Annotated in this window: 57 protein-coding genes (2 of these 57 only partly in view); 29 read left to right on the forward strand and 28 right to left on the reverse strand. The window is 63.6% G+C overall.

What is annotated here, in order from left to right; genetic code table 11:
- From CUR21_RS08200 to CUR21_RS08215, 4 genes are all read right to left on the reverse strand, one after another.
- Positions 1–936 carry the 5' portion of an ABC transporter permease gene (locus tag CUR21_RS08200; RefSeq protein WP_100196512.1) on the reverse strand. 33 nt of this gene lie to the left of the window's left edge, so only the first 936 of its 969 coding nucleotides appear in the window; its start codon is at positions 934–936; the stop codon falls past the left edge of the window.
- Positions 933–2,429 carry a sugar ABC transporter ATP-binding protein gene (locus CUR21_RS08205; protein WP_100196513.1) on the reverse strand — a complete coding sequence of 499 codons (1,497 nt, stop codon included), beginning with the start codon at positions 2,427–2,429 and terminating at the stop codon, positions 933–935. The genes CUR21_RS08200 and CUR21_RS08205 overlap by 4 nt, the downstream gene beginning before the upstream one ends.
- A gap of 63 nt (positions 2,430–2,492) precedes the next feature.
- On the reverse strand, positions 2,493–3,482 hold the full coding sequence (rhaS, locus tag CUR21_RS08210) for a rhamnose ABC transporter substrate-binding protein (RefSeq protein ID WP_100196514.1): 990 nt from the start codon (positions 3,480–3,482) through the stop codon (positions 2,493–2,495).
- Between the two features lie 34 nt (positions 3,483–3,516).
- Positions 3,517–4,329 carry a DeoR/GlpR family DNA-binding transcription regulator gene (locus tag CUR21_RS08215; RefSeq protein ID WP_100196515.1) on the reverse strand — a complete coding sequence of 271 codons (813 nt, stop codon included), beginning with the start codon at positions 4,327–4,329 and terminating at the stop codon, positions 3,517–3,519.
- A gap of 162 nt (positions 4,330–4,491) precedes the next feature.
- On the opposite strand from CUR21_RS08215, the gene CUR21_RS08220 reads away from it, so the two are divergent.
- Complete coding sequence (locus CUR21_RS08220; RefSeq protein WP_100196806.1) at positions 4,492–6,588, forward strand: bifunctional rhamnulose-1-phosphate aldolase/short-chain dehydrogenase; 2,097 nt, start codon at positions 4,492–4,494, stop codon at positions 6,586–6,588.
- An 11-nt stretch (positions 6,589–6,599) separates the two neighbouring features.
- Positions 6,600–7,844, forward strand: coding sequence for an L-rhamnose isomerase (locus CUR21_RS08225; RefSeq protein ID WP_100196516.1), 1,245 nt, complete (start codon positions 6,600–6,602; stop codon positions 7,842–7,844).
- Here CUR21_RS08225 and CUR21_RS08230 read toward each other — a convergent pair.
- Genes CUR21_RS08230 through iolC form a run of 3 tightly spaced genes read right to left on the reverse strand, consistent with a single transcriptional unit; the run spans position 7,841 to position 10,504 of the window.
- The gene (locus tag CUR21_RS08230) at positions 7,841–8,680 is read right to left on the reverse strand and encodes a class II fructose-bisphosphate aldolase (RefSeq protein ID WP_100196517.1); all 840 of its coding nucleotides are present in this window, start codon (positions 8,678–8,680) and stop codon (positions 7,841–7,843) included. The two genes, CUR21_RS08225 and CUR21_RS08230, sit on opposite strands and share 4 nt — an antisense overlap.
- Positions 8,677–9,516, reverse strand: a complete 840-nt coding sequence (locus tag CUR21_RS08235) for a 5-deoxy-glucuronate isomerase (protein ID WP_100196518.1) — start codon at positions 9,514–9,516, stop codon at positions 8,677–8,679. Before CUR21_RS08235 ends, CUR21_RS08230 begins: the two co-directional genes overlap by 4 nt.
- Complete coding sequence (gene iolC, locus CUR21_RS08240) at positions 9,497–10,504, reverse strand: 5-dehydro-2-deoxygluconokinase (protein WP_100196519.1); 1,008 nt, start codon at positions 10,502–10,504, stop codon at positions 9,497–9,499. Before iolC ends, CUR21_RS08235 begins: the two co-directional genes overlap by 20 nt.
- Positions 10,505–10,765: 261 nt before the next feature.
- On the opposite strand from iolC, the gene CUR21_RS08245 reads away from it, so the two are divergent.
- From CUR21_RS08245 to CUR21_RS08255, 3 genes are read left to right on the forward strand one after another with little or no spacing between them, the layout of a single operon-like run.
- On the forward strand, positions 10,766–11,881 hold the full coding sequence (locus CUR21_RS08245; RefSeq protein ID WP_100196520.1) for a Gfo/Idh/MocA family protein: 1,116 nt from the start codon (positions 10,766–10,768) through the stop codon (positions 11,879–11,881).
- Positions 11,882–11,888: 7 nt separating this feature from the next.
- The gene (locus CUR21_RS08250) at positions 11,889–12,779 is read left to right on the forward strand and encodes a sugar phosphate isomerase/epimerase (protein ID WP_100196521.1); all 891 of its coding nucleotides are present in this window, start codon (positions 11,889–11,891) and stop codon (positions 12,777–12,779) included.
- A 12-nt stretch (positions 12,780–12,791) separates the two neighbouring features.
- A complete protein-coding gene (locus tag CUR21_RS08255; RefSeq protein WP_100196522.1) occupies positions 12,792–13,925 on the forward strand; it encodes a Gfo/Idh/MocA family protein in 1,134 nt (377 codons plus the stop codon).
- Here CUR21_RS08255 and CUR21_RS08260 read toward each other — a convergent pair.
- Positions 13,922–14,932 carry a LacI family DNA-binding transcriptional regulator gene (locus CUR21_RS08260; RefSeq protein ID WP_100196523.1) on the reverse strand — a complete coding sequence of 337 codons (1,011 nt, stop codon included), beginning with the start codon at positions 14,930–14,932 and terminating at the stop codon, positions 13,922–13,924. The two genes, CUR21_RS08255 and CUR21_RS08260, sit on opposite strands and share 4 nt — an antisense overlap.
- Positions 14,933–15,347: 415 nt before the next feature.
- Between CUR21_RS08260 and CUR21_RS08265 the strand changes: the two genes are divergently transcribed.
- The 4 genes from CUR21_RS08265 to CUR21_RS08280 are packed head-to-tail and all read left to right on the forward strand — an operon-like array spanning position 15,348 to position 20,372.
- Positions 15,348–16,364: an ABC transporter substrate-binding protein gene (locus tag CUR21_RS08265; RefSeq protein ID WP_100196807.1), complete on the forward strand. Its 1,017-nt coding sequence runs from the start codon at positions 15,348–15,350 to the stop codon at positions 16,362–16,364.
- On the forward strand, positions 16,361–18,526 hold the full coding sequence (locus CUR21_RS08270) for an iron ABC transporter permease (RefSeq protein WP_100196524.1): 2,166 nt from the start codon (positions 16,361–16,363) through the stop codon (positions 18,524–18,526). Before CUR21_RS08265 ends, CUR21_RS08270 begins: the two co-directional genes overlap by 4 nt.
- 7 nt (positions 18,527–18,533) lie before the next feature.
- A complete protein-coding gene (locus CUR21_RS08275) occupies positions 18,534–19,547 on the forward strand; it encodes an ABC transporter ATP-binding protein (RefSeq protein ID WP_100196525.1) in 1,014 nt (337 codons plus the stop codon).
- 21 nt (positions 19,548–19,568) lie between these two features.
- On the forward strand, positions 19,569–20,372 hold the full coding sequence (locus CUR21_RS08280) for an inositol monophosphatase family protein (protein ID WP_100196526.1): 804 nt from the start codon (positions 19,569–19,571) through the stop codon (positions 20,370–20,372).
- On the opposite strand, the gene CUR21_RS08285 is transcribed toward CUR21_RS08280, so the two are convergent.
- Positions 20,369–21,016 carry a class I SAM-dependent methyltransferase gene (locus CUR21_RS08285; protein ID WP_100196527.1) on the reverse strand — a complete coding sequence of 216 codons (648 nt, stop codon included), beginning with the start codon at positions 21,014–21,016 and terminating at the stop codon, positions 20,369–20,371. The genes CUR21_RS08280 and CUR21_RS08285 overlap by 4 nt on opposite strands.
- Before the next feature lie 68 nt (positions 21,017–21,084).
- Here CUR21_RS08285 and CUR21_RS08290 point away from each other — a divergent pair, with 68 nt between their 5' ends.
- Positions 21,085–21,984 carry a choline/ethanolamine kinase family protein gene (locus CUR21_RS08290; RefSeq protein WP_100196528.1) on the forward strand — a complete coding sequence of 300 codons (900 nt, stop codon included), beginning with the start codon at positions 21,085–21,087 and terminating at the stop codon, positions 21,982–21,984.
- A 119-nt stretch (positions 21,985–22,103) separates the two neighbouring features.
- On the forward strand, positions 22,104–22,820 hold the full coding sequence (gene hutC, locus CUR21_RS08295; RefSeq protein WP_157791966.1) for a histidine utilization repressor: 717 nt from the start codon (positions 22,104–22,106) through the stop codon (positions 22,818–22,820).
- Here hutC and CUR21_RS08300 read toward each other — a convergent pair.
- The 5 genes from CUR21_RS08300 to hutI are packed head-to-tail and all read right to left on the reverse strand — an operon-like array spanning position 22,817 to position 28,532.
- Entirely contained in the window at positions 22,817–23,323 is a 507-nt protein-coding gene (locus CUR21_RS08300) for a HutD family protein (RefSeq protein WP_157791967.1), read from the reverse strand. The two genes, hutC and CUR21_RS08300, sit on opposite strands and share 4 nt — an antisense overlap.
- On the reverse strand, positions 23,320–25,005 hold the full coding sequence (hutU, locus tag CUR21_RS08305) for a urocanate hydratase (RefSeq protein WP_100196531.1): 1,686 nt from the start codon (positions 25,003–25,005) through the stop codon (positions 23,320–23,322). The genes CUR21_RS08300 and hutU overlap by 4 nt, the downstream gene beginning before the upstream one ends.
- A gap of 10 nt (positions 25,006–25,015) precedes the next feature.
- Positions 25,016–25,807, reverse strand: coding sequence for an N-formylglutamate deformylase (hutG, locus tag CUR21_RS08310; RefSeq protein WP_100196532.1), 792 nt, complete (start codon positions 25,805–25,807; stop codon positions 25,016–25,018).
- Positions 25,807–27,339 carry a histidine ammonia-lyase gene (hutH, locus tag CUR21_RS08315; RefSeq protein WP_100196533.1) on the reverse strand — a complete coding sequence of 511 codons (1,533 nt, stop codon included), beginning with the start codon at positions 27,337–27,339 and terminating at the stop codon, positions 25,807–25,809. Before hutH ends, hutG begins: the two co-directional genes overlap by 1 nt.
- Complete coding sequence (hutI, locus tag CUR21_RS08320) at positions 27,336–28,532, reverse strand: imidazolonepropionase (RefSeq protein WP_100196808.1); 1,197 nt, start codon at positions 28,530–28,532, stop codon at positions 27,336–27,338. The genes hutH and hutI overlap by 4 nt, the downstream gene beginning before the upstream one ends.
- 99 nt (positions 28,533–28,631) lie before the next feature.
- On the opposite strand from hutI, the gene CUR21_RS08325 reads away from it, so the two are divergent.
- Positions 28,632–29,963 (forward strand): formimidoylglutamate deiminase, encoded by a 1,332-nt coding sequence (locus tag CUR21_RS08325; protein ID WP_100196534.1) that lies wholly within the window; start codon positions 28,632–28,634, stop codon positions 29,961–29,963.
- 111 nt (positions 29,964–30,074) lie between these two features.
- Here CUR21_RS08325 and CUR21_RS18585 read toward each other — a convergent pair whose 3' ends face one another.
- The 9 genes from CUR21_RS18585 to mutM all read right to left on the reverse strand — a co-directional run bounded on the left by CUR21_RS18585 (position 30,075) and on the right by mutM (position 40,162).
- Entirely contained in the window at positions 30,075–30,239 is a 165-nt protein-coding gene (locus CUR21_RS18585; protein WP_157791968.1) for a hypothetical protein, read from the reverse strand.
- 202 nt (positions 30,240–30,441) lie between these two features.
- Entirely contained in the window at positions 30,442–32,892 is a 2,451-nt protein-coding gene (gyrB, locus tag CUR21_RS08330; RefSeq protein WP_100196535.1) for a DNA topoisomerase (ATP-hydrolyzing) subunit B, read from the reverse strand.
- Between the two features lie 80 nt (positions 32,893–32,972).
- A complete protein-coding gene (locus tag CUR21_RS08335; RefSeq protein WP_100196536.1) occupies positions 32,973–33,593 on the reverse strand; it encodes a LysE family translocator in 621 nt (206 codons plus the stop codon).
- Entirely contained in the window at positions 33,590–34,678 is a 1,089-nt protein-coding gene (gene recF / locus CUR21_RS08340; protein ID WP_100196537.1) for a DNA replication/repair protein RecF, read from the reverse strand. Before recF ends, CUR21_RS08335 begins: the two co-directional genes overlap by 4 nt.
- A 109-nt stretch (positions 34,679–34,787) precedes the next feature.
- A complete protein-coding gene (gene dnaN / locus CUR21_RS08345; RefSeq protein ID WP_100196809.1) occupies positions 34,788–35,906 on the reverse strand; it encodes a DNA polymerase III subunit beta in 1,119 nt (372 codons plus the stop codon).
- Between the two features lie 244 nt (positions 35,907–36,150).
- Complete coding sequence (gene dnaA / locus CUR21_RS08350) at positions 36,151–37,515, reverse strand: chromosomal replication initiator protein DnaA (RefSeq protein ID WP_232622724.1); 1,365 nt, start codon at positions 37,513–37,515, stop codon at positions 36,151–36,153.
- 527 nt (positions 37,516–38,042) lie between these two features.
- The gene (gene rpsT, locus CUR21_RS08355; protein ID WP_100196539.1) at positions 38,043–38,318 is read right to left on the reverse strand and encodes a 30S ribosomal protein S20; all 276 of its coding nucleotides are present in this window, start codon (positions 38,316–38,318) and stop codon (positions 38,043–38,045) included.
- A 155-nt stretch (positions 38,319–38,473) separates the two neighbouring features.
- Complete coding sequence (locus tag CUR21_RS08360) at positions 38,474–39,250, reverse strand: enoyl-CoA hydratase (RefSeq protein ID WP_100196540.1); 777 nt, start codon at positions 39,248–39,250, stop codon at positions 38,474–38,476.
- A 60-nt stretch (positions 39,251–39,310) separates the two neighbouring features.
- Positions 39,311–40,162 carry a bifunctional DNA-formamidopyrimidine glycosylase/DNA-(apurinic or apyrimidinic site) lyase gene (gene mutM / locus CUR21_RS08365; protein WP_100196541.1) on the reverse strand — a complete coding sequence of 284 codons (852 nt, stop codon included), beginning with the start codon at positions 40,160–40,162 and terminating at the stop codon, positions 39,311–39,313.
- A gap of 110 nt (positions 40,163–40,272) precedes the next feature.
- Between mutM and ubiE the strand changes: the two genes are divergently transcribed.
- On the forward strand, positions 40,273–41,022 hold the full coding sequence (gene ubiE, locus CUR21_RS08370; protein ID WP_100196542.1) for a bifunctional demethylmenaquinone methyltransferase/2-methoxy-6-polyprenyl-1,4-benzoquinol methylase UbiE: 750 nt from the start codon (positions 40,273–40,275) through the stop codon (positions 41,020–41,022).
- Complete coding sequence (ubiB, locus tag CUR21_RS08375) at positions 41,023–42,552, forward strand: 2-polyprenylphenol 6-hydroxylase (RefSeq protein ID WP_100196543.1); 1,530 nt, start codon at positions 41,023–41,025, stop codon at positions 42,550–42,552.
- A gap of 40 nt (positions 42,553–42,592) precedes the next feature.
- On the opposite strand, the gene CUR21_RS08380 is transcribed toward ubiB, so the two are convergent.
- Entirely contained in the window at positions 42,593–43,255 is a 663-nt protein-coding gene (locus tag CUR21_RS08380) for a flagellar hook capping FlgD N-terminal domain-containing protein (RefSeq protein ID WP_100196544.1), read from the reverse strand.
- Between the two features lie 12 nt (positions 43,256–43,267).
- Positions 43,268–45,403, reverse strand: a complete 2,136-nt coding sequence (locus CUR21_RS08385) for a flagellar hook-length control protein FliK (protein ID WP_100196545.1) — start codon at positions 45,401–45,403, stop codon at positions 43,268–43,270.
- Between the two features lie 112 nt (positions 45,404–45,515).
- Between CUR21_RS08385 and CUR21_RS08390 the strand changes: the two genes are divergently transcribed.
- The 6 genes from CUR21_RS08390 to CUR21_RS08415 all read left to right on the forward strand — a co-directional run bounded on the left by CUR21_RS08390 (position 45,516) and on the right by CUR21_RS08415 (position 49,277).
- Positions 45,516–45,803, forward strand: a complete 288-nt coding sequence (locus CUR21_RS08390) for a rod-binding protein (protein WP_100196546.1) — start codon at positions 45,516–45,518, stop codon at positions 45,801–45,803.
- Positions 45,793–46,113, forward strand: a complete 321-nt coding sequence (locus CUR21_RS08395; RefSeq protein WP_157791969.1) for a hypothetical protein — start codon at positions 45,793–45,795, stop codon at positions 46,111–46,113. The genes CUR21_RS08390 and CUR21_RS08395 overlap by 11 nt, the downstream gene beginning before the upstream one ends.
- Before the next feature lie 197 nt (positions 46,114–46,310).
- On the forward strand, positions 46,311–47,621 hold the full coding sequence (locus CUR21_RS08400; RefSeq protein WP_100196548.1) for a flagellin: 1,311 nt from the start codon (positions 46,311–46,313) through the stop codon (positions 47,619–47,621).
- 65 nt (positions 47,622–47,686) lie between these two features.
- Complete coding sequence (flaF, locus tag CUR21_RS08405; protein WP_232622726.1) at positions 47,687–48,064, forward strand: flagellar biosynthesis regulator FlaF; 378 nt, start codon at positions 47,687–47,689, stop codon at positions 48,062–48,064.
- On the forward strand, positions 48,061–48,465 hold the full coding sequence (gene flbT, locus CUR21_RS08410; RefSeq protein WP_100196549.1) for a flagellar biosynthesis repressor FlbT: 405 nt from the start codon (positions 48,061–48,063) through the stop codon (positions 48,463–48,465). The genes flaF and flbT overlap by 4 nt, the downstream gene beginning before the upstream one ends.
- Positions 48,466–48,524: 59 nt before the next feature.
- On the forward strand, positions 48,525–49,277 hold the full coding sequence (locus CUR21_RS08415) for a DUF1217 domain-containing protein (RefSeq protein WP_232622727.1): 753 nt from the start codon (positions 48,525–48,527) through the stop codon (positions 49,275–49,277).
- Here the strand turns inward: CUR21_RS08415 and CUR21_RS08420 are convergent, their stop codons facing one another.
- Positions 49,278–50,588, reverse strand: coding sequence for a FliI/YscN family ATPase (locus tag CUR21_RS08420; RefSeq protein ID WP_100196551.1), 1,311 nt, complete (start codon positions 50,586–50,588; stop codon positions 49,278–49,280).
- An 84-nt stretch (positions 50,589–50,672) separates the two neighbouring features.
- Here CUR21_RS08420 and CUR21_RS08425 point away from each other — a divergent pair, with 84 nt between their 5' ends.
- The 9 genes from CUR21_RS08425 to CUR21_RS08465 are packed head-to-tail and all read left to right on the forward strand — an operon-like array spanning position 50,673 to position 55,166.
- Positions 50,673–51,053 carry a FlgB family protein gene (locus CUR21_RS08425; RefSeq protein WP_100196552.1) on the forward strand — a complete coding sequence of 127 codons (381 nt, stop codon included), beginning with the start codon at positions 50,673–50,675 and terminating at the stop codon, positions 51,051–51,053.
- 10 nt (positions 51,054–51,063) lie between these two features.
- Entirely contained in the window at positions 51,064–51,444 is a 381-nt protein-coding gene (flgC, locus tag CUR21_RS08430) for a flagellar basal body rod protein FlgC (RefSeq protein ID WP_100196553.1), read from the forward strand.
- A gap of 10 nt (positions 51,445–51,454) precedes the next feature.
- Entirely contained in the window at positions 51,455–51,745 is a 291-nt protein-coding gene (gene fliE, locus CUR21_RS08435; protein WP_100196554.1) for a flagellar hook-basal body complex protein FliE, read from the forward strand.
- A gap of 8 nt (positions 51,746–51,753) precedes the next feature.
- A complete protein-coding gene (locus CUR21_RS08440; RefSeq protein ID WP_100196811.1) occupies positions 51,754–52,020 on the forward strand; it encodes a flagellar biosynthetic protein FliQ in 267 nt (88 codons plus the stop codon).
- A 2-nt stretch (positions 52,021–52,022) separates the two neighbouring features.
- Positions 52,023–52,733: a flagellar hook-basal body complex protein gene (locus CUR21_RS08445; protein WP_100196555.1), complete on the forward strand. Its 711-nt coding sequence runs from the start codon at positions 52,023–52,025 to the stop codon at positions 52,731–52,733.
- Positions 52,734–52,742: 9 nt separating this feature from the next.
- On the forward strand, positions 52,743–53,528 hold the full coding sequence (gene flgG / locus CUR21_RS08450; protein ID WP_100196556.1) for a flagellar basal-body rod protein FlgG: 786 nt from the start codon (positions 52,743–52,745) through the stop codon (positions 53,526–53,528).
- Positions 53,528–53,950: a flagellar basal body P-ring formation chaperone FlgA gene (gene flgA / locus CUR21_RS08455; RefSeq protein ID WP_100196557.1), complete on the forward strand. Its 423-nt coding sequence runs from the start codon at positions 53,528–53,530 to the stop codon at positions 53,948–53,950. Before flgG ends, flgA begins: the two co-directional genes overlap by 1 nt.
- Before the next feature lie 4 nt (positions 53,951–53,954).
- Positions 53,955–54,680 (forward strand): flagellar basal body L-ring protein FlgH, encoded by a 726-nt coding sequence (gene flgH / locus CUR21_RS08460; protein ID WP_100196558.1) that lies wholly within the window; start codon positions 53,955–53,957, stop codon positions 54,678–54,680.
- Positions 54,681–54,689: 9 nt separating this feature from the next.
- Positions 54,690–55,166, forward strand: a complete 477-nt coding sequence (locus CUR21_RS08465) for a flagellar basal body-associated FliL family protein (RefSeq protein ID WP_100196559.1) — start codon at positions 54,690–54,692, stop codon at positions 55,164–55,166.
- A 128-nt stretch (positions 55,167–55,294) separates the two neighbouring features.
- On the opposite strand, the gene CUR21_RS08470 is transcribed toward CUR21_RS08465, so the two are convergent.
- Entirely contained in the window at positions 55,295–55,621 is a 327-nt protein-coding gene (locus CUR21_RS08470) for a hypothetical protein (protein WP_100196560.1), read from the reverse strand.
- Positions 55,621–55,936 carry the 3' end of a flagellar biosynthesis protein FlhB gene (locus CUR21_RS08475; RefSeq protein WP_100196561.1) on the reverse strand. 773 nt of this gene lie beyond the right edge of the window, so only the last 316 of its 1,089 coding nucleotides appear in the window; its start codon lies beyond the right edge, outside the window; its stop codon occupies positions 55,621–55,623. Before CUR21_RS08475 ends, CUR21_RS08470 begins: the two co-directional genes overlap by 1 nt.

The following is a 55,936-nucleotide window of genomic DNA, read 5'->3' on the forward strand; positions in this document are numbered from 1 at the left end:
GCCCGAAGCCCGCGATTGCGTTGCGTTGAAGGCCACGGCCAGCACGATGGCCGCGCCGGAAATCGCCATCTGCCAGAACGGAGAGATGCCAACCACGGGCAGGGCGTTCTTGATCACGCCCAGAAACAGCGCCCCCAGCACCGCCCCGGTGATGGTGCCCGCGCCGCCCGCGATGGCCACCCCGCCGATCACGCAGGCCGCCACCACGTCCAGCTCGAACCCGCTCGCGATATCGACATAGGCCACCGCATAGCGCGCCACCCACAGATAGCCCGCAAGCCCCGCCAGCGCGCCCGAGATCACAAAAGCCGCAAACTGCGTGCGCCCCACGTTGATCCCGGCGTAAACCGCCGCATGGGGATTGCCGCCCACCGCATAGAAGGCCCGGCCCAGCGCGGTGCGCGTCAGCACCACGCCAAACAGCGCGATCAGCGCAATCGCCATCCAGCTCATCACCGGCAGGCCCAGCAGAACCGTGCGCGGCAGCGCCTTGAACGCCTCGCTCATCTGATGCGCGTTCACCCATTGCCCGCCGGTCATCAAGAAGATCGACCCGCGGAAAATCGTCATCGTGCCCAGCGTCACCACAATCGACGGGATGCCCAGCTTCCACACCAGCACGCCGTTCACCGCGCCCAAGGCCCCGCCCAGCACGATCACCCCCGGCAGGATCACGGCCAGCGGCACCCCTGCCCCGTTCATCAAGGCCGCCACCATGCCGCACAGCGCAAGGTTCGCCGCCACCGAAAGGTCGATGCACTTTGTCAGGATCACGATCATCTGCCCGATGGCCAGAATGATCAGCGGCGAGGTGTCGTTGAACACATTGGCCAGATTTCCCGGCCGCACAAAGGCCGGAAAGCGCGCCGCCACCACGCCGATCAGCACCAGAATGGCCAGCGCCAGCAGCGCCTCACGCGATTTCAAAAGGCTCATGCCGCCACCGCCAATCCGGCCGCCGCGCGCACCAGAACCTCGGGCGTCATCCGGTCCCCGGTCACCTCGTCCACGATCCGCCCTTCGCGCATCACGATCACCCGGTCCGACATGCCCAGCACCTCGGGGATTTCCGAACTGACCATGATCACCGCCAACCCTTCGGCGGCGAGCTCGGCCATGAATTCATGCACCGCCGCCTTTGACCCGATGTCGATGCCTTTGGTCGGCTCGTCCAGAATGATCACACGGGGCTTGGTCGCCAGCCATTTGGCGATCACCACCTTTTGCTGGTTGCCGCCCGACAACAGCCCCACATCCTGATCCAGACTTGCCGCCCGCAGGTCCAGCCGCTGCGTATAGTCGCGCGCCAGCTTGAACTCCTCGGCCAGCCGCAGGAACCCTGCCCGCGACGTGCGCGCCAGCGACGGCAGCGTCACATTCTGAAAGATCGGCAACCCCTTGACCGCGCCTTGCTTGCCGCGATCCTCGGGCACATAGACAATCCCCGCCGCAATCGCCTCTGCCGTGGACCGGATCACCCGCACCTGATCATCAATCCGCGTGGCCCCCTTAGACGGCCGCGTGATCCCGAACAGCGCCTGCATCACCTCGGACCGCCCGGCCCCGACAAGCCCATAAAACCCCAGGATCTCGCCCCGGTGCAGGGTGAAACCGATGTCGGCAAACTCGGTCGGGTGGCTGTAGCCCGCCACGGTCAGAACCGGCGCGCCGATGTTGCGGGCACGCGCCGGGAAAATCTGATCGACCGACCGGCCCACCATCATCTGCACCAGATCGGCCTCGGCCACATCCGCCATCGCACCCGCGCCGACAAACTGCCCATCGCGGAACACAGTATAGCGGTCAGCGATGCGAAAGATCTCGTCAAACTTGTGGCTGATGAACAGGATCGCCTTGCCTTGCGCCTTCAGCGTATCGACCAGCTCATAAAGCTCGTGAATCTCCTTGTGGCTCAGCGCCGCCGTGGGTTCATCCATGATCACCACCCGCGCATCAATCGACAGCGCCCGCGCGATGGCCACCAGATGCTTGGACGCAATCCCCAGATCGCGCAGCCGCAGATCGGGGTTCAGCTTGGCGCCGATCCCCTCCAGCAACCGCACCGCGCCGTCGCGCATCGCCCGCCGGTCGATCAGGCCCAGCCGCGTGCGCGGCGCATGGCCCAGCCAGATGTTCTCGGCCACCGTCATCTCGTCAAACAGCACGGTTTCCTGATGAATGGCCGTCACCCCTGCCGCACTCGCGGCCTGTGCGGTGGGAAACTGCACCTCGGCCCCGCCCATCAGGATCTGGCCGTCATCAGGCTGATACACTCCCGTCAACACCTTCACGATGGTCGATTTGCCAGCGCCATTCTCACCGATCAGGGCCGTCACCTGCCCCGGATACAGGTCAAGCTGCACCGCGCTCAGCGCCTTGACCCCCGGAAATGACTTGGAAATGCCGCGCAGCGACAGGACGGGATTCATCACGGATTCCTTTGGAAGCAAAAGCCCCGGCCGGGGGAGCCGCCAGCCGGGGCACATGACAGATCAGAAGATCGACTTGAACTCTTCGATGTTCGACTTGTCATAGGTGAAGGGGTCCGACATCGCCGCCTCCAGATTGTCGTCCAGCGTGGCCGCGCCGATCCGCCCCATCGGAATGGACGCGCCGGGTGCCGCCTCGGCCCCCTTGATCAGGTTGTAGGACAGCATCGTTGCCGCATAGCCCAGATCAATCGGGTTCCAGATCGCAAAGCTGATCGTCGCCCCCGATTCCACCGCACCCGCCATTTCCGACGGCAGGCCAAGGCCCGTCACGTTGATCTCACCGATCTTGCCCGCATCCGTCACCGCTTGGCTTGCGGCCAGAATCCCCACCGTGGTCGGCGCGATGATCGCCTTCAGGTTCGGATAGGTGGCCATCAATCCTTGGGCCTCACGATAGGACTTGTCGGCCAGATCGTCGCCGTAAACCGTCGCCACAAGGTTCACATTCGGATAGTTCGGCAACACCTTCTTGGCCTCTTCGATCCAGATGTTCTGGTTGGTCGAAGTCGAGGTCGCCGACAGGATCGCCACATCGCCGGTGCCTTCGATATGATCCGCCGCCAGCTTGATGATGGTATTGCCGATCAGCGCCGAGGACGACGGGTTCAGATGCATCAGGCGGCCTTCCTTGGCCACGCCCGAATCCCACGAGATCACCTTGATCCCGCGCTCCATCGCGCGTTGCAGCGCCGGGGCCACGGCATCGGGGTCATTGGCGGAAATCGCAATCGCATCCACGCCTTGCGCGATCAGCGCGTTGATCACTTCGATCTGGCCTTCGGCGGTGGTGCTGGTCGGGCCGGTGTAGATGATCTCTACATCGCCCAGTTCCGCCGCCGCCTCTTCGGCCCCCTTGGCCGCCGCTTCAAAGAACCCGATGCCCAGCGCCTTGACCACCAGAGCGATCTTCACGTCCTCGGCCGCCGCAGTCTGCGCCATCAGCACGGTTGCCATCGCCGCCGTCGTCAGTGCCTTCTTCCACATGCCCATGCGTTCCTCCCATATGAGCCGTTTCCCCTCCGCCTCAGGCTTCGCCTGTGCGGTCCTCGCTCCTGTCCGCAACGCCCACCTGCGTCACGATCAGCCTGATATCCGCAGCCTCCAGCATGGCGGCATCGCGGTCTGTGATCCCGTCATCGGTGATGACAGTGTGAATGCGCGACAGCGCACAGAGCAAAAGGCTCGACCGCGCGGCGAATTTGGTGCTGTCGGCCAGCACCACCAATTCATCCGCCTGCCCGATCAGCTTTTGCTCGGCCTGCACCAGCAAGGGGTCGCCCTCCATCAACCCCAGCGGACCCAAGCCCCGGCACCCCATGAACATCCGCCGCGCATAGAAATGGCGGCTGCCATCCTCGTCAAACGGCGACAGGATGATGTTCTGCTCGCGGTAGATCGCGCCCGCCGGAAGCAGCACCGTGTTCTTCGAATGCTTCAGCAGATGCTCGGCAATCGGAAAGCTGTTGGTGAACACCTGACAGCGCTTGGCCGTCAGCGGATGCACCATCTGAAAGGTGGTGGTGCCGCCGTTGATGATGATCGCCTCGCCATCGGCGCACAGGTCCACCGCCGCCCGCGCAATCGCCCGCTTTTCCGCCAGCCGGATGCCTTCGTTCACGCTGAAGGGCCGCGCGTTGATGCCCACGAATTGCGGCGGCGCAATCGATTCCGCCCCGCCCCGCACCCGGCGCAGCTTTTTCTGCACATGCAACGTGGCGATATCGCGCCGGATCGTCGCCTCGGAAGACCCGGTCAGCGTGACCAAATCGGCCACCGTCACCACGGGGCGCCCCTCGATGGCGGAAAGTATCACCCTGTGCCGTTCGCTCTCGTGCATTTCAGTCTCCTTGAAACGCCATACTCCACTGGAATCGCTCAGTGTCAATCATTTTCAATCACAGCCATTCTTTCTGCACCGCAGAATGATTGAAGTTGATCGTTTATGATTGACAAAAAGCCGCAGCTTGGCACATTTGCCGCCATGGGCGAGGAGGATTTCATGACCATCACCGAAAACCGGCTGCAAAACCTGTGGGATGATGCCCGCGCAAGCACCATGAGCGAGTCGGAAAAGCTGCTCTACCGCTCCAACCTCCTTGGCTCGGACAAGCGGGTGACGAATTACGGCGGCGGCAACACCAGCGCCAAGGTGATGGAACGCGATCCCCTGACCGGCCAGAGGGTCGAGGTGCTCTGGGTCAAGGGGTCGGGCGGCGACATCGGCTCGATGAAGATGGACGGGTTCTCCACCCTTTACATGGACAAGCTGAACGCCCTTCCGGCGCTCTATCGCGGCGTTGCGCATGAAGATGAAATGGTGGGCTACCTGCCCCATTGCACCTTTGCGCTGAACCCGCGCGCGGCCAGCATCGACACGCCGCTGCACGCCTATGTGCCGCGCAAGCATGTGGACCATGTCCATTCCGACGCCATCATCGCCATCGCGGCTTCGGTCAATTCCAAGGAGTTGACCGCCGAAATCTTCGGCGACGCGATCGGCTGGCTGCCGTGGAAGAAACCCGGCTTTGAACTCGGCCTCTGGCTTCAGGCCTTTTGCCGCGACAATCCGCAGGCGCGCGGCTGCGTGCTGGAAAGCCACGGCCTGTTCACTTGGGCCGATGATGCGAAAGACTGCTACCTGACCACGCTCGACATCATCAATCAGGCGGCGGATTGGCTGGCGGCGAAATCCGCAGGCAAGCCCGCCTTTGGCGGGCAATCGCGCCCAACGCTGGCGCCCGAAGACCGCCGCGCCGTCGCCGCGCGGCTGATGCCGGTGATCCGGGGCCTGATCTCGAAAGACCGCCACAAGGTCGGGCATTTCGACGACAGCCCTGCCGTGCTGGACTTCGTGGGCTCGGCGATGCTGGACACGCTCGCCCCCCTTGGCACCTCCTGCCCCGACCATTTCCTGCGCACCAAGATCCGCCCGCTGGTGGTGGCGTTCGACCCCGCCGCCCCCGACCTTGACGCCACCGTGGCCACCCTGCCCGCCGCCGTCGATGCCTACCGCGCCGATTACGCCGCCTATTACGACCGCTGCAAACACGCGGACAGCCCCGCCCTGCGCGACCCGAACGCCGTGGTCTATCTGGTGCCGGGTGTGGGCATGATCACCTTCGCGCTGGACAAGTCCACGGCCCGCATCTCGGGCGAATTCTACGTCAACGCCATCAACGTGATGCGCGGCGCAAGCCTTGTCTCCACCTATCAGGCGCTGCCCGAGCAAGAGGCCTTTGACATCGAATACTGGCTTCTGGAAGAGGCCAAGCTGCAGCGCCTGCCAAAACCGAAATCGCTCGCGGGGCGGGTGGCGCTGGTCACGGGCGGCGCGGGCGGCATTGGTGCCGCCACCGCCGAACGCTTGCTGCGCGAAGGCGCCTGCGTGATGCTCGCCGATATTGACAGCGCCGCCGTTACCGCCATGGCCAGAACCCTGTCCGATCGCTATGGGGCCGATGTGGTGCGCCATGTGGCGATGAATGTCACCGAGGAACCGCAAGTGGCCGCCGCCTATGCGCAGACCGCGCTCGCGTTTGGCGGCATCGACATTCTGGTGTCCAACGCGGGCATCGCCTCTTCGGCCCCGATCGAAGACACCAGCCTTGCCCTGTGGAACAAGAACATGGACATCTTGTCCACCGGCTATTTCCTTGTCTCGCGCGAAGCCTTCCGCCTGATGCGCAGCCAAGGCATCGGCGGCTCGGTGATCTTTGTCGCCTCGAAAAACGGCCTTGCCGCAAGCCCCAATGCCAGCGCCTATTGCACCGCCAAGGCGGCCGAGATCCATCTGGCCCGCTGCCTTGCGCTTGAAGGGGCCGAGGCGGGCATCCGCGTCAACACCGTCAACCCCGATGCCGTGCTGCGCGGGTCGCGGATCTGGTCAGGCGAATGGCTGGACCAGCGCGCCAGCACCTATAAAACCGACAAGGACGGGCTGGAGGAAATGTATCGCCAACGCTCGCTTCTGAAACGGTCGGTGCTGCCCGAAGACATTGCAGAAGGCGTCTATTTCTTTGCCTCCGACCTCACCGCGAAATCCACCGGCAACATCCTGAATGTGGATGCGGGCAACAAAGAAGCGTTCACGCGCTAAGGGGGGCCAGAATGGCAAACGCATACGCTTCCGCCCGCCAACGCTTTGCCGATTGGGGCGTCGATACCGAAGCCGCGCTGACGGCGCTGGCCGCGATCCCGATCTCGATGCATTGCTGGCAAGGCGATGATGTGAAGGGGTTCGAGCGCAAGTCCGGCACCGCGGGCGGCGGCATTCAGGCCACCGGCAACCACCCCGGCCGCGCCCGCAACGTGGCCGAATTGCGCGTCGATCTGGAATTTGCCTATGCCCAGATCCCCGGAAAACACCGGCTGAACCTGCACGCCTTTTATATGGACACCGACGAGTCGCCCGACCGCGACGCCATCGAATACCGCCACTTCGCGCCTTGGGTGGATTGGGCAAAATCCCAAGGCCTTGGTCTTGATTTCAACCCGACCTTCTTTGCCCACCCAAAGGCCGATGACAACCTCACCCTGTCGCACCCCGATGCCGGCATCCGCGACTTCTGGATCGAGCACGGGCGGCGCAGCCGGGACATCGCGGCCCAGATGGGCGCGGCCTTGGGCCGTCCGGTCATCAACAACATCTGGGTGCCCGACGGGTCCAAGGATACGCCGGTGGACCGGATGGCCGCGCGGCGCAGGCTGAACGCATCGCTCGACGCGATGATGGCCAACCCCTTGCCCAAATCGCAGATGCGCGACGCGGTGGAATCAAAACTCTTCGGCATCGGGGTCGAATCCTGCACCGTGGGCAGCCATGAATTCTACCTTGGCTATGCCATCCGCAAGGGCACCCTCCTCTGTCTTGACATGGGCCATTTCCACCCCACCGAAAACGTTGCCGACAAACTTTCTGCCGTGGCGCTTTCGGTTGATGAGTTGCTTCTCCATGTCTCGCGCCCGGTGCGCTGGGACAGTGACCATGTGATCTTGCTCAACGATGACATTCTGGCGATGGCGCAGGAACTGGTCTTCGCGGATCTTCTGGGCCGCACCCACATCGGGCTCGATTTCTTTGATGCCACCATCAGCCGCACCGCCGCTTGGGTCATCGGCACCCGCAACATGCAAAAGGCGCTGCTGCGCGCGCTTCTGCTGCCACAGACCCGGCTCAAGGCGGCGGAAGCGGCGCTGGACTACACCACCCGTCTCATCCTGACGGAAGAGGCGAAAGACCTGCCCTTTGCCGCCGTCTGGGAAGAATTCTGCGCCCGCGCCGGGGTGGTCAGCGGCGCGGCCTTGCTGGCCGAACTGTCAGGCTATCAATCACGCGTCGCCGCACGCGGCTAGGCCCGGCCCGAGGTGCCCAGCGCGCGGAAAATGCCGCGCGTGGCCGCCATCATGGGGGCTTCGGTGTCCTGCAACAGCGCGATCCGGTCAAACCGGGCCGGATCGCGCGCCACCGCGCGGCGCAGCGCCGCGCCAAAGGCCATGCGCAACTCGGTGCCGATGTTGAACTTGGCAATCCGGCTTTGCGCGGCCAGCATCGTCCGCTCCGGCCCCGGCACGCCAGATCCGCCATGGATGACCAAAGCCACCTCGGTCACCGCCTCGATCGCCCGCAGCCGCGCCAGATCCAGCCCCGCGCCCGCCGCCTCTTGTAGATGCACATTTCCCACAGAAACCGCCATCGCATCCACGCCCGTCTCCTGCGCAAAGCGCGCCGCCTCCCCCGGATCGGTCCCCGCCGAGGCCGCCCCCCCGGCATAGCCGACAAAACCGATCTCGCCTTCGCAAGACGCCCCCGCCGCATGCGCAAGCGCCGCCACCTGCGCCGTCAGGTCGATGTTCTGCGCCAGCGGCAGGCGTGATCCATCGATCATCACCGAACTGAACCCCAGATCCAGCGCCGCACCGCATTCCTTGATCGAAGCGCCATGGTCCAGATGCGCCACCACCGGCACGCTTGCCTCCGCCGCCAGATGCCGGAACATCGCCGCCCAGACCGCCAGCGGCATATGCGCCCGCGCCCCCGGCCCCGCCTGAAGGATCACCGGCGCGCGCTCGGCCTCGGCGGCGGCGACAAAGGCACGCGCATCCTCCCATCCCAGACATACCAACCCCGGCACCGCATAGCCCTGCGCCAGCGCCGGCGGCAGCACATCGCGCAAGCTGACAAGCGTCATTTGAACTTGGCCACCATGTCCATGATCCCCGGAATGGTCTGCACTTGCGCCGCATGGGTGGGCTGGAAGAACTGCTTCAGGCTGCGCTGGCTCTGCCCGCCCAGAATGGTGAAGTAATACATCTCATACCCCGGCAGCACACAGCAAGGATGATAGCCCCGGTCGATCAGCACCGTGGACCCGTTCAGAATGTGATAGGCCTCGCCCGGCAGATTGTCCTCGCGCTGCAACATCTGCATCCCCGATCCGTAATCGGGCCGAAAGCGGAAGTTGTAGCATTCGTCATGCCGCGTTTCTTCTGGCAAACGGTCGGTGTCATGCTTGTGACTGGGAAAGCCCGACCACCCCCCCGCCCCCACCGTGTAAAGCTCGCTGACCAACAGCCGCCCCACCCGGTCATGATAGGCGGCGCCAAGGATGTGCTTGATCTTGCGATGGGTCTTGGTGTCATCCGATCCGTATTGCACCACGTCAATCTGATCGGCCCGCACGGCAAAGGGGCGCAAGGTCTCGTGAAAGCGCGCCCCGGCGATGAACACCTCGGTCGCTGACAAGGCGGTGATCCGCGCGCCTGTGTCTTGCGGCACATAAACCCCCTCGGGCGCGCCATCCCAGACATCCGCCCCGCGCTGACCGATGGCCGCGAAAGTGTCACCGGCTGTCTCCACCGTCACCGTGCCGGTGGCGGGCACCACGCAGGTTTCATAGCCGGGGGTGCGATAGTCGAACACCGCGCCGGGGCGCAGGCGCAGGATGTTGAAGTAAACCAGCGGCACCAGCGGGTGGTCCCGATCCACAATCGCGCGATTCTGGTTGTCATGGGGGGGAATATGCATCCGGGTCTCCTTCTTGCGGCGGGGGCGGGGTCCGGGCCAGAAACGCATCCACCTCGGCGCGGCTGGGCATCGCCGGGGCACAGCCCACCCGTGCCACCACCATGGCCGCCGCCGCCGATCCGCGCAGCACCGCCGCGCGCACCTGCGCCCCTGTGGCAAGCCCCGCGACAAAGGCCCCCAGAAAACTGTCCCCCGCGCCGGTCGGCTTGATCGCCCGCGTGGGGAAAACGCCGGTGGCAAAGGCAGCCTCTCGCGTGAGCGTGACCGCCCCCGCCTCTCCGCGCTTGTAAACCACGATCTGCGCCCCGGCCTCGATCAGCCCGCGCGCCCGATCCAGCCCGCGCTGCCCCGGCCCGGCCATCACGGCGAACTCTTCTTCATTGCCCACCACCACATCGCACAGCGCCGCAACCTCGGCGTAAACCGCCGCCGCCTCTGCCGCCGAAGTCCAGGAATAGGGCCGATAATCCACATCAAACACCACCGGCACCCCCGCCGCGCGCGCCAGAGCCACGGCCCGGGCCACCGCCCCACGCGACGGCTCGGCCGCCAGCGCGGTGCCCGTCAGGATCAGCGCCGAAAAACGGGCGGGTTTCGCCGCTTTGACATCGGAAACAGTCAGGGCAAAATCGGCCGCATTGTTGCGATAAATCACCGATTGGCCGTCTTCCATCCGGGTCTCCACCACCGCCAGCGACGTGCGCCTTTCGCCTGCCACCGCGCGCACATGCGCCCGGTCCACGCCAAAGGCGCCAAGCTGCGCAAGGCAAAACCGCCCCACCGCATCATCCGACACACAGGTCAGCAGTGCCGCACGGCAGCCCTGCCGCACCAAAGCCACCGCGATATTGGCCGCAGACCCGCCCAAGGCCGCGCTGAATTGCGTGGCCGCGTCCACCCGCGTGCCGGGCGGATCGGCATAAAGGTCCATCCCCGCCCGCCCGATCACCAGAAAACTCCGTCCCGCAAGCCGCGCCAGATCGGCCATCACAGCCCCCGCCCGTGCAACGCGCGGCCTGTGTCCGCCTTGGGCGCGCTGGCCCGCAGCGCCATGCTTTGCAACCCGCCGGCCCGGGCCACGGCGCCCCCACCGGGGCGAGGCGCGCCTGCCTGCGCCACGATCCGCCAAGGTCTTCCCCCTGCTGGCATCCCCACTCCCCCCTTGCGCGGATAGCCAAGTCAGGATACACCTTTTGCAACCGGTTGCAACATCGGCGACATCAGCGGCTGCAAGCGGGGAGGCTTACAGGTGCAAGACATCGGGATCGGGCTGGTGGGCGGCGGCTACATGGGCAAGGCCCATGCGGTGGCGCTCTCGGCCGTCGGACCCTTGTTCAACACCGCACTGCGCCCGCGCTTGCAGGTCATCGCCGCCACCACCCCCGCCTCGGCCGAACGCTACCGTGCCGCTTATGGCTTTGCGCGCGGCACCGATGACTGGCGCGATCTCGTCGCCGATCCAAAGGTGCAGGCCGTGGTGATCGCCGCACCCCAAGCCACCCACCGCGCCATCGCGCTTGCCGCTTTCGCGGCGGGCAAAGCCGTGTTCTGCGAAAAGCCGCTGGGCGCCTCGCTGGATGATGCCCGCGCCATGGTCGCCGCCGCCGAGGCGGCCAACCTGCCCAACATGATCGGCTTCAACTACGTCCGCACCCCCGCCACCCAATTCGTGCGGCAGTTGCTGGCCGAAAACGCCATCGGCACCCCCACATGGTTTCGCGGCGAACATACCGAAGATTTTCTGGCCGATCCGGCCTTGCCGCCCACATGGCGCACGCAAGGCCGCGCCAATGGCTGCATGGGCGATCTGGCCCCGCATCCCATCAACTGCCTCTTGGCGCTGATGGGCCCGGTCGCCGCGCTGTCGGCCCGCATCGAAACCATCCATCACAGCCGCCCCGGCCCGCATGGCCCGGAACCCGTCACGAATGACGACCAAGCCCAGCTGATGCTGCGCTTTGCCTCGGGCGTGATGGGGCATCTGTTCGTCAGCCGCGTGGCGACCGGACGCAAGATGGGCTATGCCTATGAAATCCACGGCACCAAGGGCGCGATCCGCTTTGATCAGGAAGATCAGAACGCGGTGCATCTCTACCGCGCCGAAGGGCCGCAGGCCACGCGCGGCTTTGCCCGCATCCTCACCGGCCCCGCGCATCCCGATTATGGCGCCTTCTGCCAAGGCCCCGGCCATGGCACCGGCTATCAGGACCAGATCATCCTTGAAGCCCGCGATTTCCTGCAGGCCATCCACAGCCGCACGCCCGTCTGGCCCACTTTCCGCGACGGGCTGGCCGTCGCGCAGATCATCGACACCGCCTTTGCCGCCTCTGAAACCGGAGGCTGGCATCCCGTCCCGCAGACATGAGGTCCCCATGACCATCCGTATCGGCAATGCCCCCTGTTCTTGGGGGGTCGAATTCGCAGACGATCCGCGCAATCCGCCGTGGCAACAGGTGCTGCGGGACTGTGCGGCGGCGGGCTATACGGGGATCGAACTTGGCCCCATCGGCTACATGCCCGAAGACCCGGCGCAACTGGGCGAGGCGCTGGCCGAAAACGGCCTCACCCTCATCGGCGGCGTGGTGTTCCGCCCCTTCCACGATCCCGCCCAATGGGACAGCGTGCTCGACGCCGCCCGGCGCACCTGCCGCGCGCTGGTGGCGCATGGCGCGCGGCATCTGGTGCTGATCGACAGCATCTCGCCGCGCCGCGCCCCCACCGCAGGCCGCCCGCAGGAGGCCGAGCAGATGGGGCCTGCCGAATGGGCCGCCTTCCGCGACCGCATCGCCACCGTGGCCCGGATCGGCGCCGAAGAGCATGGCCTGACCGTCGGCATCCACGCCCATGCGGCGGGCTTTCTCGATTTCGAGCCGGAACTGGAACGCCTGCTGGACGAGGTGGACGAAACCATCCTGAAAATCTGCTTCGACACCGGGCACCACAGCTATGCGGGCTCTGACCCGGTGGCCTTCATGCGCCGCCATATCGGCCGCATTTCCTACATGCATTTCAAGGACATCGACCCGCAGGTCAAGGCGCGCGCCATCGCCAGAAGCACCGGCTTTTATGAAGCCTGCGGCCAAGGCATCTTTTGCAACCTTGGCACCGGCGACGTGGATTTCCCAGCCGTGCGGCGCATCCTTCTGGACGCGGGGTTCCAAGGCTGGTGCACCGTCGAACAGGACTGCGACCCCACGCTGGATGTCAGCCCCGTCGACGACGCGCGCAAGAACCGCGCCTATCTTTCCTCCATCGGGTTCTAAGGGGCGGGCATCATGGCAAAACTGAACTGGGGCATGATCGGCGGCGGCTTGGGCAGCCAGATCGGCCCGGCCCATCGCTTGGGCGCGCTGGCCGATGGCCATTTCACCCTTGCCGCAGGCGCGCTTGATCACCGGCCCGATGTGGGCCGCGACTATGCGCAAAGCCTTGGCATCGCGCCCGACCGTGCCTATGGCGACTGGCGCGAGATGCTCATGGGCGAGCGCAACCGCCCCGACCGCTGCGATCTGGTCACCGTCGCCACCCCCAACGCGACGCATTTCGACATCACCAAGGCGTTTCTTGAAGCTGGCTTCCATGTCCTGTGCGAAAAGCCGATGACGATGACGGTGGAAGAGGGCGAAGAAATCGTCCGCATCGCCGCGCGCAGCGGGCGGATCTGCGCGGTGAACTATTGCTACTCCGCCTATCCGATGATCCGCCAAGCCCGCGCCATGGTGCGGGCGGGTGATATCGGGGCGGTGCGGCTTGTCGTCACCAACTTCAGCCACGGCCACCACGGCGATGCCGCCGATGCCGAAAATCCCCGCGTCCGCTGGCGCTATGACCCGGCGGTGGCGGGCGTCTCGGGACAATTCGCCGATTGCGGCATCCATGCGCTGCACATGGCCAGCTTTATCTGCGACGATCAGGTGGAAACCCTCTCCGCCGACTTCGCCTCCACCCTTCCCTCCCGCACGCTGGAAGATGACGCCATGGTCAACTTCCGCCTGTCACGCGGCACCGTCGGGCGGCTCTGGACCTCTTCCGTCGCCATCGGGCGTCAGCACGGGTTCGACATTCAGGTCTTTGGCGAAACCGGCGGCTTGCGCTGGGCCTCGGAACAGCCGAACCAGCTGATCTACACCCCCTTGGGCGGGCGCACCCAGATCATCGAGAAAGGCGAATCCGGCCTTTGTGACGATGCCAAACGCCTGTCCCGCGTCGCCATCGCGCATCCCGAAGGCTTCCCGCTTGCCGTCGCCAACATCTATTGCGACCTTGCCGATGCCATCCGGGGCACCCCGCGCGACGGCCTGCCCTTGGCCGAGGCAGGCCTGCGCTCGATGGCGGCGGTGCACAGCGCCGTGGCTTCGGCGCGCGCCAAAGGCGCCTGGGTCGACGCCCGCCCGCCGATGTTTCGCTAACCCGCCCCGGCGGGCAGCGGGCGCAACGTGCGGCGCTCGATCACCGCGCAGGGAAACAGCCGCACCTCTGGCGGGCGGTCGGGCGCGGCAATCGTGTCCACCACCAACGCAATCGCCGCTGCGATGATCTGCGCCACCGGCTGATGGATCGTGGTCAGCCCGATGTTCTGCCACCGCGACATTTCCATATCGTTCAGCCCGATCAGCCCGATCTCTTCCGGCACCCTCAGCCCGGCATCGCCAATCGCGCTCAACGCCCCCACCGCCAGCAGGTCATCGCCGCAGAAATAGGCCTCGGCCGGGCCTGCCGCCAACAGACGCTGCATTTCGGCGCGCCCGGCGTCAAAGGTGTAATTCTCGGCAAAGCTCACCCGCGCCTCCACCTGCGGCACCCCGGCCAGCGCCTCCAGAAAGCCTGCCATCCGGTCTTGGGTCGAGGTGGCGTCGCGCGGCCCGCCCAGAAAGCCCAGCCGCCGATAGCCGCGCGCCACCAGCGTCTGCGCCGCCATGCGCCCGCAGGCCACATTGTCGATCCCCACCACCGACACATCCGGCGCCGCCACGGCCCGGCCAAAACTGTGCACCACCGGCAGCCCCGCGCGCTTGAACGCCGCCGCAAAGCTCGCGGGCAGCGTCGAGGACGCCACGATCACCCCATCCACCGAATATTGCCGCAGCATCTGCACCGAAGCCGCCGGGTCGGTCGCCCCGCTCAGATTGACCAGCATCGGCCGCAACCCCCGCTCTTGCAGACCGCGCGTGAACAGGTCGAACACCTCAAGGATCAGCGGATTGTGGAAATTGTTCGCGATCAACCCGATGAGCTTGGTGCGCCCCGTCGTCAGGCTGGAGGCCAGCGCATTGGGCGCATAGCCCAGCTCGGCCGCTGCCTGTTCCACCCGCGCCCGGGTCTTGGCCGAAACCGAGGCCCCTTCGGTAAAGGTCCGCGACACCGCCGATCGCGACACGCCCGCGCGCAGCGCCACCTCTTTCAGTGTCACCGCCATCCCGTCTCCCTCCGCTGCCCGACGCTGCCATGCGCTGCCACTATACCCACAGTCCCCGCGATGGAAACGGCAAGCGCGCCCCTGTCGCCAAAGCGTCACCGGTGTGACATCCCGCTGTCATCTCAGGCTGTTAGCCGGTCCCCGCGCCCTCGGTGGCGCCACCGTCACCCGCCGGGGCCATGCCGCCCCGCGCCCCCCGTCTTGGCCCGAATGCAACAGGCATCTCGGCCCATCCCACGCGTTGCGCCCAAAATATCGGGGCGCGCCCAAACCCCCGGCAGGTTTTACGCCGTCAGATGATTTTTCTTGCGTTTTGCACAACTGTGCTAGTCTCGACCAAAAACTTGCACAGCTGCGCAGTGCATCCAACAGCAAGCCCATGCAGACCGCATGGCACAAAAGGGAGATCGACAAGATGACCAAACGCTTTGCCCTGATCGGGGCCACCGCCTTGGCCCTGATGCCCATCGGTGCTTTTGCCCAGCCCAAGGAACTGGTGCTTTATTGCTCGGTCAACGAAGAATGGTGCCGCGCGCAATCCGAAGCCTTCATGCGCGAAACCGGCATCAATGTCTTGATGACCCGCAAGTCCTCGGGCGAAACCTATGCCCAGATCAAGGCCGAAGAGGGCCAGCCGCGCGGCGATGTCTGGTGGGGCGGCACGGGCGATCCGCATCTGCAGGCCGCGCAGGAAGGCCTGACCGAAGAATATCAATCCCCCATGCTGTCGGAACTTCAGCCTTGGGCCACCGCGCAGGCCGAAACCTCGGGCTACAAGACGGTGGGCATCTATGCCGGGGCGCTTGGCTTTGGCTACAACTCCACCTTGGTCACCGAAAACCCGCCCGCCTGCTGGGCCGATCTTCTTGACGAACGCTATGCCGAAGACATTCAGGTGGCCAACCCGAATTCGTCAGGCACCGCCTATACGATGCTCGCCACCATGGTGCAGCTGATGGGCGAGGATGAGGCCTTCGCCTATCTGGCCAAGCTGCACGCCAACATCAACCAATACACCAAATCCGGGTCTGCCCCGATCCGCGCCGCCGCCACCGGCGAAAGCGCCATCGGCATCGTCTTCATGCATGACGCCGTGGCCGAAACCGTCTCGGGCGCCCCCATCGTTACCGTCGCCCCCTGCGAAGGCACCGGCTATGAGGTCGGCTCGATGTCCCTGATCAAGGGCGGCCCCAACCCCGAAGCCGCCAAGATGTGGTATGACTGGGCGCTTTCGGCCGCCGCACAGGAAATCGGCGCCACCGCGAAAAGCTATCAGGTGCCGTCGAACACATCGGCCAGCACCCCACCCGAAGCGCCGAAGCTGGCCGACATCAAGTTGATCGACTATGATTTCGCCAAATATGGGTCCTCCGACACCCGCGCCGCCCTGTTGTCGCGCTGGGATGCCGAAATCGGCGCGTTGCCCAAGTGAAAGCGCTGTGGGAAGGCCGGATCGGCCTGATTTGGTCTGGCCTTCTGTTGGCCGCTGTTCTGGCCCTGCCTTGGTATAAAGGCGGGGCCACCCTCGCCTCGGCCTTGGCCGAAGGCGTGGCGGGCCGTGTCTGGCTGCTGCCCTTGGTGGGGGCGGCGCTGGCGCTGGCCTTGCTTGCGCTTCTGTCGCGCGACTGGCGCATCCACCCTGCCGGGGCGGCGCTGGTCGGGGCTGGCTTGGGCTGGCTTTTGCTGCAAGGCTTTGGCATCGGCCTGCGCGGCCCCGCGCTGCCCGGCCTTGGCCTCCTGTTCCCCACCGCTCTTGAAGGCCAGCCCGGCTTTGGCTGGGGCGCGTGGCTCGCGGGCATCGCCCTGATCGGCGCTCTGGCCGAGGTTTTGGCCGCGCGCGGCTTTTGCCGGGGCGAGCGGTTTGCCGCCTTCGCCATCATCGGCATCGTCTCGGCGCTGTCGCTCTTTGTGTTCTTCCCGATCGTCAAGCTGATGTCCGCCGCCTTTGTCGGCCCCGATGGCACGCTGGCGCTGACGCCGTTCCTCACCCGCATCACCGCCTCTGACCTGTGGTCGCTGGGCTGCCTCACCGGCAGCGGGCGGTGTGGTGTGGTGATCAACAGCCTTGTGCTGGGTATCCTGTCGGCGGCGCTGGCCACCGCGCTGGGCCTTGCGCTGGCCCTGCTGGTCGCACGCACCGATTTCCGCATGAAGCGGCTGTTGCGCGCCATTTCGATCCTGCCGATCATCACCCCGCCTTTCGTGGTGGGCGTCGCCATCCTCGTGCTGTTTGGCCGCACCGGGCTGGTGACTGTGGAAGTGGCGGAATGGTTCGGCGTCCGCCCCACCCGCTGGATCTATGGCCTGCCCGGCATCCTGCTGGCGCAAGTGCTGGCCTTTGCGCCTGTCACCTTCCTCGTGCTGCTGGCCGCGCTTGAAGCGATCAATCCCACGCTGGAAGAAGCCTCCACCACGCTGGGCGCCAAACCCGTCACCACCTTTCGCACCGTGACATGGCCGCTTTTGCGCCCTGCGCTTGCGGCAGCCTTCCTGCTCGCCTTCATCGAAAGCCTTGCCGATTTCGGCAATCCCATCGTGCTGGGTGGCAGCTATGACGTGCTGTCCACCAAGATTTTCTTCGCCGTCGTCGGCGCGCAATATGATCTGGGACAGGCCGCCACCCTGTCGGTGCTGCTGCTCACGCTCACCATCGCGGCCTTCTGGGTGCAGACCCGCTGGCTGGGCCGGGGCAGCTATGTCACCGTCACCGGCAAATCCGATGCCGGGCTGGTCGCCCCGGTGCCGGGTCTCATCAAATGGGCGGCGGTGGCGGCGGTGGTGCCCTTCGTGCTGTTCACCGTCGGCATCTATGCCATCGTGCTGATGGGCGGCTTCGTGAAAGACATCGCCCGGATGGACATGGCCCCCACCTTCGGCCACCTCTGGACCGCCTTTTCCTTTGAATTCAACGAGCGCGGCATCCAGCTTTTCGGCTCGGCCTGGAACAGCATGATCACCACGCTCTGGGTCTCGGCGCTCTCGGCCCCGCTCACCATGGCGGTGGGCATCCTGACGGCATGGCTGATCGCGCGGCAGGATTTCACCGGCAAGCGCGCCTTTGAATTCGGCACCCTACTTTCCTTTGCCATCCCCGGCACCGTGGTGGGCGTCAGCTACATCGCCGCCTTCAACGTGCCCCCGATCGACATCACCGGCACCATGGCGATCCTTGTCATCTGCTTTGTCTTCCGCAACCTGCCCGTGGGCATGCGCGCGGGCATCGCAGCGCTGGCCCAGATCGACCGCAGCATGGAAGAGGCCAGCCAGACCATGGGCGCAGGCGGCGGGCGCGTGCTGCGCGATGTGGTGCTGCCGTTGATCCGCCCTGCGATCTTCACCGCGCTGGTCTATTCCTTCGTCACCGCGATGACGGCGGTGTCGGCGGTGATCTTCCTTGTCTCGGCGCGGCACAACATGGCCACCGCCTATATCATGGGCCGGGTCGAGAATGGCGAATACGCGCTCGCCATCGCCTATTCCACGGTGCTGATGCTGGTGATGGTGGCCTGTGTGGCCGCCATGAACGGGCTGGTGGGCAAACGCAAGCTGGGGCGGCGCAGCACCGTCACCGGCACCCCACATCCGGCGGAGTAAGATACGCATGACACAGACAGCCATCGAATTCCGCAGCGTGGTCAAGCGCTACGGCACCGCCACCGCCGTGGCCGGGATCGACCTCTCCATCGTCAAGGGCGAACTCGTCACCTTCCTTGGCCCCTCGGGCTGCGGCAAGACCACCTCGCTGCGCCTGATCGCCGGGCTGGAACTGCCCAGCGCCGGGCAGGTCTTCATCGCCGGGCGCGATGTCAGCCGCGATCCGGCCTCGGCCCGCAATGTTGGCATGGTGTTCCAGTCCTACGCCTTGTTTCCGCATGTCTCGGTGCTAGAAAACGTCGCCTATGGCCCAGTCATCCGCGGCACCCCCAAGGCCGAGGCACAGGCCCGCGCGCGTGAAATCCTTGAACAGGTCGGGCTTGCGGGGCTGGAAGCCCGCCTGCCCGCCGAGCTTTCGGGCGGCCAGCAGCAGCGCGTCGCCGTCGCCCGCGCCATCGTGCAGCAGCCGGATGTGATCCTGTTCGACGAACCGCTGTCAAACGTCGATGCCAAGCTGCGCCGCAAGGTGCGCGAGGAAATCCGCAGCCTCCAGCGCCGCTTTGGCCTGACGGCTGTCTACGTCACCCATGACCAAGAAGAGGCGCTCGCCGTCTCTGACCGCATCGTGGTGATGGAAAAGGGCCGCATCGCGCAGGTGGGCACCCCGTCCGAGCTTTACGAACACCCGGCCAGCCCCTTCATCGCCGATTTCATCGGCGACGCGAACCTGATTCAAGGCCGCGTGGTCCAAGGCCAGTTCACCGCGCCCGGCATGGCGTTTCCGGTCAGCGGCCCGGATGGCCCCGCCACCCTCTCGATCCGGCCCGAGCGCATCACGCTGTCCCCCGGCGGCCCCGACAGGGTGCTGACCGCCACCTATCTGGGCAGCCGGATGGAATACAGCGTGGCCACCGAACGCGGCGAGATGCTCGTGTCCCGCCCCATCTTCGAACCGCGCCTGACCGCCGGGCAAGAGGTATCGCTCCACATCACCCCGGCCGACGCATCGCGCGTCGCCTGAATCTCCCCCCGGAAAGTGCCCATGACCGACCCGATCCAAGCCCGTTTCACCCTCGCCCGCCAGCTTGCCCAAGCGGGCGGCGCGCTCGCCCTGTCCCATTTTCAGCACCGTGACCGTCTGGTGATCGAGGCCAAGGCCACCCCGCAAGACATCGTCAGCCGCGCCGACCGCGAGGTGGAAGATCTGATCCGGGCCGGCATCACACGCGCCTTCCCGCAGGATGCCATCCTTGGCGAAGAAGGCGGCGCGCAAGACGGACAAAGCGGCTTTCTCTGGGTGATCGACCCGATCGACGGCACCTCGCCTTTCCTTGCGGGCCTGCCGCATTGGTGCGTCATCATCGCGCTGGTGCAGGGCGGGGAAACCGTCGCCGCCGTCACCGCGCATCCGCTGGCGGAGGAGGTGTTTACCGCCATCAAGGGCCGGGGCGCATGGCTCAATGATGTGCCGATGCGCTGTGATCCCGCGCATCGCATCACCAACAGCCTTGTCGCCATCGGGGCCAGCCATCGCACCGATGCCGCCCATGTGGCTGGCGTCATCACCGGGCTGATGCAGGCGGGCGGCATCTTCTACCGCAACGGCTCTGGCGGGCTGATGCTCGCCTCGGTCGCCGCCGGGCGCTTGGGCGGCTATTATGAACCGCATATGAACCCGTGGGATTGTCTGGCGGGCGGGTTGATGATCACCGAAGCCGGAGGCCGCATCCTGCCGATGCCCAGCGACCCGGCAGGCGGCATCGCCCTTGGCACCGCCCCCGGCGTCTGGGACGACCTTTCCGCCGTCATCGCCAAGGCCCCGCCCGATGCGGAGGCGCGCCCCTAAAGGCCCTGCCCTGCGCCTTCCGCGCGGCGGCGGATCACCACCGCGCGCGAAGGAATCGTGCCCGGCTCTCCGGGCATCGAGATATAGGGCGGCGTCGTCTCCAGCACCTCCACCGCCGTCATCCCGCGCAAGGCCGCCTCGAATCCACCGTCCCACAGCGTGCATTTCACCGTCAGCACCAGCGGACCGCCCGCTTGCGTGATCCGCACCAGCTCGGGCAGCGCCTCTGCCCCCACATGCCCGGTGGTGAACACCCCGGTCGAGATCACGGCGGCAAAGGCACCATCGGCAAAGGGCAGCGCCCCGCCCAGCGCCAACTGGTGCAAGCGCGCGTAATGCCCCTTGGCCCGCGCCACCGCCAGCATCCCGCCCGAAAGGTCCAAGCCCTCGACCGGGGCAAAGCCCAAGATCCCCAGCCAATCGCCCAGAAGCCCGGTGCCACAGCCCGCGTCCAGCACTGGTCCGGTGCCGCGCGGCGCATGGCGCGCCAAAAGCGCGCAGCCAATCGACGGGTGGCGGTAGCCCGCCGCCGCCATCTCGGCATCATAGCTCCCCGCCCAGGCATCATAGGCCGCCGCCACCTGCTCTGGCGCGCCTGCGCCATAGACCGCGCCCAAATGGCCGCCATGCGTTCCGGTGCTCATGCTGGACTCCCTTGCAACTTGGGGGCTAGCTTGGGCCACAGCGCAGGCCAAGGCAACGGGGCAGCACCATGCAAGACGATATTGCGGCGATCATCGCCGATGTTCCGCCGCTCTCCGGCTGGCAGGGCAGCGCACAGCGCTTGGGCGGGCTGACGAACCGCGTCTACCGCCTTGGGGATGCCATCCTGCGGGTGCCGGGCGAAGGCACCGCCGCCTATATCGACCGTGCCGCCGAAGCCGTGGCCGCCGAGGCTGCTGCCAAAGCCGGGGTCAGCCCCGATGTGCTCTATGTGAATACCACCACCGGCATCATGGTCACCCGCCACATCGACGGCAGCACCACCATGACGCCGCACGGCTTTCGCAGCCGCCCCGGCGCGCCCGCGCGCGCGGCGCAAGCCCTGCGCCAGCTCCACCACTCGGGTCAGACCTTCCCCACCCGGTTCGAGCTTTTCGCCATGATCGATGAGTATCTGCGCCTGCTGTCCGGCACCGATGTCGCCTTGCCCCAAGGCTATCACGGCGTGGTGGCCGAAGCCGAAGCCGTGCGTGTCGCCCTTGCGCGCAGCCCTGCCCCGCTGGTCCCGTGCCACTGTGATCCTTTGTGCGAAAACTTCCTTGATACCGGCAGCCGCATGTGGATCGTCGATTGGGAATATGCTGGAATGAACGATCCGATGTGGGATCTGGGCGATCTCTCGGTCGAGGCAGAGTTTGACGCGGCGCAAGATGCCGCGCTTCTCGCCGCCTATTTCAACGGCGCCGCCCCGCCGCAAGACGTGGCCCGCATGGTGATCTACAAGGCGATGTGTGATCTGTTGTGGACACTGTGGGGCCTGATCCAGCACGCGAACGGCAACCCGGCCGAGGATTTTCAGGCCTATGCCGACACCCGCTTTGCCCGGTGCCGTGCGCTGATGGCCTCACCCGATTTTGCCCACCATCTGGCGTGCCTGCACAGGGCATGACCCTCCAACGGCCCTCCCGCCCCTGCCCTTTTCGCCGTCTCGGGCCGTTGCCCTGACGGCCCGGCTTGTCCCTTGGGCGCAGCTTCTTTACGTTGCGCTTACTCAAAACAGGGGCCCTTGTGGACAGCCGCACCACCCATCACGACCGCATCCTTGCCGCGCTGCGCGACAAGATCACCGGCGGCGACTGGCCCCCCGGCTTTGCACTGCCGTTTGAAACCGATCTGGCCCAGCAGCACGGCGTTTCGCGGATGACGATGAACAAGGTGCTGGCCCAACTCACGCGCGAAGGCTTTCTGGTGCGGCGCAAGCGGCTGGGCACCTTTGTCGCGCAACCCGTGGCGCAGGCCGCCGTCATGGCCATCCCCGACATTCAGGCCGAGGTCGAGGCGCTTGGCCTGCCATGGCGCTTTGCCCTCACCACGCGCGATCTGCGCGCGCCCCGCATGGACGAGATGAAATCCGCCCGCATCGACAGCTCTGCCCCGGTGCTGGCGCTGACGGGGCTGCATTTCGCGGGCGATCAGCCCTTTTGTCTGGAACAGCGACTGATCAACCCCGCCGCCGCGCCCACCGCCCCGGCGCAGGATTTCACCACCATCGCCCCCGGCCAATGGCTCTTGCGCGAAATCCCGTGGACATCGGCCGACCACCGCATCCGCGCCGTTGCCGCCAGCCCCGCCACCGCCCGCGCGCTGGCCTTGCCGAACGGGGAGGCCTGTCTCGAAGTCACCCGCCGCACCGAAACCGCCGGGCAATGGGTGACGCTGGTGGTGCAAACCTACCCCGGCGCGCGGCATGAACTGATCAGCCGCTTCACCGCCGACCCGCGCTAGATCTCGACCGCCACCGCCGGCGCACCGCGCAGATCGGCGCGCAGGCCCGGACCCACCGCCGCCAGATCCACCAGATCCAACCGCGCCAGCCCCGCCACCGGCGCCAAGAGCAGCGCAAAGCGCGCGGCAGGGTCAAGCGGCCCCGCAACCACCCGCGCAAGGCTGGGCCGCCGCGTCATCACGTTGAAATCCAGCAGCGGCCCCGTCACCTCGGCCCGGCAGGCCACATCCCCGGCAAAGGCGAAGGGCACCAGCGGCGCAAGCGCCTGCGCCCGCCCCTCCAGATGCAGCACCATCGCCCCGCCCTCGATCACCGTCAGCACCCGGTCCACGCCGGGAAACGCCGAGAACGGCCCCGACGCCGCCACCCGCGCCGTGCTCAGCCGCAGGGTGAAATCGTCAAACCCCGCCCCCTCCGGCCAGCACAGAATCTCCGCCGTGGTGCCGCCGCCGTTCTTCCACGGGCGAAAGACGCGGGCGCTTGCCCGGTACACCCCGCTCACAGGATGCCCGGCAACCGCAAACCATGCGCCACCGCGCAATCGCGCGCCACGCCATAGCCCGCATCCGCATGCCGCATCACCCCCGTCGCCGGATCGTTCCACAGCACCCGCTCCAACCGCGCCGCCGCCGCATCGGTGCCATCCGCCACGATCACCACGCCGGAATGCTGGCTGAACCCCATGCCCACGCCGCCGCCGTGGTGCAGCGACACCCATGTTGCACCCCCCGCCACATTCAGCATCGCATTCAACAGCGGCCAGTCGCTCACCGCATCCGACCCGTCCTTCATCGCTTCCGTCTCGCGGTTCGGGCTGGCCACCGAGCCGGAATCCAGATGATCCCGCCCGATCACGACCGGTGCCTTCAACTCCCCCGACCGCACCATCTCGTTCAGCATCAGCCCCGCCCGGTGCCGATCCCCCAGCCCGATCCAGCAAATCCGCGCGGGCAGACCCTGAAACGCAATCCGCTCCTGCGCCATGTCCAGCCAGCGGTGCAGATGCGCGTTTTCGGGGAACAACCGCTTCATCGCGGCATCGGTCTTGTAAATGTCCTGCGGATCACCCGACAGCGCCGCCCAGCGGAAGGGCCCCACGCCCCGGCAGAACAACGGCCGGATATAGGCCGGCACAAAGCCCGGAAAGGCAAAGGCGGTCTCCAACCCCTCTTCCTTCGCCACCTGCCGGATGTTGTTGCCGTAATCCAGCGTCGGCACCCCGGCGTTCCAGAACCCCACCATCGCCGCCACATGCTCGCGCATCGACGCCCGCGCGGCCCGTTCCACCGCCGCAGGCTCTGCCTCGCGCCGCGCCCGCCACTCGGCCACGCTCCACCCCTTGGGCAGATAGCCGTTCAGCGGGTCATGCGCGCTGGTCTGATCGGTCACGATATCGGGCCGCCCGTTCGGCATCGCTTCCCCCGCCTGCATCCGGCGCAGGATCTCGGGAAACACCTCCGCCGCGTTGCCGATCAACGCAACCGACTTCGCCTCCCCCGCCTTGGTCCACCGGTCAATCAGCGCCAAAGCCTCATCCAAGGTCTGCGCCTTGGCATCGCAATAGCGCGTGCGGATGCGAAAATCGGCCCGCGTCTCGTCACACTCCACCGCCAGACAGCACGCCCCCGCCATCACCGCGGCAAGCGGCTGCGCACCCCCCATGCCGCCCAACCCCGCCGTCAGTATCCAGCGCCCGCGGAGCGACCCGCCGTAATGCTGCCGCCCGGCTTCGGCAAAGGTCTCATAGGTCCCCTGCACGATCCCTTGGGTGCCGATATAGATCCATGACCCGGCGGTCATCTGGCCATACATCATCAGCCCCTTGCGATCCAATTCATGGAAATGCGCCCAAGTCGCCCAATGCGGCACCAAGTTAGAGTTCGCAATCAACACGCGCGGCGCATCTGCATGGGTGCGGAAAATCCCCACCGGCTTGCCCGATTGCACCAGCAGCGTTTCATCCGACTCCAAGTCGCGCAAACTCGCACAGATCCGGTCGAAATCCTCCCAAGTGCGCGCCGCGCGGCCAATCCCGCCATAGACCACCAACTCATGCGGGTTTTCCGCCACATCGGGGTGCAGGTTGTTCATCAGCATCCGCAGCGCGGCCTCGGTCTGCCAGCTCTTGCAGCTCCGCTCGGTGCCGGTGGCGGGAAAAATATCGCGGGTGTTGTGACGTGTCATGGCGCTCTCCTCACGCATGGGCCTGACGCGGGGCCAGATCGGCCAGCGTGGCAAGAATCTCGGTCAATGTCCGGCGCAGCTCCGCCGCCCGCGCGGGGTCCAGCGCAAAGGGCGGTGCCTCGGCCTCCAGATGGCTGGCCTGCGCCAACTCCATCTGAATCGCATGAACCCCTGCCTCGGGCCGCCCATGGTGCCGCGTGGTCCAGCCGCCCTTGAAGCGCCCGTTCAGCACCCATGTCCGCCCCGATGCCGCCGCCACCCGGCACACCGCCGCCTCCAACTCCGGCGCACAGGTGACGCCACCATTGGTGCCGATGTTCAGATCGGGCAGCACCCCGTCAAACAACCACGGACAGCGCGACCGGATCGAATGGCAGTCATAGACCACCGCCACCCCATGCCGCGCCCGCACCCGCGCGACCTGCGCGGCCAGCGAAGCGTGATAGGGCCGATGCACGGCCATAAGCCAGCGCGCCACATCCGCAGGCCCCGGCGGCACCTCCCAGATCGGCACATTGTCAAAGGTGGTGTCAGGGATCAGCCCGGTGGTCGCCTGCCCCGGATACAGGCTCACCCCCTCGGGGTCGCGGTTCAGGTCAATCACATAGCGCGATTGCGTGGCCCTCACCGTCGTCAGGCCGGGGATCAACCCCGCGTAAAGCCTATGAATATGCCAGTCCGTATCGCGCAGCACCCGGCCTTCGGCGTTCAGCCGCGCCGCCACCTCGGGCGGAACCCCCGTCCCCACATGCGGAAAGGCCAAGATGATCGGCCCGTCGCCTTCCTCGACCACCGGCCCCATCACGCCACCCATGGCAGCAGATCCGCCCCCGCTGCCTCCAGCGCGCCCGTGGCCACCAGTTCGCCTGCCGCCGCCATGTCGCCGCCCATGAATCGGTCGGCCTCCAGCGCCGGAATCCGCGCCCGCACCGCCGCAATCGCCGCCTGCAACGGCGCCGAGGTCGCCAGCGGCCCGCGCAGGCCCACGCCCTGCGCCGCCACCATCGCCTCTACCCCGATGATCCAGAACAGGTTCTGCGTCATGTCCATGAGCCGCCGCGCGCCATGGCAGGCCATCGACACATGGTCCTCTTGGTTGGCCGAGGTGGGCGTGCTGTCCACACTGGCCGGATGCGCCAGCATCTTGTTCTCGCTCATCAACGCGGCCGACGTGACTTCCGCGATCATCAAGCCGGAATTGAGCCCCGGCTTCGGCGTCAGGAACCCCGGCAGGCCAAAATTCAGCGCCGGGTCCACCAAGAGCGCAATCCGCCGCTGCGCAATCGCCCCCACCTCAGCCACCGCCAGCGCGACAATATCGGCGGCAAAGGCCACAGGCTCGGCATGAAAATTCCCACCCGAAACCACCGACCCATCCGACAGCACCAGCGGGTTGTCGGTCGCGGCGTTGGCCTCGATTTCCAGCGTGCGCGCCACGCCGCGCAGAATGTCCAGCGCCGCCCCCGCCACCTGCGGATGGCAGCGGATGCAATAGGGGTCTTGCACCCGCTCATCCCCCTCGACATGGCTGTCGCGGATCTGGCTTCCCGCCAGCAGCGCCCGCAAGGACGCCGCCACGTCGATCTGCCCCTGATGCCCGCGCAAGCTGTGGATTTCCGCCGCAAAAGGCGCGGTCGATCCCATCGCCGCATCGGTGGACAGCGCGCCCGTCACAATCGCCGCCCGCAGCGCGCGCTCGGCCCGGAACAGACCGGCAAGCGCCAGCGCGGTGGAAACCTGCGTGCCGTTGATCAGCGCCAGCCCCTCCTTGGCGGCCAGCACCACCGGCTCCAGCCCCGCGCGGGCCAGCGCCTCGCCCCCCGGCAAGCGCTCGCCCGCGTAAAAGGCCTCGCCCGCGCCGATCATCACCGCCGCCATATGCGCCAAGGGCGCCAGATCACCCGATGCGCCGACCGATCCCTTTTCCGGGATCACCGGCACCACCCCGCGCGCCAGCATCGCCTCCAGCAGATCGCTCACCACCGCCCGCGTGCCAGATGCCCCCCGGCCCAGCGACATCAGCTTCAGCGTCAGGATCAGCCGGACAACGCTTGCATCCAGCGGCGCGCCCACACCACAGCAATGCGACAGGATCAGGTTGCGCTGCAACTGCGCCACATCCCCCGCCGCAATGCGGATGGACGCCAGCTTGCCAAAGCCGGTGTTCACCCCATAGACCGCCGCCTCTCCGGCCGCGACTTGGGCAATCCGCGCCGCCGCCCGCGCAATCGCGGGCGCGCAGTCCGGCGACAGGCGCGGCGCGCCGCCTTGCCAATACAGCGCCCGCAAGGTCGCAAGCGGCACCGCGCCGGGGGTCAGGATCATCGCGCTCATACCAGCTCTCCTTGATAAATCCGGGTGTGCAGCGGGTTGAACCCGATCCGCGCCACCAGTTGCGCCGGGGTCTCCACGTCCCACAGCGCCATGTCCGCCGACAGCCCCGGCACGATCCGCCCGGTCTCATCGCCCAAGCCCAGCGCCCGCGCCGCATGGGCCGTCACCCCCAGCAAACACTCCGCCACCGTCATCCGGAACAGCGTCGCCCCCATGTTCATCGCCAGCAGAACCGAGGTCAGCGGCGATGTCCCCGGATTGCAGTCGGTCGCCAAGGCCATCGGCACCCCCGCCGCACGAAAGGCCTCGACGGGGGGCAAAAACGTCTCGCGCAAGGCATAGAACGCCCCCGGCAACAGCACCGCCACCGTGCCCGCCTGCGCCATCGCCCGCGCGTCCTCTGCGGTCGCATGTTCCAGATGATCCGCCGACAGCGCGCCATAACCACAGGCAAAGGCCGTCCCGCCCATGTGCGACAGCTGCTCGGCGTGGATCTTCACCGGCAGGCCCAGCGCCCGCGCCCGATCATACAGCGGCGCAAGCTGGGCGGGGGTGAACGCGATCCCCTCGCAGAACGCGTCCACCGCATCCACCAACCCCTCGGCCACCGCCGCCTCCAGCCCGGCCATCGCCACTTCGGCGATATAGGCCTCGGCCCGCCCCTCATATTCCGGCGGCAGCGCATGGGCCGCCAGCCATGTCGTCACCACCCGCACCCGCCGCCGCTGACCCAACGCCCGCGCCGCGCGCAGCAGGGTCAGTTCCGCCTCTACGCTCAGCCCATAGCCCGACTTCACCTCAACGGTCGAAACCCCCTCGCGCAGCAGATGGTCCAGCCGCGGCAGGCTCGCCGCCACCAAGGCCTCCACCCCCAGCGCCCGCGTCGCCCGCATGCTGGCCTTGATCCCGCCGCCCTCCGCCGCGATCTGCGCATAGGCCACGCCCTCCAGCCGTCGCTCGAACTCGGCGGCGCGGTCGCCGCCAAACACCAGATGCGTGTGGCAATCCAGCGGCGCGGGCGTCAGCAACCGCCCGCCGCAATCCACCACCTCGGCCCCGTCGCGCGCAACCCGGGGCGCCACCGCCACGATCCGCCCGCCTTCGGTCCGCACCTCCAGCGCGCCCACCTGAGGCGCGCGGTCAATCCCGCCCTCCGCCGTCACCACCCGCGCTTGCGTCCAGACCTTGGCCATCCTGCCCCCTCCCGGCACATAAAGCTTCCCCTGCGCCTTCATGAAGTATATACATAATGAAAGCCGCCTGCCTAGCCCCTTTCGGAACCGGAGCCTGCAATGACCCTTTTCGCCAAAGCCGCCCTCCTCCCTTCCGGCTGGGCGCGCGACGTGCGCCTCACGCTCCGCGCTGGCACCATCCACAGCGTCACCCCCGGCGCGGCCCCCCTCCCCGGCGACCACCGGGCCGAGATCCTCCTCCCCGGCCTGCCCAACCTGCACAGCCATGCCTTCCAGCGCGGCTTTTCCGGCCTCACCGAACACCGCGGCCCCACCCCCGACAGTTTCTGGACATGGCGCGAGATGATGTATCGCTTTGCGCTGACGCTCTCGCCCGAGGCCATGCAGGCCATCGCCGCCCTCGCCTATGCGGAAATGCTGGAACAGGGCTTCACCCGCGTGGGAGAGTTTCACTACCTCCACCACGCGCCCGATGGCCGCCCCTATGCCAACCCGGCCGAGATGTCGGCGCGCATCTTTGCCGCCGCGAGTGAGACGGGGATCTCGCTCACCCATCTGCCGGTCTTCTACGCCCACGGCGGCTTTGGCCCCCAAGCACCCGGCGCAGGCCAGCGCCGCTTTCTCCACAGCCCCGATGCCTTTGCCCGTCTGGTCCAGTCCTGCGAGTCCATGGCCCGCCCGCAAGACCGCATCGGCCTTGCCCCGCATTCGCTGCGCGCCGCCACCATGGGCGAGATCACCACACTCGCGCAGGCCTTCCCCAACCGCCCCTTCCACATTCACATTGCCGAACAACAGGCCGAGGTGGCCGATTGCCTGACCCACACCGGCCAGCGCCCGGTGGACCACCTCTTGTCCCATGCCCCGGTCGGCCCCGACTGGTGCCTGATCCATGCCACCCACCTCACGCCCGCCGAAACCCGCGCCCTTGCCGCATCAAACGCCGTCGCGGGCCTCTGCCCGATCACCGAGGCAAACTTGGGCGATGGCATCTTTCCCGCCGCCGATTTCCTCGCGGCAGGCGGGCGCTTTGGCCTTGGCACCGACAGCAACGTGCAGATCACCGCCAAAGGCGAGGCGCAGATGCTTGAATATTCCCAACGGCTTGGCACGCGCGGGCGCAACATCTGCGCCGATCATGGCTCCACTGGCGCGCGGCTGTTCCGGGCCGCGCTGGCGGGGGGCGCGCAGGCGCTTGGCGCCCCCGCTCCGCAGCTGGCCCCCGGCGCGCCCGCCGATCTGGTCGCCCTGCACGACAGCATGGGGTTCGCTATGGCCGATGACCGGCTGTTGGATCGCTGGATCTTTGGCACCGACCTGACCGTCGCCGATGTTTGGGCCCATGGCGCGCATCTGGTGCAACAGGGCCGCCACATCCACGCCGCCCGCCTGCGCGCCGCCGCCGCTGCTGCCTGCCGCGCGCTGCTCTGACAAAGCAAAACGCCCGCAGCCAAAAGGCTCCGGGCGCGAAATCACGCGGCACCCCCAAAGGGAGCGCCAATCTCAGGCCCCAGTTTCAGACCCCGATTTCAGGCCCCAGTTTCAGGGCTTGTCTGCCGCCTCCGCAACCACCGTTTCGGCCTTGGCCGCAGCAGGCGCAGGGGTTGCGCGCTGCGAATAACGGTTCCACTTGCGCGTTTTCGGGGTGCCGGGCTTGCTCAGAAAATCGGCAAGATCAAACGGCGTCTTTTGCGGGGAATATCCCATGGGAAAGCTCCTGTAAGGCTGGATTCGGGTAGAAACCGGCCGGGACAGAGCCTGCCATGATGCAAGGCACAAACCCTGTGCCGCGTCTTCTGATATGGGGGCGCGGCACCCGTTGCACCAGTGCCACCGCCCCACAATCGCGCAAGCGCAAGGGAACGCCCAAAACTTTCGCGCCCGCCCGAAACGGGCGGGCGTCGCCGGATCAGAAATCCAGATTTTCCACGTTCAGCGCGTTTTGCTGAATGAACTCGCGGCGCGGCTCCACCACATCGCCCATCAGCTTGGTGAAAATGTCATCCGCCTCGGCCAGATCATCCACCTTCACCTGCAACAGCGTGCGCGCCTCTGGGTCAAGCGTGGTTTCCCACAACTGCTCGGGGTTCATCTCGCCCAAGCCCTTGTAGCGTTGAAGGGTCAGGCCCTTCTCGCCCTCGGCCAGAATGGATTTCAGCAGATCGGTGGGGCCATAAACCACCTGCTCGCGGTCCTTGCGCACCAGTTTGGCCGGGTCGCGGAAGGTGTCGCGGGTGTCGCGCGCAATGCCAGACAGCCGCCGCGCCTCGCCCGACCGCAGCACCGCGCCATCCAGCGTGCGCAATTCTTCCACGCCGCGCAGAATACGGCTCAGCCGGATGCCGTGATCTTGGGTGATGCGCCCGGCCCAGCCCTTTTCATATTCCGCCGCGATCATGTTCAACCGATCGGCCACCGTGCTGGCCACCGCCTGCAAATCGGCATCGGCTTGGCCGGGGTCAAAGGCCCCTGCCAGCGCCGCCTGCTCCAGCAGATTGCGCGGGTAATTGGTGGGGAAGGAGTCCAGCACCCGGCGGAACTGCCGCGCGCCGTTGATCACCCGGCGCAGGTCTTCGCCCGCCAATTCCTCGCCATTGCCCAGCCGCAGGATCGCGCCTTCCAGACCCATGTCGATCAGGTAATCTTCCAGCCCGGCCTGATCCTTGATGTAAACCTCGGATTTGCCGCGCGCCACTTTGTAAAGTGGAGGCTGCGCGATATACAGGTAGCCGCCTTCGATCAGCTCCGGCATCTGCCGGAAAAAGAACGTCAGGATCAGCGTGCGGATATGCGCGCCATCCACGTCGGCATCGGTCATGATGACAACCTTGTGGTAGCGCAGCTTCTTGATATCAAACTCGTCGCGGCCAATGCCGGTGCCCAGCGCCGTGATCAGCGTGCCAATCTCTTGGCTGGCCAGCATCCGGTCAAACCGCGCCCGCTCCACGTTCAGGATCTTGCCCTTCAGGGGCAGCACGGCTTGGTTCGACCGCGACCGCCCTTGCTTGGCGGACCCCCCGGCCGAATCCCCCTCGACCAGAAAGATCTCCGATTTCGCCGGGTCGCGTTCCTGACAATCCGCCAGCTTGCCCGGCAGGCTCGCCACATCCAGCGCCGTCTTGCGCCGCGTCAGCTCGCGCGCCTTGCGCGCCGCTTCGCGCGCCAAGGCCGCCTCGATGATCTTGCCCACGATGATCTTCGCCTGCGCCGGGTTTTCCTCAAACCACTCCGCCAGCTTTTCGTTGACCAGATTCTCCACCGCCGGACGCACTTCGGAGGACACCAGCTTGTCCTTGGTCTGGCTCGAGAATTTCGGGTCCGGCACCTTCACCGACAGCACGCAGGTCAGCCCCTCGCGCGCGTCATCCCCGGTGAAATCCACCTTCTCCTTCTTGGCAATCCCGCTTGATTGCGCATAGCCGTTGATCGTCCGCGTCAACGCCCCCCGGAACCCCGCCAAATGCGTGCCCCCGTCGCGCTGCGGGATATTGTTGGTAAACGGCAGCACCATCTCATTATAGCTGTCATTCCACCACATCGCGAGCTCGACCGTCATCCCGTTCCGCTCCCCGATCATATAGATCGGCTCGGACATGATGCTGGTCTTCGAGCGGTCGATGTATTTCACATATTCCCGCACCCCGCCTTCATAGAACAGCTCGGTCCGCAGCGGCTCTGCCGGGCGCTCATCCTCGACGATGATCCGCACGCCCGAGTTCAGAAACGCCAGCTCCCGCAGCCGGTTCTCCAGCGTCTTGAAACTGTACTCCAGGTTGGAGAACGTCCCGTCCGGTGCGTTGGTCTTGGCGCTCGCCAGAAACCGCACCTCCGTCCCCCGCATCCCCGGCGCCGGCCCGATCGCCCGCACATGCTCGACGCATTCGCCATGCTCGAACCGCGCCTTGTATTCCGTCTCGTCGCGCCAGACCGTCAGCTCCAGCCACTCCGACAGCGCGTTCACCACCGACACGCCCACGCCGTGCAAGCCCCCCGACACCTTATAGGCATTGCCGCCTTCATCGGTGTTGTTGAACTTCCCCCCCGCGTGCAGCTGCGTCATGATGACTTCCGCCGCCGAAACGCCTTCCTCGGCGTGAATGTCCACCGGAATTCCGCGCCCGTTGTCGCGCACCGAGACGCTGGAATCCGCGTGGATCTTCACCGTCACCGCCGTGGCATGCCCGGCCAGCGCCTCGTCGATCCCGTTGTCCACCACCTCATAAACCATGTGGTGCAGACCCGACCCGTCATCGGTGTCGCCAATATACATGCCGGGGCGCTTGCGAACCGCCTCCAACCCCTTGAGAACCTTGATGGAATCAGCGCCGTATTCGGCGGGTTTGCGGGCAGCTTCGGCCATACGTCTTGAACCCCAAATAATGTGCGCGATTTATACCGCCGGGGCCCGGGAATGTCACCCCCACCCCCAAGATTTAGCGGTCAGGTCAGGGGAATCACGCATCCCACCACAATCAGCAAAACCCCCGACACCACATTCAACCGCCGCAAGGCCTCGGGGCTCTGCAACAGCCGCCGCGCCCGGTCCAGAAACAGCGCCAGCCCCAGATTGCCCAGCATCGGCACCAGCGCCGAAATCGCCAGAATCGCCGCCACATCCCCTGCCGTCACCCGGCTCAGATCAAAGAAGCCCGGCAGAAACCCCATATAGAACAAAATCGCCTTCGGGTTGCCGATCACCGCCGCCACCCCCACCGAAAACCCGGCCCAAACCCCTGGCCGCGTCATCCGGCTGTCCGCCCCCGGCACCGCCGCCGGCTTGCGCAGCAGCAGCACGCCCATCCCCACGAACACCGCCGCCGCGATCCAGCGCAAGGCCTCCAGCAGATCGCCATACAGCGACAGCACCCAAGCCAGCCCCAGAATGGCACAAAGCGGCCAGATCAGATCGCCCAGCGCCACGCCCACCGCCAAAGGCCAGGCCCCCGCCATGCCGCCCGAAAGCGCCCGCGCCGTCAGCGCCACCCAGACCGGACCGGGGATCACCCAAAGCCCCGCCATCGCCAGCGCATAAAGCCCCAGCTGATGCAGCGTCACCGTCATTGCCGAACCTCCGCCACCGCGCCCGCCGCATCCACCCGCACCGCTTGCCCGCGCTGATCCAACCCCTCGAACAAGGCAGGCTCGGTCCCGGTCATGATGGCTTGCGCGCCCAAGGCGCAAATCTCGTCATACAGCGCCGCGCGCCGCGCCGCATCCAGATGCGCCGCCACCTCATCCAGCAACACCACCGGCGCCCGGCCCAAATCGGCCGCCAAGGCGCGCGCATTGGCCAGAATCAGCGAAATCAACAGCGCCTTCTGCTCGCCCGTCGAACATTGCGCCGCCGAAACGCCCTTGGCCGTATAGACCGCCGCCAGATCCACCCGATGCGGCCCTTGCAAGCTGCGGCCCGCCGCCATGTCGCGCGCGCGCCCCGCCGCCAAGGCAAGCGCCAGATCGTCATAGCCCCCGTCCGGATGCAGCAAGGTCAGATCGGCACGCGGAAAGGCGGTCTCCGCCCCCTCCTGCGCGCGCGCCAGCCGCGTCAGCGCCGCCGCCCGGTTGGCGTCGATCACCGCCGCCGCCTCGGCCATCCGCGCTTCCACCGCGCCATACCACCCGGCATCGCGGATCTGATCCTTGAGCAACCGGTTGCGCTCGCGCATCGCCTTGTCATAGGCCAGCACCGCCTCGCCATGGTCCGGCATAAAACTCAGGGTCATCCGGTCCAGAAACCGCCGCCGCCCTTCGGCCGCCTCGATCCACAGCCGGTCCATCGCAGGCACCAACCACAAGACCCGCAACACCTGCCCCAACCGGGCCTGTGGCGCCGCCTTGCCGTCAATCCGCACCACCCGCGCCTCCAGCCCTTCGGCGAAGGTCACCACCTCATGCGGCGCGTCCAACCCGTCCACCTCCGCCGCGACCTTCCAGCCAATCGCTTCAGGCCGCCGCGCAAGCTCCTCCGCCGCCGCCCGCCGCAACCCGCGCCCGGGCGACAACAGCGACACCGCCTCCAGAATATTGGTCTTGCCCGCGCCATTGGGGCCATGAATGGCCACAGGCCGCCCGTCAAAGGCCAGCCGCGTCAGGCCATGGCTGCGAAACTGCGACAGCACCAGCGATGTGATCGCAAGGCCAGCCAAACGCTGCCCCTTTCATCTGTTCCGAACTATCCCACGGGATGACATTGGATGCGCCATTGGTTCAAGCACCCATGTCACGGGGGGTGTGACCCCCCCGGTTCAACGCCGGTCACACGCGCATCGGCATCACAACATAGATGGCGCTTGTGTCATTGCCTTCGCGCATCAAGGTCGGATCGCCCGAGGAATTGAACAGGAACACCGCATTCTCGCGGTCCACCTGACTCGCGATTTCCAGCAGATATTTGGCGTTAAAGCCGATATCCAGTCGCTCATCGCTATAGGCCACCGCCAGCTCTTCCTCGGCGGCGCCCGAATCCGGCGCATTGACCGACAGGATCAGCCGGTCTTCGTCCAGCGAAAGCTTCACCGCGCGGCTGCGCTCGCTCGACACCGTGGCCACCCGGTCCACCGCCTTGGCGAATTCGCTGGCATCCACCTCCAGCCGGCGGGTGTTGCCGGTCGGGATCACGCGGGTGTAATCGGGGAAGGTCCCGTCGATCACCTTCGAGGTCAGGGTGATCGCCGGGGTGGCAAAGCGGATCTTGGTCTCGCTCACCGAAACCGCAATCGCCGCCTCGTCATCATCCAGCAGCTTGCGCAGCTCATTCACTGTCTTGCGCGGCACGATCACCCCGGCCATGCCGGTGGCGCCCTCCGGCAAGGCGGTGTCGATCCGGGCCAGCCGATGGCCATCGGTGGCCACGGCGCGCAACACCGGCCCCTCTTCGCCGGTGGCGACATGCAGATAGACACCGTTCAGGTAATAGCGGGTTTCCTCGGTGGAAATCGCGAATTTCGCCTTGTCGAACAACCGGCGCAGCGCCGGGGCGGCAGCGGTGAACTGCGTGGAATATTCCGAACTTGCCATCACCGGGAAATCTTCCTTGGGCAGCGTGGCAAGGCTGAACGAAGACCGCCCCGCCATGATCGACAGCCGCCCCGAGGACGGGTCTTCCGTCAGGTTGACCAGCGCCCCATCGGGCAGCTTGCGAACGATCTCATGCAGCATCACCGCCGAAACCGTGGTGGCCCCGGGGCGATCCACCATGGCGGCGGCGCGGTCCACCACTTCGATGTCCAGATCGGTGGCGCGGAACGAAACCTGCGCCCCCTCGGCCTCGATCAGCACATTGGCCAGAATCGGAATGGTGTTGCGCCGCTCCACCACGGATTGCGCCTGCGCAAGGGCCTTGAGCAGCGTGCCACGTTCAATCGAAAGCTTCATCATCCATCCCCCTGTCGGGCATCTACCTGTCGGGCGTCTCAGGGAGACCGACAATACCCGTTTTGCGCGGGTTCACAAGTGTTTGAGCCGACATTGTGGGGCTTTGGGGCCAAGGTCAAGGCCCTGCGCCGCCCCAAGGGCCGCGCCCGCGGGCCAGAGGTTAATTTTCCGTAAAGTTGAAAAGCCAAGCCCCTGATAACAAAGGCGCCACCCGCGTGTAACACAGGGGGAACGCCCATTCCGCTCAGCTTTGCAGCAACCGCTTCAACAGCTGCACATCATCGACCAGCTGCGCATCCGCCGCCATCAGCTCCTCGATCTTGCGCACCCCATGCATGATCGTCGTGTGGTCCCGCCCGCCAAAGCGGCGGCCGATCTCCGGCAGGCTCCGGCTGGTCATCTGCTTGGACAGATACATCGCCACCTGCCGTGGCCGCGCGATCGTCCGCAACCGCTTGGGCCCGATCATGTCCGACAGGCGGACGTTGTAATGCTCGGCCACCTTCCGCTGGATTTCCTCGATCGTCAGCCGCTTTTCCGAAGACCGCAGGATATCGGACAGGCACTCCATCACCAGATCCAGATTGATCTCCCGCCCAACGAGGCTGGCAAAGGCAAAGAGCCGCATCAATGCCCCTTCCAGAACCCGGACGTTGGTGGTGATCCGATGCGCCAGAAACTCCAGCACCCCCGGCGCCATCGTCAGCCCACGATACTGGTTGGAATAATGCTCCAGCTTGGCCTGCAAGATGCCCAGGCGCAGCTCGTAATCGGTCGGATGCAGGTCCACCACCAAGCCGCACTGCAGGCGCGAGCGGATGCGGTCTTCCAGATCCTTGATCTCCCCCGGTGCACGGTCAGCCGAGATGACAATCTGCTTGTTCTGATCCACCAGCGCGTTGAAGGTGTGAAAGAACTCCTCCTGCGTGCTGTCCTTGCCAGCGATGAACTGCACGTCATCCACCATAAGAACATCCACAGACCGGAACAGCTCCTTGAAGTCCATGATCTGCTTGTCGCGCAGCGCCTGAACAAAGCGATACATGAACTGTTCGGCCGACAGATACAGCACATGCAGATCGGGGCGGTTGATCTTCAATTCATGCGCGATGGCATGCATCAGGTGGGTTTTCCCCAAGCCGACGCCACCATAGAGGAACAGCGGATTGAAGGTCACAGGCCCACCTTCCGCCACCCGGCGCGCCGCCGCATGGGCCAGTTCGTTGGGTTTGCCCACCACGAAGTTGTCGAAGGTAAAGCGCTGTTCCAACTGAGCGCCGGGCACGTCCTCGGCAGCCGCGGCACGCACGCGGGCCGGTTTGGCGGCGGCACGGGGCGCAGGCTTGGCGGCCGCAGCGCGGTCTGCCGGAGCCCCGACCGTGAATTCCACGCGGTCCACGGGTGCGCCAGCAAAGGCCAGTTGACCCCGGATATGGTCTGCAAAATTGCGAGAAACCCAGTCACCGAAAAAGGTTGTCGGCACCTCAAAGCTGGCGACGCCATTCTTGAGATGGGACAGACGCAGCGGCTCGATCCATGTCGTGTAGTTGTTCTGCCCCACCCGCTTGATCAGTTCTTCCCGAACCTGTCCCCACGTCTCGTTCGTCATTCGCTTTGACCTGCTTTTTATTTGCCCACCACGCCCGGCGATCCGGTCGGGCTTATTTCCCACACACACGTCCCTGATCGCCCCACCACCTGAGCTTCCCCGCCATACGCGCATACGCAAGCGGGCTGATCCGAGATCGGATCAGTCATGGACACACCAAAAAACACAAGAGCAGCACCAAAGTGCCAACCCCCATGAACCACCTGAGTGCGGAAGGTACCGCAGACAGCATAACACTATGATCTTCCACAAAAACTGACGAATAAGCTGGCAGCAAGATTCGTTAGGCTCTGCGCAAGGCTGCGTTATGTCCCCCAAGACGACGTGAATCGCCTGTGGAAGCTAGCAAGCCGTCGCAGCCCTTCGCAACCGATCTATTCGGTTGACAGAGGAATGTTTGGAGCGAATCCGAACGCTCTGACAATTCGGCAACGTGCAGGTCAAAAACTGCCTGAAAACGCAAAAAGGACAAGAAAAAAGGGCGCCCAGAAGCTGGACGCCCTTGACACAAAATTGAGAGAATCGACTCAGACGGCCGGTGCCGACAGGGCCTTCACGCGCGACGACAGGCGCGAGATCTTGCGGGAAACGGTGTTCTTGTGCAGCACGCCTTTGGTGACGCCGCGCGCCAGTTCGGGCTGTGCATTCTTGAGCGCTTCGACAGCGGCTTCGGCATTGCCCGAAGCAATGGCTTCTTCGACTTTACGAACGAAGGTGCGGATGCGCGAACGGCGGGCCTTGTTCACGGCATAGCGTGCTTCGGACTGGCGGGCGCGTTTTTTGGACTGTTCACTGTTTGCCATGGTGGTGGCCTTTCTTGGGTCTGTTTCAATGCTGTTGCACGAAAGCCCCAAGACCCCACCTTGAGGGTGAGGAATGATTCTTGCCTAAGCGGGCCCACGCGCATGTGGGGCGGCGTATAGGACGAATTCAGCGAAAAGGAAACCGAAAAAGCTGATTACTTGTCGCGGAACTGCGGCTGCCGCTTTTCCAGAAACGCGGCCATGCCCTCTTTCTGGTCTTCTGTGGCAAACAGCGCGTGGAACACCCGCCGTTCAAACAAAAGCCCCTCCGAAAGCGTGGTTTCCTGCGCGCGGTTCACGCATTCCTTGACGGCCATCGAAGACAGCAACGATTTTTCGACGATCTTCTGTGCGATCTTCATGACTTCGGTCATCAGATCTTTGGCCGGGAAGACACGGCTGACCAGACCGCAGCGTTCTGCTTCGGCTGATTCCATGAAACGCCCGGTCAGATGCATGTCCATCGACTTCGACTTGCCGACAAACCGGGTCAGCCGTTGGGTGCCGCCCATCCCCGCCACAATTCCGAGGTTGATTTCAGGCTGACCAAATTTTGCGGTGTCCGAGGCGATGATGAAATCGGCAAGCATCGCCAATTCGCAGCCTCCCCCAAGACAATAGCCGGAGACGGCCGCAATGATGGGCTTGCGCACCCGCGCGATCATCTCGGCCTCAACGCCAAACAGATTGTCGAAATATACGTCCGTAAAGGTTTTCTCGGCCATTTCCTTGACGTCGGCGCCGGCAGCAAAGGCCTTTTCTGAACCAGTCAGAACAATGACCCGCACATTGTCGTCGCGGTCCGCCGCTTGCAGCGCGCTGGCCAATTCCTTCATAAGCTTGGAATTCAGCGCATTCAGCGCATCTGGACGGTTCAGCCGAATGAGCGAGACATAATCCTCGACCTCGACGATCAGCGTTTCATAGGCCATGCGCAGGCTCCACGTGTTGACGTTGGCGTGACTCCTAGCAGTATCTTGACCAATGGCAAGTCAACGCTGGCATGTCGGACAGTAGAACGAGGATCGGCCCGACTGCACGATGCGTGCCACATGCGCCTGACAGCCGGGCGTTGCACAAGGTTGCCCCTCACGCCCATAGACCTGAAAGCTGTGCTGAAAGTATCCCAGCTCGCCATCGGCCTGCCTGAAATCGCGCAAACTGCTTCCACCCGCTTCGATTGCCTCGGCCAGCACCTCGCGGATCAGGGGGACAAGGCTGGCCACCTGATCCGTGGTCAAGGCGCCTGCCTTGGTTTGCGGGGCGATCCGGGCCCGGAACAGGGTTTCGCATACATAGATGTTGCCCAGCCCCGCGACGATCTGCTGGTCGAGCAGGGCCGATTTGATCGGCGTGTTGCGGCCCTTAAGCTTTCCGATCAGATAGGGCTCATCAAACGCATTCCCCAGCGGTTCCGGACCAAGCGCAGCCAAAAGAGGATGATGTTCCGCCTGTTCGGACGCAAAAAGATCCATCGCGCCAAAGCGGCGGGCATCGTTAAAGATGATCCGCGCACCGCCCTCCATATCCAGCACCACATGATCATGCTTTTGCGGCGCCGGATGGTCATGGTGAAAGGCGCCCAGCATCTGGCCGGAAATCAACATGCGCCCTGACATGCCCAGATGGATCAGCAAGGTTTCATGCGTGGACAGATCGGCAAGGATATACTTGGACCGCCGTCGCAACGTCTTTACCTGCGCCCCCGACAAGCGCGCGGCCATGCCGGCAGGAAAAGGCCAGCGCAGCCCGTCGCGATTGACCGTCGCACGGCTGATGACGCGCCCTTCCATCACCGGCAAAAGGCCGCGGCGGACGGTTTCAACCTCGGGCAACTCGGGCATGGTGGACGCTCCTGCTCTATGCGCGGCACGCTCCCATGGACAGGGTGGCGCATTGCAGCCGCGCGGATGCGCCCTATAAGAAGATTGACCGACAATAAAGGGCAAGGCCCATGACCGACGACAAAGGCACGACGCATTTCGGCTATCAGACCATACCAGAGGGCGAAAAGGCCGGGAGGGTGCATGGCGTTTTCACAAAGGTGGCCAGCAAATACGACATCATGAATGATCTGATGTCGGGCGGAATCCACCGCCTGTGGAAAGATGCGATGATGGATTGGCTTGCACCGCGGCCGGGGCAACGGCTTCTTGATGTGGCCGGAGGCACGGGTGACGTTGCGTTCCGTTTCCTGAAGCGCGCCCCCGGGGCGAGTGCGGTGGTCTGCGACATGACCGAATCGATGCTGATTGCCGGGCGGCAACGGGCAGAGGCAGACAGCATGGCGGATCGGCTGGACTGGGTGGTGGGCGATGCCATGGCCTTGCCGTTCGAGAACAACAGTTTTGATGTCTATACCATCAGCTTTGGCATCCGGAACGTGACCCGGATCGCAGATGCGCTGTCCGAAGCCTATCGGGTCTTGCGGCCCGGCGGGCGGCTGATGGTGCTGGAATTTAGCCAGATCCCGAATGATCTGATGCAAAAGGCCTATGACCTCTATTCCTTCAACGTCATCCCCTTGATGGGGCAAATCGTGGCGGGCGATCGCGAGAGCTATCAATATCTGGTGGAAAGCATTCGAAAGTTCCCCGACCAAGACAGCTTTGCCACCATGATCCGGCAAGCGGGTTTTGATCAGGTGAAGTATCGGAACCAGACCTTGGGCATTGCTGCTCTTCATTCGGGGTGGAAACTCTAAGTGCGCGGTCCGCATAATTTCTGGCGGCTGGTGCGCACCTTGGCGACGCTGGAGCGCACAGGTGCGATCGGCGTTGTGTTGGAAGCGTTTCGCGCGCCCCCGCGCCTGCGTTTCGTCGCGCGCATCCTAGGATGGCCCTTCAAACCGCTTGGCCTGCGCGGGGACCCGTCCTTGCCGCCGCTGACGCGGGCACTGACGGCCCTTGGTCCGGCCTATATCAAATTCGGTCAGATCCTCTCCACCCGTCCCGATGTGGTGGGCAACGAGTTGGCATCGCAGCTGAAGTATCTGCAGGACAAGCTGCCGCCTTTTCCGATCACAGTCGCGAAGCAGATGATCGAGGCGGAGCTCGAGGTTCCGGTGGATCAGGTCTTCCGTGACTTCTCCGAACCCGTCGCTGCCGCCTCGATCGCGCAGGTTCACAAGGCTTGGCTGCAAGAGGACGGACGCGAAGTGGCGGTCAAGGTGCTGCGCCCCGGCATCGAACGCGCCTTCCGCAAGGATATCGATGCGTTTTACTTTGCCGCGCGTGCCATCGAATTCATTTCGCCTTCGTCGCGCCGTCTGCGTCCGCTTGAAGTGATCCGCCACTTTGAGGGTGTCGTGATGGGCGAGCTGGATTTCCGGCTGGAGTCCAGCGCCGCCGCGGAGTTTGCCGCCAACACCGCAGGCGACGAAGGCTTTCAGGTTCCAAAACCGATCTGGCATCTGTCAGGTCGCAGCGTGATGACACTGGATTGGGCAGAAGGAATCGGGCTGAACGACAACGCCCTGATTGATGCGGCAGGCCACGACCGTAAGGTGCTGGGCGCGCGCGTCTTGCAGCTTTTCCTCAACCATGCGCTGCGGGACGGTTATTTTCACGCCGACATGCATCAGGGCAACCTGAAGGTGGCGGCCAATGGCAACATCATCGCCTATGACTTCGGAATCATGGGGCGCATCGACGAATACACGCGGCGGGTCTATGCCGAGATCCTGTTCGGCTTCATCCGCAAGGATTACCGCCGCGTCGCCGAGGTGCATTTCGAGGCCGGTTATGTGCCAGCTGACCGGGATATCGATGAATTCGCCCGCGCCTTGCGTGCCGTCGGAGAGCCGATTTTCGGCATGGATGCGAGCCGTATTTCGATGGCGCGGCTTCTTGCCTATCTGTTCGAGGTGACCGAGCGTTTTGGAATGGAGACCAGAACCGAGCTCATCCTGCTCCAACGGACGATGGTGGTGGTTGAAGGTGTCGCCCGCGGCCTTGATCCGCATATCAACATCTGGGAAGTCGCCAAACCGATCGTCGAAGGCTATATCACCAAGAGCATCGGTCCGCGCGCGGTTTTGCGCGATCTTGCGAAAACGGCGAGGGTCTTGGCCCGTTTCGGGCCAAGGATGCCGCAACTGGTCGAACGGGCCTTGATCGCCCAAGCTGAAATTCCCAATCAAATCGAACAAAACCGCAATTGGTGGCCTGTCTGGACGGGAGTGACAGGGGTGGCGATGCTGGCGGTCGGCCTTTGGCTGGGCACGATGCTCTGACCATCCGCCGACATCGAGCCGGAAACCTGCAGATCGGGCATCAGGATGCACGGAGTGCGGTCACGTCTGTCGCCAGAACCTCTATACCACCGGGCAAAACAACGCGCGCGCCGCCCGCGCCACCACGCACTTCCAGAACGGGTGCGTAATGTTCAATCGGCGTTTCGGTGAGGAGAGTGTCACCGGAATAACTTTCAAGTGTCAGCCTATACGCTCCGACAGGCAAAGCTGCCCCGGTCGGGTCGCCGCCAAGCCAAATATAAGGGGCGCTTGTGGCAGGGATCTCTTCGCGCGCGACAAGGCGGCCCTGTGCATCTTTGACCACAAGAACAGCGCGATCTGCCGCGGCGGATGGAGAGGGAGACAGGGTCACCGGCGTGCCATCCATGAAAACCGGCGCGGCAGACCGCGCCTCTTGGCCCACCCAGCCCGCAAGCTGTGCCACGCCCAGAGTATTGAACTGCGACAGAACGCTCTCAAGCAGCTGATTGGTTCGGACAGCCTGCTCGACACCGGAAAATGTGGCGAGTTGAACCGCATAATCTGCAGAATCGATTGGATTGACTGGGTCCTGATTTTGCATCTGAACCGTCAGCATCTTGAGAAACGTTTCAAAATCAGTCGCTGCGCGCCCGGGGTTAGAGGGGGGCAGCGATGCTGGGGGGGATGCGGCGACCGCGCGCTGTGTCTGGACGAGATCCATAAAGGTTTCCTTTCAAAGTCTCAGATCAAGACGGCCCGCAGCGGTTGACCGCAGGGACGACGCCGCTGACAATGACGTTTCAACTGGCGTGGGGTCTGGCAAAGCTTGAAGCGCCCCTTGGGAAGACGCGGTCGAGCGCCCGCTTCTCTGCGACCAGTCTCCAAAATTCAGCGAGGACTGAGTGAACCCGGCGAGACGCAGCTCTTGAAGCAACTGATCGCCATGTCGCCGCAGCAAGTCCAGCGCCTCGGGACGTTCCGCAAAAACCATCACAGAAAGCCTGTCACCATGCGCCACGATGTCAAAGCGGAGCTTGCCCAACTCCTCCGGGCTTAAGCTAAGCTCAACCGTTCGAAGACAATCGGGATGGGCGGCTTTAAGGATCAGTTGAGAGACGGGGTGCGCAAAGGGAGAACCAGGCGCGGCGTGGAAGGGAAGTGTCATCAATACCGGAGATAAAGGGACTTGCGTTGCAGAATCACGCAAGCTGTGAAGTATCGACTGACCGATGTCTTTGGCATCTGCGGCCATATGGATTGGGTCGCCCAAACCGTCCTCCTGACCAATCCCACCGGTTGTAACTTGCATCTTTTGAACCGGCTGATGGGGCAGAGAAGCGTGCTTTCGGCCTTCCAAGGGTGCCGCTCTCGGCTCAGCATGGGACATGGCACTATCAGAGTGGCTTGTAAGCGTCTTGCTGTTCAAAAGCGCTGTGTCTGCCGTTTGCACGCCGGAAACGCTGATCGGCCGCTTCAGTAAGCTTGCGCTGTGCAAGGCCACAGACTCCGAGACTGCGGGTGACGCGTCGAAGAAAAAATCTGCGCGCAGCGCAGGCTGTCTGGCATCGTCCCAAGCGCGGCTGACGACGGTCGGATCCCTTTGATGCGCAAGATCTGCCGCCACAGCAGCGGGCAAGGCCACGCTCTCCGGTTTTGCAGTCTGCAATCCCGTTTGCGTCATCTCGCTGAGGTCTGCGTTTTTGATGGCCGATTGATATGCCAAAGAAGGAAGATGCGCATTGACGGCATGACGGCCTCCATCGCCTTGGAGTGGCTGCCTTTCAGTCCCCTGCCCGGACATGCCGAACTGCGCATCGTTCAGTGCTTGTGAGGCAACTCGTGGCGCAAGTCCGATCGGGGACGAGGCTGTCGTGCCTGGAAACGTCGCATGAGGGTTTGGCATATCTGCATCAACGTGGGGCGGGGCCGATAACAAAGAATTCGGCACCTGCAGCAAGGAAGCACGCGTAACTGCCTGTGAAGAATATAAATTTTGGCGATCAGCGTCTGCGGATGCAGCGTAGACGCCTTGGTTCTGCGCCTGCGGGGACAGTGCGATCTGCGACCCCGGCGTTGGAACAACGGTCGGTCGCGCTGGCTGTGCACCAATTTCGGTCAACTGAAACCGGCTAAGGGGGGCAGCTGAGGAGGGCAGGTCAGAGTGGCTTGGCACTTTTGCGAAGTCTGGGGATGAAAGCGCTTCAATGTCTGCTCCGGAACCGCCGCCGCGGCCGTCAGGGATGCCCCGCTTGCCGGCCAAGGCTCCACCTGAAAGAGAGGTTTTCGGGGCTATCCATACGGTGGCCGCCTGCAACTCTTCGGAAGAATGCGGCTTCGCTTGCACAGGGCCCCCTCCCATCTCAAACACAGATCCCGCCTGACCTAATTTTAGAACCGAAAGCTCGGCATATGGTTGTAAGGCTGTCGCGCCGCCTCCTACGGTCGACTTTTGCTCCCTCACAACATCCTGCTTCCCGAAAGCGCGCGCAGACAAACCGGAAGTTTCGCCCCCAGAGCGCGCAGCGGGTAAAGCAAAACTGCCTTCAGATGCGTCCGCGCCCATAATTGAATTGACAATGTTTTCGAATGCTTGAGCAGGCGCTTGAACCGAAGCATCCGATAAGCTTTGCTGAAACTGCGTCACGCCCGCGAGAGCAGTGACCTCCTTGGAGAGATCTGTGTCTTGATCCTCCGAGCGCGCATCCGCGGGAACGAAAGCCCCCCTTGAGCCCGCTTTCCACTCAGGCTCCGCCAACTGCAGGGCTTCCAAGGCTGCTACCGCCGTCGCGAAAGCACCCGTTTCGTCTTCGCCCTGCAAGGACAGGGAAACCGATGTCGATGATATCTGAGGGTTAAGCGTGATTTGCATTCTGCCATCCTCTCGCTGGCGGCGATCGTCAGCAGATTGCGTGGAATTGCTTACCGACTGTTTACCCCAAGGGCTGATATTCAGAACAATTCAAACCAACTGGAGCATCGTGATGTCTGGTCCCCTTTCTCTTGACGAAGTAAGGCCGTCTTCGCCTGATCAACGCCACCTCTTTGAAAAGGCACAGGAATTGGAAGCGGCCTTTCTGTCAGAAATGCTGATGCATGCTGGGTTAAGCGAATCGCCAGATGGATTTGGGGGCGGCATTGGGGAGGATCAATTCGCTTCATATCTTCGCGCCGAGCAGGCACGCGGGATCGTCGCCCAGGGGGGTATTGGTCTGGCGCAGGCCATTTTCGAATCGCTGGCGCAAGCAGAGCAGGCAAAACATGAAAACTGACGTTGAGGAAACCCTACGGGCGGTGAGGAGCGCGACAATCGCGGGCGATTACACGCAGCTATCCAACCTGCTGCATATACTAGAGAAAAATGAAGCAATGCTTGGTGCCGAAGACCTTGAATGCCTGAAACGGATTAAAGTTGAGGCAGGACGTACCGCCGACTGCCTTGACGCGGCTCTTTCGGGGGTGGGCGCCGCGCGGCGTCGCATGGCAGACATCCTTTCCGCTGCGCAGGGACTGACCACTTATGATCGCATCGGCGGCAAAGCCACCTTGCCTGCCAGCCCATCGCCGGGCAGACGTGTTTGAATTTCTTCAAATCATTGATGAACGGCGAAGTGATGTTCATTGATGATTAGGAGTTGGAGGATTGTATCACTCTTGCGCCCCGAGGTCGGGGTGGCGCTGCGGGAAACGACCCAAAGCATCGGCAAGAATGCCCTTCCCGCCGCCTCCGGGTGGTAGCTCAGGCCGCTAAATCTGCGGCTCACGTGAAGGAAACAGATATGTCTTCCATTCTGACGAACAATGGCGCGATGGTTGCGTTGCAGACCATGAAAGCGATCAACAGAAACCTGGGCCAAGTGCAATCCGAGATTTCGACCGGTAAATCCGTCGGCAATGCCAAGGACAATGCTGCCGTCTGGGCCATTTCCAAAGTGATGGAATCGGACGTGAAAGGCTTCAAGGGAATCTCTGACAGCCTTGCCCTAGGGTCTTCGACGGTTGCTGTTGCACAAAATGCGGCGGAAACTGTGACTGACCTTTTGACGTCCATCAAAGGCAAGATTGTCGCGGCGCAAGAAGCCAACGTCGATCGCGCCAAGATCCAGACCGACATTGCAGCTCTGCGTGATCAGATCAATTCGGTGGTCGGCGCGGCCCAGTTTAACGGGCTCAATCTTTTGTCGAACGCTTCAAAGACCGTGGGTTCCGGCACTGTCTCTGTCCTGAGTTCACTGGACCGCAGCGCCACCGGGAGCGTCACCGCCAGCAACATCGGGGTGACAAAGGAAGATCTCGGCACATCGGCATCTTCGATCGCGGGAACCGGCGGCACTTTCAACAACGCAGTCGGTACGACAACGTTGAACGCCGCCACCCAAACCGCCACGATCGCCTTGGCATCGGCACCGGCTGGCTTTGCAGCGGGCACCGCCTATGCGCTGAACATCTTCGGGACCGACGCCGACAACAGCTCGTTCACGCAAGCCTCATTTCGCACCTCCACCGCGGCGGCCTCGACACAGACCGAAGCGGCCGCGAACCAGATCAGGTACGTCACGCGTGAAGGTGACACGGCGAGCGATGTGGCAAAAGCTCTGGCCAATGCCTATGCTAAATTTGCGGCTGAAAACAATCTCAGCCTCAGTGCGCTGAGCGTCTCGGCCTCCGGCACTGGCCTTACCGTCAGCTCGACCTTGACCACGGCGACCGATACGATCCAGGTCAACGTGGTCAGCGTTACCGCCGATGCTGCCAACGTCATCGGTGGCGGTCTTGAAGCCTTGCGGACACTGAACGTCAGCACCGAGTCGGGCGCGAAAGGGGCTTTGGCCGCGATTGAAGGTTTGATCCAGAAGGGTGTGGATTCAGCAGCCACCTTCGGTTCGGCGCGTGGACGCATCGACACTCAGGCAGAGTATGTGAGCAAGCTCGTCGATTCTCTGAAATCCGGGATTGGGTCAATGGTGGATGCGAATATGGAAGAGGCTTCCGCAAGGCTGCAAGCTCTTCAGGTTCAACAGCAGTTGGCCACCCAGTCGCTCTCCATCGCGAATCAGGCACCGCAGAACATTCTGGCGCTGTTCCGTTAACGGCTCGGGTCGGGGGCAACCCCGGCCCCTTCCAGATCATGATGATGTAACGCGAAGGATTCGCCGTGAACGCGCTCACCCATCCAAAGACGGGCTACACGCGCCCGGACGTCAATTTGCGCTCGATGCGCAGTCTTGAATACGAGGCGTTGGCAAGAGCCACTCAAAAACTGTCGTCCACCTGGCACCGCCGTAAGTCGAACTTTCCTGCACTCGCCCAAGCAGTGGCCGACAACTTATCCCTCTGGTCAAGCTTTGCGGCAGATGTTGCGCTGCCCAACAACGGCTTGCCGCCACCGCTGCGCGCGCAACTGTTCTACCTCTACGAGTTTTCTGCATCACACAGCCGACAGGTTCTGGCTGGCGAAGCCTCTGTGGATGCCCTGATCGATATCAACACAGCAGTTATGCGCGGTTTGCGCGGACAAGGGGGCGCAAAGTGACCGGCCTGGTTCTGAAGCTTGGACCCCACGAACGGGTATTGATCAACGGCGCCGTCGTCGAGAATGGCGACAGAAGGTCGAGGCTCGCCATCATGACACCGAATGCGAATATTCTGCGCCTGCGCGATGCAATCCACCCAGAGGCGGCGAACACACCTGTGCGCCGGGTATGTTACATCGCACAACTTGTCTTGTCCGGCGATATTGCTGCCAAGGAGGCCCAGCAACAGCTTTTGCGGGGCATCGAGCAACTGAGCCAAGTCTTGATTGACCCTGACAGCAGGCTGCAACTTTCGCTCGCGAGCAAGGCAGTTCTGGCGGATCAACATTACCACGCACTCAAGTTCCTGCGGAGCCTGTTGCCACGCGAAGAACGTCTGATGGCGGTCAGCAAGGAATGACTTTTGCTCCCGTTCTGCCCCTAGGGGGATACGCAGGGTGGGCGTTTTTAAAGCGCACCATGGCGCAACAAACCGCCGCCTTTAACGCACAACCTTCTGTTATACGAGAGGAAGCCTATTTCCGGGAAAAGATCGGACGCATCAATACCGCAGAACAACTGGTCGATGATCCGAGGTTGCTACGTGTTTCACTCGGCGCCTTTGGCCTTGATGCCGACATCGGAAACAAATTCTTCATTCGAAAAATCCTTGAGGGTGGCACTCTGAAGGCAGACGCTCTGGCGAACAAGCTTGCAAACAAGCAGTATCAAAGGTTTTCAGCCGCTTTTGGCTTTGGTGATTTTGCAACGCCGAACACCAAGCTTTCAGACTTCGCAGACAGGATTTTGGCTTCGTACAAAAATCAGCAATTCTCCGTCGCCGTCGGGAAACAGAATGACGATATGCGACTGGCTCTGAACACTGAACGCGAACTGCCAAAGATCGCCGCTTCGAACGGATCACCTTTGTCGAAATGGTATACGATCTTGGGAACCCCTCCTCTTCGCGCCGTCTTTGAACGCGCCTTCGCTCTTCCTGCCTCATTTGGGGCGATCGACATTGACCGACAGGCCGAAATAATGCGGGCGCGCAGCAGCGCCAGTTTTGGATCCGCTGACCTTGGACAGTTCCAAGATCGTGGCAAGATGGACAGACTCATCCAGCAGTTTTTGCTTCAGTCAGAGCTGGAACAAAGCGGCGCATCCCCAAACGGCGCCCTGAACATCCTAACTCTGTTTCAGCAATCGCCCCGACTTTTCCAAAGGCTTTGATCACTCTTGGAGGCACTGCCTTAATCGCTCAAAGCTTCCGGTAATGCCATTTGTTGGCGAATCTTCAGCCAGAAAGCTGTCCAGTGCCGGCCAGAGCCGTATCGCTTGATCTATCATTACGTCACTCCCGCGTTGATAGAGGCCAGCTTGGACCATCATTTCCGAACGCTCCCAAGCAGCAATCACACTCCGGGCGCGCGTGATCAACGTTTTTTCTTCTTCGCTGGCCGCCACGGGCAGGCTGCGTGAAACAGACCGCAACAGATCAATCGCTGGGAATCTGCCCCGCTCCGCAATCTGGCGCTCCAGAACAACGTGGCCGTCCAAGACACCTCGCAGGATATCGGCAACAGGTTCTTCCATATTGGACCCTGCGACCAGGACCGTGAAGATGGCGGTGATATCGCCTTGCCCATCACCTCCTGGCCCTGCCCGCTCGGCCAAAGCCATGATGGCGTGTTGCAGCGAGGGGGGGTATCCATGCAAACTTGGTGGCTCCCCCGCCGCCAGCGCTATCTCTCGATGCGCCTCGGCAAAGCGTGTGACGCTGTCGAGGAGCAAAAGCACATGCTTGCCCTTATCTCGGAAATGTTCTGCAACCGTCATGGCCGTCAGGGCGCATCTGCGGCGAAGCGCCGGAGATTGGTCCGAGGTTGCGGCCACCACAACACTGCGCATCATACCGTCGAGGCCAAGCACATCATCCGTGAAGTCACGCAGCTCGCGGCCACGCTCCCCCACCAAAGCGATCACCACAACATCCGCAGAAAGCGCGCGCGCGAAATTGCCAAGCAAACTGGATTTGCCGACACCCGATCCGGCAAACAATCCAATCCTTTGTCCGCGCACAATCGGCAACATGGTGTCGAAAACCGCCTTCCCCGTGCAAAGCCGTTCCCCCAGGCGACGGCGGCGACCCGGCGCGGGTGGCGCGGCCAGCAAGCTGCGCGTTTCTGCCCCCAAGAACAAAGGCCTGCCATCCAATGGGCTTCCGTGCGGGTCAATCACGCGGCCGACCCAGCTTTCATCCGGGGCGAGCCTTGACGGACCTTGCAGCGCCACCTCAGCCCCAATGGAAAGACCGTCCATTCCTTGGTCAGGCAGGACGGTCACATTTTTTGCCTCGATGCCGATAATCTCTCCTGCCCCCCCAAACCCCGTTCCGATTCTCACCCGATCCCCCAGGGCCGCCACGTGCTGCAATCCGCGCACAGAAACTGTGCCCCCGCCGGCGCTTTGAACCCGCCCGATGGGGAGGGAGAGCCCGACCTGTGCGAGCTGCTGGGCTAACGGCGCAAATATTCCCGCCACAGAATTCTCCTTTTGTTCGCTGATCACGGTTTTTAAACGAATCACCCCTAAAAACTGGTGAAGCAAATCGAGGGAGAAGCCCCGATGTTTGAAAAACTCGAACTCACCAGAATGGCGCAGGCACTTGCATCCTACTCCGGCACCCGCGTCGAGACGGTGGCGCGCAACATTGCCAACGCGGACACGCCGGGGTATCGGGCAATGGATATGCCCGCCTTTGGAAGCATCGTCGAAGACTCAGCGTTCGCGCTCCGCGCGACGCGCGCAAATCACTTAACGTCGCAATCGTTCCGCATGCCTCAGGCCAAACCGTCCGGTTCGGACATGGCGCCAAATGGCAATGATGTCTCTTTGGATGCGCAAATGCGCCAGGCGATGGAAGCGCGTCAAAGCCATGAAATGGCCTTGGCGATCTACCGCAGCACTTCGGCGATCATCCGGACCTCGCTTGGTCGCAACAGCTGAAAGTGAAAACATGACAGATCTTTTGCAGGCATTGTCGCTCTCCGCTTCTGGCATGGAGGCACAAGCGAGGCGGCTCCGGCATGTGTCGGAAAACATCGCCAATGCCGACACGCCCGGATACCGCCGCAAGGTCATTTCCTTTGCACCAGATAGGGAGACTGGGGCGGTCTCCGTAAGTCCGGTTCGTCTGGACCAAAGCACTTTGCCCCGCATTTACGAACCCAGCCATCCGTTGGCGGATACGACCGGTCACTATGATGGATCGAACGTCGATCTGGTGATCGAAATTGCAGACGCGCGCGAAGCGCAGCGCAGCTATGAGGCGAACCTCAGACTGTTCGATCAGGCGCGGCAGATGACGCAAAGCCTGTTCGATCTCATTCGTCGATAGGAGATCCAGAATGGATATCAAGAAAACGATGGCCGCACAGGCCTACATGCAAATCCGTTCGGCAGCGGCTCCCGAGCCGTTGCCGAACGCCTCCGAAGAGGGGGCCGCACGGTTTCTGGAAAGCTTTGCGCACACCTTGTCGCGCGCGGAAGATGTCGCGAAGGCGGCCATGACCGGAAATGCAGACCCACATGCTTTGGTAGAGGCCTTGGCATCCTCCCAATCGGCCGTGGACACCGTGGTCACGGTGCGCGACCGGGTGGTGGAGGCATACCAAGAAATCCTCCGGATGCCCGTGTGATCCCCGCGATGACCGAAGCAGAAATCTTTGACATCTTACGCCAAGGTTTGTGGATTGCGGTGAAGATCTCAGCTCCGTTGCTCCTTGTCGCCCTTGTCGCAGGTGTGGTGGTGGGGCTTTTTCAGGCACTCACCTCTGTTCAGGAAATGACGCTGACCTTTGTGCCCAAAGTCGGCGCCATGCTGATCGTGTTCTGGGCCTCGATGAGCTTCATGACGGCAACGCTCGTCACTTTTTTCGTCGAAGCCATCATCCCAACAATCGAAGGGAGCTGATTATGGAAACTTCAGGCTATACAACGCTGGCCCGGCAATCCGGCCTAGTCCGAGAAATGCAGGTGATCGCGAACAACATCGCCAACCTGTCGACAGTGGGCTTTCGGCGTGAAGGCATTGTCTATTCGGAATACATCGCACGACTGGATAATGCACCTTCCCTTTCCATGGCGCATGGCAATGCGCGCAACATCGACTTGGCCCAAGCCGGGCTGTCGCAAACCGGCGGCAGATTTGATCTGGCACTTCAAGGTGAAGGTTTCTTTCTGGTCGCCACACCAGAAGGCGAAAGATTGACAAGGGCCGGCGCGTTTTCGCCCTCGGGTGAAGGCTTGCTCGTCACGCCGGACGGGCACGCTTTGCTCGACGCAGGCGGCGCTCCGGTGCCGGCTCCGTTTGGCGCAAGATCGGTGTCAATTGCCTCCGATGGCACCCTCTCCGCCGATGGCCAGCCGATCGCCCAGATTGGTGTTTGGCGTCCCACCGACCCTCTGACGCTTCAACATGAAAGTGGCACAGTTTTTGCTGCCAAGGATGTTGAGCCTGTCAAAGATGCCGTGATCCGGCAAGGCTTTCTTGAAGACAGCAATGTGCAGCCTGTCTTTGAAATCTCACGAATGATCGAGGTGCAGCGCACTTATGAACTCGGACAAAAGTTCCTTGATGCAGAGGATGATCGCCAACGCACCGTCATTCAGACTCTCGGCCGATAGGAGCAACCGATGAAAGCCTTGCAAATCGCCGCAACTGGAATGGCCGCTCAGCAGATGCGCGTCGATGTGGTCGCCAACAACCTCGCGAATATGTCGACCACGGGCTATAACGCCCGGCGCGCTGATTTTGCGGATCTGCACTATCAGCAGCTGGCGCGACCGGGTGCACTGTCGGCCAATGATGGGACCATGTTGCCAACGGGCGTTCAGATCGGTCTTGGCGTGCGTCCTGCTGCCGTCTCTGTGATCTTGTCGCAAGGATCGCTGACCCAAACAGGAGGGGATCTGGATCTTGCAATTGAAGGCCAAGGCTACCTTGAGGTGACGTTGCCCGGTGGAAGTGCCGCCTACACGCGCGACGGCGCCCTGAAGCGCACAGGCGAAGGATTGATCGTGGATTCTCAGGGAAATCCTGTTTCTCCGGGGATCACCATCCCTTCCGATGCGCGGGCGCTCTCCATCACGGCAGGGGGCGATGTCTACGCCTATTTCGCCGATAGGGTCGAGCCAGAGCTCTTGGGGACCCTTTCCATGGCTGGATTTGCCAACGAAAAGGGGCTTGAGGCCATGGGTTCGAACCTCTTTGTTGAAACAGAAGCCTCAGGCCCCCCGCTTCAGGCCACTCCCGGCCAGAACGGCCTTGGGACATTGCGGCAAGGCTATCTGGAAGAAAGCTCGGTCGATGCGGTGCGCGAAGTGACTGAATTGATCAAGGCGCAACGAGGCTATGAACTGAACGCCAAGGTCATCACTGCGGCCGATCAGATGCTTTCCGCCACCACCCAGGTGCGCTGATGCGGTGGGGGGTGCTTTTTTGCTTGCTGCCTTTGCCGGCGTTTGCCGACGCGGTGGTGACAAACCGGATTGTCAAAGCCGGTCAGGTGATCACCGCTGCCGATCTCTCAACCGTTGAAGCCCTGATCCCCGAAGCGGAGACGGACCTTTTGCAGATCGTAGGGCAAGAGGCACGCGTTGCGCTTTATCCCGGCAGGCCAATACGAAAAGGCCAAGTGGGGCCGCCGGCAGTCATCAAGCGAAACCAGGTCGTCTCGCTCACCTACATCATCGAAACGCTTTTCATCCAAACAGAGGGCCGCGCCCTCGCGCAAGGCGCGGTTGGAGATGTGATCCCCATCATCAACCTCATGTCACGCAAGACGGTTCAAGGACGGGTCCAACCTGATGGAACCGTGAGCGTCAGTCGGACGGAAGGCTGAGAAAATGATCAAATCTGTGCTTTTCGCGGCCTTGATAGGCATGGCTGGCTGTTCTTCGTTGGATCAGGTGGGGAAGACGCCCGACTTTTCGGGGCTTGAGGGCACTTACCAACACCACGCGATGTATTCGAACGCGTTGCCGGAACAGGGCGACCCAAACGCCGCAACCGACGCCGCCTCGCTCTGGACCGCAAGCCGCGCCTCCCTGCTGGGGGATCGGCGTGCCGGCACCCGGGGCGACATCTTGACGGTGGTGATTGAAATCGACGACAGCGCAGAAATTTCAAATTCCACCGCGCGGAGCAGGTCGGGGAACCAGTCCATGGGCATCCCACATCTCTTGGGGCTGCCGCAGCGCCTGGACGACAGGTTGCCTGAAGGCACATCGATGGCAAATGCCGTCAGCACCAACTCTTCGTCCATCTTTTCGGGCGATGGTTCGGTATCGCGCAACGAAAAACTCACGCTCCGGGTTGCCGCGACGGTGGTCGAAAAGCTGCCCAACGGGGTGCTGCGCATTGAAGGGCAGCAGGAGGTTAGAGTGAACTTCGAACTGCGCGAACTCATTGTAACGGGCTATGTGCGGCCAGCCGATATCTCGCGCACCAATGAAGTGACCTATGACAAGATTGCAGGCGCCCGCATCGCCTATGGCGGCAGAGGTCAGATCTCTGATGTGCAGCAGCCGCGTTACGGACAGCAGGTCACAGATCTGATCCTGCCCTTCTAAGGAGGCGCAATGCGCAAAATTCTTCCCCTTGTCTTGATGCTCTTGGGTTTGGGCGCCGGTGTCGCAGCTGGTTCGTTCCTGCGTCCGATCCCAGAAGACGCGGGCAAAACAGATGCTGTGCCAGAAGAGGGAGAAGCGGCGGTTTCACAAGACAGCGAACCGATTTCGGAGTTCGTGAAGCTGACAAATCAGTTTGTCGTCCCTGTGGTTGAAGAAGGCCGCATCGCCTCCTTGGTGATTGTTTCCTTGAGCCTTGAGATCACCGTGGGATCCGCAGAAAAGGTTTATGCGCAAGAGCCCAAATTGCGGGATCAGATGCTGCAGATGCTCTTCGATCATGCCAATGTCGGAGGATTTAGGGGCTCATTTACCGATGCAGACAATCTGGTGACCCTGCGCGCTGGATTGCGTGAGATTGCAAAGGGAATTCTCGGGGATTTGGTCATCAATGTTTTGATCACCGACATCATTCGGCAAGACAGCTAAGCGCCCCACCGGGCGCCACCTTGCTCAGCTTGGTTTGGCTGCGGCAGAAAAGCAGGTTTCACCTTTCCACGAAGGCAAACACATGCTGTGGGCTTTTGGCCGACACACGCAGCATAGCGCCTCAGTTGTCAGCGCCTGCGGCCAAGCGTCTTCAAGACCTCCGCCCGACCAAAGGACCGCTGCGCTTCTTGCCTCGCACTGTTCCAGCGGAGCAGGTCATCTGCCAGTTGTTGATTGAGCAGAATGCGTCGGTTCATTGCCCAGGAGTTGTATCGGTCCACGACCTCACGACAAACCTTGGGATCGCGGTCGGCCAAGGCGCTTGTTTTGTCGAGTACCAGAAGATCTTGCTCGGTTTTCGCCTTCTGCGCAGTAGCCACCCGAAAGCGAGACAGGTCTCGCTCGTGAAGAAGAAGAGCAAGCCGTTTGATCTGTTCTTTTTGGTCTGACCGCATCAGATCTGACGCTCCTTTGCATGTTTTCGCATTGTCTCAGCAAAGCGGATCGCGGCCGCCACAGCGCGATAGTGATCGCGTGGAATGGGCCGGCCGACCTCAACCGTGGCGAACAACGACCTTGCCGTCGCCGGATCTGAATGCAGGGGGACGCCGTGCGCAACAGCGACTTCCCTGATCCGACGCGCCATGGCATCTGCACCCTTTGCAACCACGACCGGTGCTGTTCGCGTCCCGCGCGCCCAGTGCAAAGCCACGGCGTAGTGGGTTGGATTGACAATCACCACGCTTGCCTTTGCAACCTCTGCCGACATC

Origin of the sequence: Pseudorhodobacter sp. MZDSW-24AT, assembly GCF_002794355.1 — a bacterium.
In the GTDB taxonomy this organism is placed as follows: domain Bacteria; phylum Pseudomonadota; class Alphaproteobacteria; order Rhodobacterales; family Rhodobacteraceae; genus Pseudotabrizicola.

Excerpts from the sequence above, each read along its gene's own strand:
- CUR21_RS08255 (WP_100196522.1), top strand. The coding sequence starts at position 12,792 with ATGGCAAAACTGAACTGGGGCATGATCGGCGGCGGCTTGGGCAGCCAG.
- CUR21_RS08380 (WP_100196544.1), bottom strand. The coding sequence starts at position 43,255 with ATGGATCTCGTCCAGACACAGCGCGCGGTCGCCGCATCCCCCCCAGCA.
- CUR21_RS08265 (WP_100196807.1), top strand. The coding sequence starts at position 15,348 with ATGACCAAACGCTTTGCCCTGATCGGGGCCACCGCCTTGGCCCTGATG.
- hutG (WP_100196532.1), bottom strand. The coding sequence starts at position 25,807 with ATGGGGCCGGTGGTCGAGGAAGGCGACGGGCCGATCATCTTGGCCTTT.
- dnaN (WP_100196809.1), bottom strand. The coding sequence starts at position 35,906 with ATGAAGCTTTCGATTGAACGTGGCACGCTGCTCAAGGCCCTTGCGCAG.
- CUR21_RS08225 (WP_100196516.1), top strand. The coding sequence starts at position 6,600 with ATGGCAAACGCATACGCTTCCGCCCGCCAACGCTTTGCCGATTGGGGC.
- CUR21_RS08415 (WP_232622727.1), top strand. The coding sequence starts at position 48,525 with ATGGCGCAACAAACCGCCGCCTTTAACGCACAACCTTCTGTTATACGA.
- CUR21_RS18585 (WP_157791968.1), bottom strand. The coding sequence starts at position 30,239 with ATGGGATATTCCCCGCAAAAGACGCCGTTTGATCTTGCCGATTTTCTG.
- dnaA (WP_232622724.1), bottom strand. The coding sequence starts at position 37,515 with ATGACGAACGAGACGTGGGGACAGGTTCGGGAAGAACTGATCAAGCGG.
- rpsT (WP_100196539.1), bottom strand. The coding sequence starts at position 38,318 with ATGGCAAACAGTGAACAGTCCAAAAAACGCGCCCGCCAGTCCGAAGCA.
- CUR21_RS08280 (WP_100196526.1), top strand. The coding sequence starts at position 19,569 with ATGACCGACCCGATCCAAGCCCGTTTCACCCTCGCCCGCCAGCTTGCC.
- CUR21_RS08395 (WP_157791969.1), top strand. The coding sequence starts at position 45,793 with ATGAAAACTGACGTTGAGGAAACCCTACGGGCGGTGAGGAGCGCGACA.
- mutM (WP_100196541.1), bottom strand. The coding sequence starts at position 40,162 with ATGCCCGAGTTGCCCGAGGTTGAAACCGTCCGCCGCGGCCTTTTGCCG.
- CUR21_RS08335 (WP_100196536.1), bottom strand. The coding sequence starts at position 33,593 with ATGACGGTGACGCTGCATCAGCTGGGGCTTTATGCGCTGGCGATGGCG.
- CUR21_RS08325 (WP_100196534.1), top strand. The coding sequence starts at position 28,632 with ATGACCCTTTTCGCCAAAGCCGCCCTCCTCCCTTCCGGCTGGGCGCGC.
- CUR21_RS08390 (WP_100196546.1), top strand. The coding sequence starts at position 45,516 with ATGTCTGGTCCCCTTTCTCTTGACGAAGTAAGGCCGTCTTCGCCTGAT.
- hutH (WP_100196533.1), bottom strand. The coding sequence starts at position 27,339 with ATGAGCGCGATGATCCTGACCCCCGGCGCGGTGCCGCTTGCGACCTTG.
- flgC (WP_100196553.1), top strand. The coding sequence starts at position 51,064 with ATGACAGATCTTTTGCAGGCATTGTCGCTCTCCGCTTCTGGCATGGAG.
- fliE (WP_100196554.1), top strand. The coding sequence starts at position 51,455 with ATGGATATCAAGAAAACGATGGCCGCACAGGCCTACATGCAAATCCGT.
- CUR21_RS08205 (WP_100196513.1), bottom strand. The coding sequence starts at position 2,429 with ATGAATCCCGTCCTGTCGCTGCGCGGCATTTCCAAGTCATTTCCGGGG.
- rhaS (WP_100196514.1), bottom strand. The coding sequence starts at position 3,482 with ATGGGCATGTGGAAGAAGGCACTGACGACGGCGGCGATGGCAACCGTG.
- CUR21_RS08445 (WP_100196555.1), top strand. The coding sequence starts at position 52,023 with ATGGAAACTTCAGGCTATACAACGCTGGCCCGGCAATCCGGCCTAGTC.
- CUR21_RS08465 (WP_100196559.1), top strand. The coding sequence starts at position 54,690 with ATGCGCAAAATTCTTCCCCTTGTCTTGATGCTCTTGGGTTTGGGCGCC.
- CUR21_RS08215 (WP_100196515.1), bottom strand. The coding sequence starts at position 4,329 with ATGCACGAGAGCGAACGGCACAGGGTGATACTTTCCGCCATCGAGGGG.
- CUR21_RS08360 (WP_100196540.1), bottom strand. The coding sequence starts at position 39,250 with ATGGCCTATGAAACGCTGATCGTCGAGGTCGAGGATTATGTCTCGCTC.
- CUR21_RS08470 (WP_100196560.1), bottom strand. The coding sequence starts at position 55,621 with ATGCGGTCAGACCAAAAAGAACAGATCAAACGGCTTGCTCTTCTTCTT.
- ubiE (WP_100196542.1), top strand. The coding sequence starts at position 40,273 with ATGACCGACGACAAAGGCACGACGCATTTCGGCTATCAGACCATACCA.
- CUR21_RS08250 (WP_100196521.1), top strand. The coding sequence starts at position 11,889 with ATGACCATCCGTATCGGCAATGCCCCCTGTTCTTGGGGGGTCGAATTC.
- CUR21_RS08400 (WP_100196548.1), top strand. The coding sequence starts at position 46,311 with ATGTCTTCCATTCTGACGAACAATGGCGCGATGGTTGCGTTGCAGACC.
- CUR21_RS08285 (WP_100196527.1), bottom strand. The coding sequence starts at position 21,016 with ATGAGCACCGGAACGCATGGCGGCCATTTGGGCGCGGTCTATGGCGCA.
- CUR21_RS08440 (WP_100196811.1), top strand. The coding sequence starts at position 51,754 with ATGACCGAAGCAGAAATCTTTGACATCTTACGCCAAGGTTTGTGGATT.
- gyrB (WP_100196535.1), bottom strand. The coding sequence starts at position 32,892 with ATGGCCGAAGCTGCCCGCAAACCCGCCGAATACGGCGCTGATTCCATC.
- flgA (WP_100196557.1), top strand. The coding sequence starts at position 53,528 with ATGCGGTGGGGGGTGCTTTTTTGCTTGCTGCCTTTGCCGGCGTTTGCC.
- CUR21_RS08260 (WP_100196523.1), bottom strand. The coding sequence starts at position 14,932 with ATGGCGGTGACACTGAAAGAGGTGGCGCTGCGCGCGGGCGTGTCGCGA.
- CUR21_RS08275 (WP_100196525.1), top strand. The coding sequence starts at position 18,534 with ATGACACAGACAGCCATCGAATTCCGCAGCGTGGTCAAGCGCTACGGC.
- CUR21_RS08230 (WP_100196517.1), bottom strand. The coding sequence starts at position 8,680 with ATGACGCTTGTCAGCTTGCGCGATGTGCTGCCGCCGGCGCTGGCGCAG.
- iolC (WP_100196519.1), bottom strand. The coding sequence starts at position 10,504 with ATGGCCGATCTGGCGCGGCTTGCGGGACGGAGTTTTCTGGTGATCGGG.
- hutU (WP_100196531.1), bottom strand. The coding sequence starts at position 25,005 with ATGACACGTCACAACACCCGCGATATTTTTCCCGCCACCGGCACCGAG.
- CUR21_RS08385 (WP_100196545.1), bottom strand. The coding sequence starts at position 45,403 with ATGCAAATCACGCTTAACCCTCAGATATCATCGACATCGGTTTCCCTG.
- CUR21_RS08425 (WP_100196552.1), top strand. The coding sequence starts at position 50,673 with ATGTTTGAAAAACTCGAACTCACCAGAATGGCGCAGGCACTTGCATCC.
- CUR21_RS08290 (WP_100196528.1), top strand. The coding sequence starts at position 21,085 with ATGCAAGACGATATTGCGGCGATCATCGCCGATGTTCCGCCGCTCTCC.
- flgH (WP_100196558.1), top strand. The coding sequence starts at position 53,955 with ATGATCAAATCTGTGCTTTTCGCGGCCTTGATAGGCATGGCTGGCTGT.
- CUR21_RS08235 (WP_100196518.1), bottom strand. The coding sequence starts at position 9,516 with ATGCATATTCCCCCCCATGACAACCAGAATCGCGCGATTGTGGATCGG.
- flgG (WP_100196556.1), top strand. The coding sequence starts at position 52,743 with ATGAAAGCCTTGCAAATCGCCGCAACTGGAATGGCCGCTCAGCAGATG.
- CUR21_RS08220 (WP_100196806.1), top strand. The coding sequence starts at position 4,492 with ATGACCATCACCGAAAACCGGCTGCAAAACCTGTGGGATGATGCCCGC.
- hutI (WP_100196808.1), bottom strand. The coding sequence starts at position 28,532 with ATGGCCAAGGTCTGGACGCAAGCGCGGGTGGTGACGGCGGAGGGCGGG.